This window comes from Promicromonospora sp. NPDC050249, from assembly GCF_040656015.1.
Classification (GTDB): Bacteria; Actinomycetota; Actinomycetes; order Actinomycetales; family Cellulomonadaceae; genus Promicromonospora.
On sequence record NZ_JBFAKY010000023.1, the window covers coordinates 56322 to 101553 of the forward strand.

Sequence of the window (45232 nt, forward strand, 5' to 3'; positions counted from 1 at the left end):
CGCGCGAATCGCCTGGGTGTCGATACGGCGCCCACGCCAGGACAGCAGGAGGGCGCGCTGCGCATCGGCGTCCTGCGGGCGTTTGGCGGCCAGGGTGGGACGCAGGTGGGTGAGGTAGTCGTCCAGGGCGCGGGCCAGGGGCGGGGACAGCGTCACCGTGCGCGTGTTGCCGCCCTTGCCGCGGATGCGCCAGGTGGTGCGCTCGGGCTCGCGCGCGACGTCGTCGACGTCGGTGCGGGCCAGCTCCGAGACACGCGGGCCCAGGACCAGGAGCAGCGCGACCACCAGCCGGTCACGCAGCGCGAGGTCCTGGTCGGTGCGGGCGGGAGTCTCGGCGGGGCCGGCGGTCAGCAGGCTGCGTGCCGCTCCCGCCGACAGCGCCGTGCGCGCGGTGCGCAGGGTGCCACGCACCTTGGCCGGCGGCGCGGCCCACTGCATGGGGTCGGCCTGTACCCAGCACTCCCGGGCCGCGTACGCGAAGAACCGGGTCACCGACTGCCGGAACCGGTTGACCGTGGCGGTGCTGCGCCCTGGCCCGGGTTTGCGGTCCGGGTCGGTGTAGCGCGCATCGGGCGCCGACTGGTAGCGCACCAGGACGCTGTCGACGTCGGAACCCGTGACGTCGTCCAGGATGCGGTCACGGCCCGTGAGGCGGCCGAACTCGGTGACGTCGCGCGTGTAGCTGCGCGCCGTGGCGGGTGACAGGACACCACGGATCGTCTCGACCTCGACCGCCGCGAGGTAGCGGCGGGTGGCTTCGGCGACGGTGATGCGCTCGAGGCGCGGGGGAGCGACCATGACCGCCACCCTAGGCGGGACCACTGACACTCCCGATATGCCGGAATATGCCGCTGACCTGCGGCGCGACCCGCACCTCTCGACAGGTCGCGCGGCAGGTCCCGCGGCACGGCCCGGCGGGCCCGGTCGAGCCCTGCCACGCGCCGCGTCCCATCAGCGGAGCAGCCCTCGGCATCCGGCCGACGGCGCTCGCGGCCCTGGACGAGCTCGGCGTGGGGGAGGCGCTGCGTGCGGCGCGCTGACGGTCCCGCCCTGAACCGGGCGGCTGGGATGCGGCTGCGATGTGCGCGGTCGTGATTCAATCCGCTCGTGCGCGCCATCGTCTTCGACCAGTTCCAGGGCCCCGTCGACGTCCGCGAGGTGGCCGACCCGGGCGCCCCTGACGGGGGCGTGGTCGTGCGGGTGCACGCGACCGGGCTGTGCCTGAGCGACTGGCACGCCTGGGCCGGGCACGACACCGACATCACCACGCTGCCGCACGTGCCCGGCCACGAGCTCGCCGGCACCGTCGCCGAGGTCGGCGCAGGTGTCACGAAGTGGCGGGTCGGGGACCGCGTGACCGTTCCGTTCGTCAGCGGCTGCGGCACCTGCGAGTGGTGCCGCAGCGGGCAGGCGCAGGTCTGCCCCGACCAGACCCAGCCCGGCTTCACGCACTGGGGCTCGTACGCCGAGCTGGTGATGCTGAACGCGGCCGACGCCAACCTGGTCGCCGTCCCCGACGACGTCTCGTTCGAGACCGCGGCGAGCCTCGGCTGCCGCTTCGCCACCGCCTACCGGGCGGTGGCCGGTCGTGCGCGAGTCCAGGCAGGGGAGTGGGTGGTGGTCGTGGGTGCGGGCGGTGTCGGCCTCAGCGCGATCATGATCGCCGTCGCACGGGGCGCCCGTGTCGTCGCGGTCGACCGGTCGGAAGGTGCGCTGGAGGCGGCCCGCCGCGCCGGCGCCGAACACACGGTGCTCGCGGACGGCCGCGACGTACCCGCCGTCGTGCAGCAGGTGACCGACGGCGGCGCGCACGTCGCGGTGGACGCCGTCGGGAGCGAGCAGACGTGCGCCGACGCGATCGGGAGCCTGCGCCGCCGCGGGCGCCACGTGCAGGTGGGCCTGTTCGCGCCGGTCGACGGCGGGCCGCGGGTGCCCATGGGCCGCGTGATCGGCTGGGAGCTCGACGTGCTCGGCAGCCACGGCATGGCGGCCGCCGACTATCCCGAGATGCTCGAGCTCGTGGCCTCCGGGACGCTGCGTCCGCAGGACCTGCTGGACCGGGTCATCGGCCTGGCCGAGGCGGCAGCGCTCGTACCGACCATGGACACGGCGCCGCGCGCCGGGATGGTCGTGCTCGACCCACGGCGGGCCTGACTCTCTTGGAGGCGTAGGTGGGGGCGTGGGTCAGGTCGCCCACCGCAGCACCGCGTCCAGCGGGGCGGGCACCCGGTCGAGCGGCAGCACCTGGGCCAGCCGCCGCCCGTAGCGTTCCTTGCGTCCGCCCTTGGACCCGATGAAGCGGTGCAGCTGCTGGGTCGTCGTGCGTTCCCGCTGAGCGGGCTGCCCCTGCAGCCGTTCGAAGCTGCGCAGCTCGCCCTCGTCGTCGATCAGAGCCAGGAACCCTTCGATGCCGACGGCCCGGATGAGCTCGTCCTCGAGGTCCTGGTCGCAGCGGAAGAAACCGAGGTCGGTCAGGGGAGTGGTCGCCGCGAAGGGGCGCAGACCCACCCGATCGAGCCCCTTGGCGACGAAGCGTTCCTCTGCTGCGTCGTACAGCCCGCCCAGGCGAACGCCCTGGCCGCCGAGCGCCACCAGGTGATGGCCGATGTTGGTGATGCCGCCCATCGCGAGGACCTGCACCCCGAGGTCGTCGAGGGGGAGACCCAGCCGTGCGGCCAGCATCTCCACCGCCGCGCGGTCACTGTCGCCCTCGACGAGCAGCACGGTGCTCGTGGAAGCGGCGAGGACTCCTGCGAGGTTCATGGTTCCCGGATGGTATGCCTCGTCCAGGGGGACGGGCCGCAGGATTTTCCGGCTGCTACCGTGTTGACCTTGCTTGGTAGTGGAAGACAGTTGTGTTGCGCTATACACAATGCTATAGATGTCTTGCTGGTTGGGGTTGGCGGGGAGCGGGGTGCTGTGTGAGCCGCATCCGGAGCGGACCGCTGATTCCATGAGATCGGTCGGTTGCGCGGCGTTGCTCGTGGCTGTTGCTCGTGACTTCGGTCGCTTGCTCTGAGATCGGTCAATCAACCGACCGATCTCAGAGCACGCGACCGAAGTCGCTCAGCGCACCCAGCAACGGACCGAAGTCAGGGGGATCCGTCGAGGGCGATCGTGCGCAACGGCGCCAATCACGCGCTGAGGCGTGCAGCACGTGCAGCACGTGCAGCACGACCGGCGCGGGCAGGGCAGTCGTTCCAGGCCGATTCTCCGCCGTAATGACATAATGTGCATTATCAGTTCTAGCCTGATCCAGCTGTACAGGCCGATCTACGACGCGAAGATGGCGCGCTGACGTGCCAGACTGCGGCCGTGGCTCAGCACACGTCATCGCCATACGAACCAGCATCAGCCGAACCAGCATCGGCGCCTGGTTCTCCAGCAGGATCGTCACCAGGAGCTGAGCTGCCGCCGGAGCCAGAGCCGTCGACGCTGGTCTCCTCGGCGCCACCGGTGTCACCGTCGCCGGCCTCGCCAGGACCGGCCGAGCTCGTCGAGAGCCTGACCGCCTGGGCGCGCGAGACGCCGTGGGTCGAGTGGCTCGAGCTCGCCGGCTCCCTGGGACGCGGCGCCGGAGACGAGTTCTCGGACGTCGACGCCGGCGTCGGCCTGCTGGACGGCGGCGACCTGGACGCCATCGAACGTTCGGTGACCGAGTTCGCTCCTACGGCCGCGGTGCTGCGCCAGCCGTTCGGGCCGGAGACGACACATCTGGTCTGCATCTACCAGGACGGACGGCAGCTCTCGCTCGTCGTCATGCCGTCGGCCACGCGCATCGGCCTCGCACCTGAAGCCGTCGCCCTGGTGGACAAATTGGACAGGCTGTCCACCTCGCTGGATCGGACGACATGGGACCCCGACGCTGACGGACGACGCGAATGGGCGTTCCTCGCCTGCATCGCTGCAGGTGACGCCCTCAAGCACGCCCGCAGGGGCACGTTCTGGAGAGCGCTGCGCAGCCTGACCGAGGCCCGCGACCTGTACCTCCAGCTGGTCGCCGCACAGGAACAGGTGGTCTTTCCGCAGTTCGGGGCCGTCAGCCTGGAGAACGCCGGCCGGCCGGTACCCGACGAGCTCTCCGCTACCCTCGTCGGCTCCCCCGACCAGGACGCGATCGTCGACGCCGTTCAGGTACTCGTGTCGCTCCTGGCGCCGTTCGTCGCGGAGCACGGGCTCGAGGAGCTCTGTTGCGCCCTTCGCCTGGACGTCCGCCACGAAGAACCGGACTCACCACGGTGACTGCTGAGCACGATGACTGCTGAGCACGGCGTCCCAGCCCTGGCGTCGTCGTGCGCGCACTCCCCCACATCCCGCAGGCAGAGCCACCGAGCCAGAGCTACTGGGACACGGCCCGGTCCGGGGCGATCGGCCACTCCTCGAAGGCGGTGCAGCGGCCGTCGTCGTTGAGCTCGATGATCCAGAGGTCGAGCCAGCGACCACCGGACTCGCCGTACTCGACGCTCACGCGGACGACCGCCGTCGGGCCCTCCACCGCCACGACCTCGGCGGACATGGTGAACGACTCGTCCGGACCGTCACGATGGGACTCCCAGAACTCCGCGAGCGCCGGCAGGCCGACGATGGGTGCTGCCCAGGGCGAGGTCTTGTAGGTGGCGTCGGTGGTGAAGAGGTCGGTGAGGGTGTCGGTGCCTGGTGTGCGCCAGAGGCGTTCGTAGGTGTGGATCCAGGTCTGGACGGTGGTGTGCTGGGTCATGTCTCGAGATTAGTCAGCCGGCCTGGGGTGCGGGTCGGTCGACCTGTGCGGCGAGGTCTTGTGGTGCCTGGATGCAGTAGGAGTCGGTGAGGAGCTCGGCGAGCTCGTCCCAGTCGGTGTGCTGGTCGAGGATCAGGCCGACGACGTTGGTGCCCCAGCTGGCCTTGAAGTACTGGGGGCCGAGGTGCGGGAAGGCCTCTACCTCGTCGGGTTCTGCGCGGAAGGTGATGCGGACGAGGCCGTCCTCTCCCCCGAAGACGTGGCCGATGGTGGCGTCTCGGACCTTCCAGGCGACGCCGGTCCAGGCGTCGTGCTCTGCGCACTCCGGGAGGGGTTCCAGGATGGCGGCGAGGCGCTGGACGGTGTCGGTCGGGACGGGGGCTCGTTCGCTCACGGCAGGAGTCTTGCACCAGTCACTGACACGGTCCTCAGACGAGGCCGAGCTCTCGTGCCCGCACGCCGGCCTGGAAGCGTGACTCGGCGCCGAGGGCGTCCATGAGCTCGGCCACGCGGCGTCGGTAGGTGCGTACGCCGAGGCCGAGGGTTCTGGCGGCGGCCTCGTCCTTGGCTCCCTGGCTCAGCAGGTCGAGGACCTGGGGTGCGAGGTGGCGGATCTCGGCGATCTGGGTGTCGTAGACGTCGAGGTCGGTGGCTGAGTGCCAGGCCGCGTCGAACAGGGAGGTGACCCCCTGTACTGCCTCGCGCTGGGTGATGACGCTGTAGCTGCGCCTGCCGGCGGTGAGATCGCCGGCGAGGATCACCAGGCGGCGGTCGAGGATGATCGTCTCGTTGATCTCCTGGGTGGTGACGCGGACGTGTGCGCCGTGGCGGTCGCGGTCTCGCGCGAGGCCTCGTGCGGCGACCTGGTCGAGCAGGAGTGCGGACCGGTACATCTTGCGGAGTCGGACGTCGGCCGGACGGCGCTCGCGGACCAGGTCGGTGAACTCGGCGGAGGACTGTGCGGTGGCCCAGGTGGCGAGGTCGTTGGCCGCGCAGGCGACGTCCGTCGCGGTGGTGAACAGATGTCTGGTCCGCTCGAAGAGCTCCTGCTCGCCGTGCACGATGGTGACGGCTTCCCCGGTCTGCATGGGTTCGATTCTGCCAGGGGTACTCCCCCGCGCCAGGCTCGGCAGCTTGTTGCCATCGTGGCGGGATCGAGGCCGGTCGGCGTGATGCTGGCTGCATGACGACAGACGTGAACACGACAGCAGCGAGCGCCCCGACGACCCCGGCGAACCCGGATGCTGCGGCCGCCGGCACCTGGCGGCTCGGCGATCGCACGGTCAACCGGGTAGGGCTCGGCGCGATGCGGCTGGTGGGTATGCCCTGGGACGAGGTGCCGCGTGGCCGGGACAGCTCGATAGCGGTCCTGCGCAGGGCCGTCGAGCTCGGTGTGAACCACATCGACACCGCGGCCTTCTACTTCATGCCGCTGCGTTCGGCGAACGAGCTGATCGCTACTGCCCTGCAGCCCTACGGGGAGGATCTGACGATCACCACGAAGGTCGGTCCGTCCCGGGCCCGGGACGGCGGGTTCGAGCGCATGGCGCGCCCCGAGGAACTGCGCGCCCAGGTCGAGGAGAACATCCGCCAGCTCGGCCGCGACCACCTGGACGTCGTGAACCTGCGCTGGGGTACGCGGATGGCCGGTGAGGGGCGCGAGCCGGAGTCGGTCGCGGAGCACTTCGGGGCGCTCGCGGACCTGCGCTCCGCTGGTCTGGTCCGGCACCTCGGTATCTCCAACGTGCTGCCGGAGCAGCTGACCGAGGCGATGTCCGTCGCACCGGTGGTGTGCGTGCAGAACCAGTACGGCCTGACCAGCCGGGAGGACGACGACCTGGTCACCCTGTGCGGTGAGCACGGCATAGCGTTCGTGCCGTTCTTCTCGGTCGGGGCGGCGGTGCCGGGGGCTGCGCTGAGCGGTGGTCCGGACGAGACCGGTCAGGCGCAGGTGGCGGAGGTCGCCGCCGCGCACGGTGCGACGCCGGCGCAGGTCCGCCTGGCGTGGACCCTGCACCGCGGTCCGCACGTCCTTGCGATCCCCGGTACCGGGAGCGTGGCGCACCTGGAGGAGAACGTCGCGGCGGGAGCCCTTCGGCTGACGGACGACGAGATGGCGCTGCTGGACGGCGTCGGTACGGGATCCTCGGACGTACCCGCGTCCCGGTAGCCTGACCGCCGTGAGAATCGCGGTCACCGGCTCGACCGGCGCGCTGGGAGTCAGGTCGTCGACCTCCTGGCCACCACAGGACACGGCACCGACGTCGGCCGGCACGACGGCCCAGGGAACGGCCCGCAGGAGGTCCTGGCGCTCGCCCGCCGACCCGCCACCGTCCCGGCCGCGCTGAGCCGGGCAGCGCGCGCCTCCGGCGTCGTCGTGCCGGTCCGTGCCGACTACGACGACGCCGGCTCGCTCCTGGCGGCCCTGCGCGGGGTGGACGTCCTGGTGTTCGTGTCCGGCGACGGCGAGGCCGCGCGGATGCTGGTCCAGCACGAGAACGTGGTGCGGGCCGCGAGCGCCTGCGGGGAGCGGGCGGGTCGCCCTGGTCTCCCGGGCCGACGTCGGGCGGTGCCTGGCTGCGCTCGCGCTGTTGCCGCCGAGCGGTCGGCACCATGACCTGACGGGGCCGGAGTCGTTCACGTTCGAGGGTCTCGCGGGTGTGCTCACCGGGATCGGTGGGATCCCGGTGAGCTACACCGATGTGCCGGCGCGGGTGCACGTCGAGGAGCTGGCCCGGTCCGGGGAGGACCCCTGGTGGACGTATGCGTACTCGACCATGTTCGCGTCGGTCCGTGCGGACCGCTGGGGCACGGTGTCGGGCGAGGTGCTGGGGCTCACGGGGCGGGCGCCGTCGTCCGTCGCGGAGGTCCTGGCGCGTACCGCCTGACTGCTGCTACCGGTACTGCTACCGGTACTGCGCGGCGATCGGGCAGTCCATCGGGTCGGCGTAGCCGAGCCCCACGCGGTTGAGGTAGGCGGTGATGATGCCGTAGGACTCGAACAGCCCGGTCTCGGTGTAGGGGATGTCGCGCTCGGCGCAGAATGCCTGCACGATCGGTCGGACCTGCTTGAGGTTGACGCTGGCCATCCGCGGGAAGACGTGGTGCTCGATCTGGTAGTTCAGGCCGCCCATGGCGATGTCGGTGAACCAGCCGCCGCGGATGTTGCGGGAGGTGAGCACCTGGCGGCGCAGGAAGTCGATCTTGAGGTCCTTGGGCAGCAGCGGCATGCCCTTGTGGTTCGGGGCGAAGGTCGCACCCATGTACAGGCCGAACGTCGCGAGCTGTACGGCCATGAACGCCGCGCCGAGGGCGGGGCCGAGCGTGAGGAAGACGAGGGTCGGGAACCCGATGAGCCGGACGCCGATGAGCACGCCCTCGGCGGCGCGGTGCTTGATCGCCGGTGTGGTGGCGAGGGACTGGACGGCGGTGGCGTGCAGCACCGGGCCGAACAGCATCAGCATCGGGAAGAACAGGTAGCCCTGGTGCCGGGTGACCCAGCCCATGAACCCGGTGCGGCCGACCTCTTCGCCGGGCACGAACACGAGGGCGCCGGTGGCGATGTCGCCGTCCTTGCCGATCACGTTGGGGTTGCCGTGGTGCTTGTTGTGCTTGCGGGCCCACCAGCCGTGGCTGAGGCCGACGACGAGGTTGGCGATGATCCGCGCGGCCCACTCGTTGTGCCGCCCGGAGCGGAAGATCTGCAGGTGCCCGGCGTCGTGGCCGAGGAACGCGCCCTGGGTGAACACGATGCCGAACAGGACGGCTACGGCGAGCTGCCACCACGTGTCGCCCAGCGTCAGCAGCAGCGTGAACGCGAGCGCCAGGCCAGCGGCGAGGAAGGCGGCGCGGGCTGCGTACCAGCCGACACGACGCCCCATCAGGCCGGCGGCGGTGGCGCGCTCGGCGAGATCGAAGTAGTCGTTGGTCTGCTGGTTGCGCGCGGTGCGTGCCGGGCGGGTCCGCTGGGCCGAGCGAGGCGGCGCTTCGGTCGTGGTCGTCATAGGTGTCAACCTAGGAACCGGGTTGTCGGTTGCGCGTCACCCATGGGAGCCAACCTCACCCCCTACGTGAGTAGCGGGTGGTCAGGCGAGCAGCGGGTGCTCGTCCTCGCCGACGGGGAGGGTCGCGGAGATCTCGAAGCCGCCGTCGGGGGTGGGGCGGGAGGTGACCGTGCCGCCGAGGGCGGCCGCGCGTTCGCGGATGCCCGCCAGGCCCAGCCGGGCGCCCGGGGTGGGTTCCTCGCTGCGTGCGGGGGCCGTGTTGGTGATGCGGACGCGCAGGTCGTGCCCGTCCTCGGTGACGGTGACTGCGATCGCGGAGCCGGGAGCGTGCCGCAGGGCGTTGCTGAGGGCCTCCTGGACGACGCGGAAGCCGGTGAGCCCTACGGCGTCGGGGACCACTGCTTCCGTGCCCACGTAGGTGATCTCGGCGCCCGACGCGCGGGTGGATCTGACGAGCTCTGCGATGTCGGACAGCCCGGGCATGGGCGCGGTGGGTGCGGTGTCGTGGCCGCGCAGGATGCCGAGCAGGCCGCGCATCTCGCTCAGGGCGCGCCGGGAGGAGGCGGCTATCTCCTCGAACTCCTGCTGGATGGTCTCGTCGAGGCCGGGCTGCCGGTAGCGCGCGGTCGAGGCCTGGACGGTGATGACGGACATGCTGTGCGCGACGACGTCGTGCAGCTCGCGCGCGATCCTGTTGCGTTCCTCGAGCTCGCGGCGGCGTCCCGCCTCGGCGGCGCTGAGGCGTTCGGCCTGCTCCATGCGGACGACGCTCAGGATCCACAGGCGCACGAGCACCCCGACCAGGGCGATGGCGCCGCTGAGGGAGACCAGCACCACGCCGTTGGCGCCGGCGGACGCGCTGGCGTCGCCGACGATCAGCGCGGGGGCGAGGACAGTCATCATGGCTCCCGCGAGCCAGAGGGACGCCGCCCAGTACCAGGAGTGGCGCAGGGCGAGCACGAACACCGTCAGGCAGTGCGTGAGCAGCACGGTGACCGGCCACGGCCAGGGCCACTCGGGCGCCGCGCCCGCGGTCACGATCATCAGCCCGAGCGCGGCCGGGATGGACGCGCCGAGCCCGGCCCAGGCCCAGCGCACCGCCATGATCGCGGCGGCGCAGTGCACGATGGTCAGGGCCATGGCGGCTACCGGGTGGGTCTCGTACCCGGTAGCGGTCACCGGCCAGCCGACGGCGACGAGCGCCACTGCGGCGACGGAGACCACCGTCCACATCCAGACGACCTCGCGCCGGGCGATCGAGAACGTGCTGAGGTCCAGGCGGGTCAGCGCGCGCAGCCGCCAGTAGCGCGCGCCCCGGCTGGCCGCTGCGACGGCGCTCGGTACCTGTGGACGAGCATGTGGGTGGTCCATTCTCTGCAGGTTATGCGCCCGGCGTGTGCGGCGCGTCACCCGCGAGAGGGACCCGGCGTCATACTTTCGGGTTTCCTTGTCCGGCGTCGGCTACGTTGGTCCCATGCCGCCAGCCCCCGATGTTGCCGATAGTGCGATCCGGGTGCTGATCGTCGACGACCAGTCGATGATCCGGGCCGGGTTCGCCGCCCTCCTGGACGCGCACGAAGGGATCACGGTCGTCGGTACCGCCGAGGACGGCGACGGGATCTCCGACGTCGTGCGCCGCACCCAGCCCGACGTCGTGCTGATGGACATCCGCATGCCGAAGGTGAACGGGCTGGACGCGACCCGCACCATCATGGCCATGCCCGGCACACCGCCGAAGGTGATCATGCTGACCACCTTCGACGCCGACGACTACGTGTTCTCTGCCCTGCGCGCCGGGGCGAGCGGCTTCCTGCTGAAGGACTCACCGCCCGAGGAGCTCACCCAGGCGGTCCGTGTGGTCGCCGCGGGCGAGGCGCTCCTGTCCCCGAAGATCACGCGGGCGCTCATCGCCGACTACGCGGCGCGCCCGGAGCGGCCCGCGAAGGCGGACGCCAGGCTGTCCACGCTGACCGACCGCGAGCTCGACGTCATGAAGCTGGTCGCCGCCGGCCAGTCGAACGCCGAGATCGCCACCGAGCTGTACCTGGCCGAGCAGACGGTCAAGACGCACGTCTCACGCATCCTGAACAAGCTCGAGCTGCGCGACCGGACCCAGATGGTGGTCTGCGCGTACGAGTCGGGCCTGGTGCGCGCAGCCCACTGACCTGTCGGCTACTCCCCCACGTACTGCGCCAGGTGCTCCCCGGTGAGCGTCGGCCGGCCCGCCCGCGCCTGCGCCACCAGGTCGGCCGGGGTGCCCTCGAACACGATGCGGCCGCCGTCGTGCCCGGCGCCCGGACCGAGGTCGATGATCCAGTCGGCGTGCGCCATGACCGCCTGGTGGTGCTCGATCACGATGACCGACTTGCCCGACTCGACGAGGCGGTCCAGGAGGGCGAGCAGGTTCTCGACGTCCGCCAGGTGCAGACCCGTCGTGGGCTCGTCGAGCACGTAGACGCCGCCCTCGCGGGCCATCTCGACGGCCAGCTTGAGCCGCTGCCGCTCTCCCCCGGACAGCGTCGTCAGCGGCTGGCCGATACCCAGGTAACCGAGACCGACGTCGGACAGCCGCTCCAGGATCTTGTGCGCCGCCGGGACCGGAGCGGGGCCGTCCTTGGCGAAGAACGCGGTGGCCTCGGCGACCGGCATCGCGAGCACCTCGCTGATGTCCTTGCCGTTCTCGCCGCCACCCTCACCACCGAGCGCGTAGACCAGCGCCGACGCGTCGAACCTCTTGCCGCCGCAGTCCTCGCACGTGGTGGCCACGGTGTCCATGAACCCGAGCTCGGTGTAGATCACGCCCGCGCCCTTGCAGGTGGGGCACGCACCCTCCGAGTTCGCGCTGAACAACGCGGGCTTGACGCCGTTGGCCTTGGCGAACGCCTTGCGGATCGGGTCCAGCAGTCCCGTGTACGTCGCAGGGTTGGACCGCCGCGAACCCCTGATCGCGCCCTGGTCGACCGTCACGACACCCGCGTCGGCCGGGAGCGACCCGTGGATCAGCGAGCTCTTCCCGGACCCTGCGACACCCGTCACGACGGTCAGCACCCCGAGCGGCACGTCGACGTCGACGTCGCGCAGGTTGTGCGCGCTCGCCCCGCGGATCTCCAGCTTCCCGGTGGCCGAGCGCACGGAGTCCTTCAGCCGCGAGCGGTACCCGAGGTGACGGCCGGTGAGGGTGTCGCTCCTGCGCAGCTCCTCGACCGTGCCCTCGAACTGGATCGTCCCGCCGGCGGACCCCGCGCCCGGCCCCAGGTCGACCACGTGGTCACCGATCGCGATCGCCTCCGGCTTGTGCTCGACGACGAGCACCGTGTTTCCCTTGTCCCGCAGCTCGACCAGCAGCCGGTTCATCCGCTGGATGTCGTGCGGGTGCAGCCCGATCGTCGGCTCGTCGAAGACGTAGGTGACGTCGGTCAGCGCCGAGCCGAGGTGCCGGATCAGCTTGGTGCGCTGCGCCTCACCCCCGGACAGGGTCCCCGAGGGGCGGTCGAGCGAGAGGTAGCCCAGGCCGATCTCGGCGAACTTGTCGAGCTGGAGCTGCAGACCCGTCAGGAGCGGACCGGTGGACGCTCCCTCGTCGGTGGCGGCGAGCTTGCGCACCCAGGCGGCGAGATCGCTGATCTGCATGGCGCACGCGTCGGCGATGTTGATGCCGTCGATCCTGGACGACCGTGCCGCCTCCGCCAGCCGGGTGCCCTCGCACTCGGGGCAGGTCACGAACGTCACCGCCTGCTCCACCCACGCCCGGACGTGCGGCTGCAGCGAGTCGACGTCCTTGCTCAGCACCGCCTTGCGGATCTTCGGGATCAGGCCCTCATAGGTGAGGTTGATGCCCTTGGCCTTGATCTTCGTGGGCTCCTTGTGCAAGAAGTCCGCGAGCTCCGTCTCGGTGTAGTCGCGGATCGCCTTGTCCGGGTCCACGAAGCCCGACTCGATGTACGTGGCGACCATCCAGCCGTCGGCGTTGTAGCCGGGGATCTTGATCGCACCCTCGTTCAGCGACTGCGAGTCGTCGAAGAACTTCGTCAGATCCAGGTCGGAGACCTGGCCGCGGCCCTCGCACCGCGGGCACATGCCACCGTGGTACACGGCGTTGCGCACTATCTGCTTCTCGCCCGTCGCCGACGTCATCACGCCGCTCGCCTTGCGCGCCGGCACGTTGAACGAGAACGCGATGGGCGGCCCCACCTGCGGCTGACCCAGCCGGCTGAACAGGATGCGCAGCAGGGCGTTGGTGTCCGTGACGGTGCCGAGCGTGGAGCGCGGGTTGGACCCCAGGCGCTCCTGGTCGACGACGATCGCCGTGGTCAGCCCGTCGAGCTGGTCCACCTCCGGCCGGTCCAGGGACGGCATGAACCCCTGCACGAACGCGCTGTACGTCTCGTTGATCATCCGCTGCGACTCCGCGGCGATCGTCGCGAACACCAGCGAGCTCTTGCCCGACCCGGAGACGCCCGTGAACACGGTGAGCCGCCGCTTCGGGATGTCGAGGCTGATGTCCTTGAGATTGTTCTCCCGAGCGCCCTTGACGCGGATCAGGTCATGGCTGTCGGCGGGGTGGGTGTCCATGGCAGCCACACTAGGCGGGGTGCCGCGAGCGCCGCTTCTCGATATCTGATCGGTCGTCTCCGATCGGGTCGTCCCTGATCGGTCGTTTCCCGCCCCTACAGTTGCGCTGTGAATGATGCGAGCAATGCCGCGAGCAAGGTGCCGTTCGTGCTGGTCGATGTCTTCGCGGGACGGCCGCTGGCCGGGAACCCGGTGTCCGTGGTCCCGGACGCGGACGGCCTCCCCGAGGCGACGATGCGGGCGATCGCGCGGGAGTTCAACCAGTCGGAGACGACGTTCGTGCTCGGGGCCTCGGACGGGCGGGCGGACGTCCGGTTCCGTTCGTTCACGCCGACCGGCGAAGAGGTCGGCGGGGCGGGGCACAACATAGTCGGCGCGTGGATCTGGCTCGCGGGTGCCGGCCGGTTGCCGGTCGGGCAGGAGTCGTTCGTGCAGGAGATCGGCGACGACCTGCTCCGGGTGCGGGTCACACGGGCCGGCGGAGCCGCTGGCCCTGGGCCGGCCGGCGGCGTCGAGGTCACGATGACTCAGCTGGTGCCGGTCGCGGGCGGGGTGCTTCCCGCGGGGGCACGGGGCGGGCTGGCGGGTGCGCTCGGGATCCGGGCGGCCGACCTCGCAGAGGGTTCGCCGCGGGTGATCTCGACCGGTGCCGGCCACCTGCTGACCGAGGTGCGGTCGCGGGCGGTCGTGGACCGGGTGTCCCCCGACTCCCGGCGGCTGGCCGACGCGCTGCGGGCGGTCGGCGCGGAGGGCTGCTACGTGTACACGCTCGAGACCGGCGAGCAGGAGGCCCGGGTGGCGCCGTACGCGCGGTTCTTCAACCCGATCATGGGCATCCCGGAGGACCCGGCGACCGGTACGGCTGCCGGGCCGCTGGCGGCGCGCCTGGTCGAGGAGGGCGTCCTTGCCCAGGGGGCGACCGTGGAGATCGAGCAGGGCACGGCTCTGGGTCGGCGGAGCCTGATCCGGGTACGCGCGCTGCCGGACGGCGTGGAGCTGACCGGCAGCGGCGTCGTCTCGGCCGAGGGCGTGCTGCACCTGTGGGCGGACCAGGTCTGACCCCGCCCCTCGGCCCGCTTCTCGGCCCGCTCTGACCTGCTCTGAGGGTCAGAGCTGCTTGATGCGGACCGTGTTGCCCGCCGGGTCGCGGAACGCGCAGTCCCGGAAGCCGTAGGGCTGGTCGATGGGCTCCTGCATGACCTCTGCGCCGCTGGCCGCCACCCGTTCGAAGGTGCTGTCGAGGTCGCTGGCGCCCAGGATGACGGCGGCGTAGGTGCCCTTGGCCATCATCTCGGCGACGGTGCGGCGTTCGGTGTCGGTGACGCCGGGGTCGGCGGCGGGCGGGGTCAGGACGATGGACGGGCCGGACCCGCCGCTTGGACCCACGGTGATCCACCGCATGGTGCCCTGACCGACGTCCAGGAGGACCTCGAAGCCGAGAGCGTCACGGTAGAAGGCGAGCGAGGCCTCCGGGTCGGTGTGCGGGAGGAACGTCTGGTGGATGCTGATGTCTGTGCTCATGGCAGTCACGCTATGGCCGGTCAGGGGGTGCCCGCTTCTCGATTCCTGACCGGGTTCCTTACCGGCCTGGTGACCTGCTTGGCGATGCACGCAGGGAGGCCTGCCGTGTCGATCGACTCGTCCGCGAGCAGCGGGTCGTTGCGGTAGACGCTCGGCGGAACACCTACCAGCTCGGTGAAGCGGGTGCTGAAGGTCCCCAGCGAGGAGCAGCCGACGGCGAAGCAGACCTCGGTGACGCTGAGGTCCCCGCGGCGCAGCAGCATCATGGCGCGCTCGATGCGGCGCGTCATGAGGTAGCTGTACGGGGACTCGCCGTAGGCGGCCTTGAACTGCCGCGACAGGTGTCCGGCCGACATGTGGACCCCGGCCGCGAGCGCCTCGACGTCCAGGGGCTGGGTGTACTCGCGGTCCATGCGGTCGCGCACCCGGCGCAGCAACGTGAGGTCGCGCAGGCGCTGGGTGTCGATGGCGGGGATGTCGCTGGTCACGTGTGCGATGTTGCCACGGCACGGCCGTTCGCGGTGGCGGGCGGGCTCAGTTCTCGCTGATGAAGTCGTCGGTGAGGATCAGCTCGGAGCCGTCGTGCCCGTGCACCACCAGGTGGTCGGTCTCGAACGTCACCTCGATCTCCTCGGCGGTGTGGTGCTCGAGGTCGGTGAAGGGGCTGGCGACGTAGCTGATGCGTGGGCCGAGCTCGGGGTCCTTGCGCGCGACCCACAGGACGCCGCCGGGCGACCCGTCGTCGCGCAGCTGGACGCACAGCGGCCCTGCCGCCTGGTCTGCCGCCTGGTCTGGGGCCTGCTCCGGGCCCGGGTCGCACACCTCGTGCACGAGCCGGGGCTTGAGGTGGTCGGCGACAGCCGACCAGGTACCGACGCCGACCAGGGCGATCGCCGCGCCGGACAGGACACCCAGGAGGAAGCGTTTCACGCGGCCGACCCTAGCGGGTCGGCGGGATCGCCCGGACCCGCGATATGCGCCCCCACCAGCCAGGATTGCTCGTCGGAACCGGGAACAAACGTGCCGGTTTCATCCGTTCTATTCGGTGGAATGAGCATCTGTCCGACGACCTGACTCGCTCCGGTCCGTGTGCCGGGCCCAGCACCTTCACAGGGTGTTCCCGGTGTTTCCGGATCGGCTCGCGCGATGCTGCTCACCCGGCCCCCTACGAGTGGAGGACCATGTGACGACACCCGCTGTACTGCCCCGCCTGCGCCCCGTACCCGGCCCTGGTGAGACCCCCGGCCCGCTGATGATCGTCGTGGGAGGCGTGCCAGGGGCCGGCAAGAGCACCTTGCTGGCGCGGGTCGCCGACGACGTGCCCCGCACCGTCGTGCTCGACCCCGACCGCTACCGGCGCGGGATCGCCAGGCGGCTGCCGCACTTCGTCCCGTACGTCACCTACCGGTGGGCGGTGCACACGCTGCACGCCGTCGAGACGATGGCTCGCCTGGCGCGCGGCCCGCGCTCCTCCGCTCCGCTCCTCGTGCACGACACAGCCACCCGGGCCCGGCGGCGGGAGACCCTCGGTACCCTGGCGCGGCTGCGCGGCTGGGACCCCGTGCTGGTGGCGGTGGACGTCTCCCTGGCCGAGGCGCTCGACGGCCAGCTGGATCGCGGCCGGGTGGTGCAGCCGGAGGAGTTCGTACGGCACTGGGAACGGTGGACGGCGCAGCGCTCGGCGCTCGCGGCCGCGGACGGCGGTCCACGCGGCCCGTGGTCCGGCGTGTACCTGATGGCGCGCTGCGACGCGTACCGGCGGGTTCGTGAGATGGCCAGGGCGCGCTCGCGGGTGCTGGCGGCCGCGAGGCCCGAGGCGGTGCGCGGGCAGGCCCTGGACGCGGACCGACCATGCGCGGCCTAGCAGCTCCCGACGCTCGCTAGAGCCCTGCGACGAGAGCGTCCCGGAGGGACTCGGGCAGGTCGGGTGGCATGTCCGGGTCGACGGCGAGGGCGTGCAGCGCGCGGCTGTAGTAGTTGCGCGCGGCCGCCGCGAGCACGACGTCGACGATCTGCCGGTCGGTGAGCCCGAGCTCGCGCAGTCGCAGGCTGTCTGCCTCGGTCATCGCCGACGAGTTACCGCTGAGCCGCTCGGCGACCTCCATCGCCGCCATCTCCAGCTCCGTGAGGCCGGCGGTGCGGTAGTCCCGGGCGATCCGCTCGAGCTGCGTGTCGTCGAACACGGTGCGGGACTTGCGCCCGTGCGCGAGCCGGCAGGCCCGCGACCCGATCGCGCCGGCCGCGGCGAGGGTCACCAGCTCGTACAGCCGCAGGCCCAGGCTCGGCACGAGAGCGCCCACCAGCGCCTCGAACGCGTGCTGCGCCTCGGGGTTGGTGGCCATCACGCGGGTGTGGCTCGGCACGTACCCGAGGGACTCCTGGTCGCCCGCGTACAGCTCGGCCCAAGCTCCCGTCGCCTCCGCCGGCTCGGGCGTTCTGATGATCGTCATGCTCGCAGCGTCCCACCCCCGTCGTCGGGCCGACAGGAAACCACCGGGTGACATCCCGGGGTCCGACCCGAGCCGGGTCGGACCCCGGGGCACGTCACCGCCAGCCGAGCGCCGGCGCCACGTGCTTGATGATGTTCTCGATGACGTGCGCGTTGTAGTCGACGCCGAGCTGGTTGGGCACGGTCAGCAGCAGGGTGTCCGCGGCCTGGATCGCCTCGTCCTCGCGCAGGTCCTCGATCAGCTGGTCGGGCTCGCCCGCGTAGGTCTTGCCGAAACGGGCGGGGCCCGTGTCGAGGTGGCCGACCTGGTCCTCGCTGTAGACCTCCATGCCGAAGTACTGACGGTCGCGCTGGTCGGTGATCGGGAAGATGCTGCGGCTGACGGAGACGCGCGGCTCGAAGTCGTGCCCCGCCTGCGCCCACGCGTCGCGGAACCGCTGGATCTGCTCGGCCTGCAGCCGGTGGAACGGCACGCCCGTGTCCTCGGTCAGCAGCGTGGACGACATGAGGTTCATGCCCTGGGCCGCCGTCCACTCCGCCGTGGCGCGGGAGCCGGCGCCCCACCAGATGCGCCGGCGCAGGCCCTCGGAGTGCGGTTCGACCCGCAGGAGGCCCGGCGGGTTGGGGAACATGGGGCGCGGGCTCGGCTCGGCGAACCCCTCGCCGTCGAGCACCTCCAGGAACCGGGCGGTGTGCTCGCGCGCCAGGTCGGCGGCGCCGTCGTCCTTCGGCGCGGGCTCGTAGCCGAAGTGCCGGTAGCCCTCGACGACCTGCTCGGGTGACCCGCGGCTGATGCCGAGCTGCAGCCGCCCGCCGGAGATCAGGTCCGCCGCCCCGGCGTCCTCCGCCATGTAGAGCGGGTTCTCGTACCGCATGTCGATCACGCCCGTGCCGATCTCGATGCGGCTTGTCCGCGCACCGATCGCCGCGAGCAGCGGGAACGGCGAGGCGAGCTGGCGCGCGAAGTGGTGCACGCGGAAGTAGGCGCCGTCGGCGCCCAGCTCCTCGGCGGCCACGGCGAGGTCGATCGACTGCAGCAGCGCGTCCGACGCCGAGCGTGTGCCCGACTGCGGATGCGGCGTCCAGTGACCGAAGGACAGGAACCCGATGTTCTTCACGCTGACCTCAACTCCTTACGTGGCGGTGGTCCGTCCCGTGACCGCGGGAACGTTCCCGAACCGTTATCGGCAGGCGGGCATCGTTTCGTGCGTCCCGAGCGTCTCTACCAGTGTGAGCAACAGTGTGAACAACAACTTTCAGTACCGCACCGACGACCGTCGCACCCAGCCGGACCCCGTCCGCTGGTGGATCCCCCTCGTCGCCTCCACGGGCGCCCTGCTCGTGCTCGTCCTCGGCACCGCCGCGATGGTCAGCACCGTCGTGAACTCAGCGATCAGCAACATCGGCTGACCTGCGCGCTCGCCAGACACAGATCGGCCCGGACGTCGCTGACGTCCGGGCCGATCTGTGTTCAGGCCATGGTCAGGCCTGCTTGCGCACCGCGTCCGCCACGGCCTCGGCCACCCGGTGGTCGAAGACGCCAGGGACGATGTACGCGCTGTTCAGCTCGTCCGGCCCGACGACCTCGGCGATCGCTACCGCTGAGACCCGCAGCAGCTCCGTCGTGATGTCCTTGGCGCCCGTGTCCAGCAGGCCACGGAACAGCCCGGGGAACGCGAGCACGTTGTTGATCTGGTTAGGGTAGTCGCTACGACCGGTCGCCACCACCGCCGCCGTCTGCGACGCCTCCAGCGGGTCGACCTCCGGTGTCGGGTTCGCCAGCGCGAACACCACTGCGCGCTCGGCCATCTGCGCGATGTCCGCCCCCGACAGGATCCCGGCCGCCGAGACCCCGATGAACACGTCGGCGCCCTTCAGGCCCTCCTGCAGCGTGCCGGCGAACCCGTCGACGTTCGTGTTGTCCACGATCCAGCGCCGGTGCGGGTCCTCCGTCACGACCCCCTGGTGCAGGGCACCGTCCCGCCCGAACGCCACGATGTGCCGCGCGCCCTGCGCCTTGAGCAGCCGGATGATCGCGTTGCCCGCCGCCCCGACGCCGGACACGACGATCCGCACGTCCTCGAGCTTCTTGTCGACCACCTTGAGCGCGTTGATCATCGCCGCGAGCACCACGATCGCCGTCCCGTGCTGGTCGTCGTGGAAGACGGGTATGTCCAGCTCCTCGCGCAGGCGTGCCTCGATCTCGAAGCAGCGCGGCGCAGCGATGTCCTCCAGGTTCACGCCCCCGTAGACGGGCGCTATCGCCTTGACGATCCGCACGATCTCGTCGGTGTCGGTCGTGTCCAGGCACACCGGCCACGCGTCCACCCCGCCGAACTCCTTGAACAGGGCCGCCTTGCCCTCCATGACCGGCAGCGCGGCGGCCGGGCCGATGTCGCCAAGGCCCAGCACCGCCGTGCCGTCCGTGACCACCGCGACCGTGTTGCGCTTGATCGTCAGCCGACGGGCGTCCTCGGGGTTCTCCGCGATCGCCAGGCACACCCGCGCCACACCCGGCGTGTACGCACGAGACAGGTCCCGGCGCGTCTTGAGCGGCACCTTGTTCGTGACCTCGATCTTGCCGCCCAGGTGCATCAGGAAAGTCGAGTCGCTCGACTTGAGCACCTCGGCACCCTCTATGGCGTTCACTGCCGCCACCACGCACTCGCCGTGCTCCGCGTCGATCGTGTCGCACGTGACGTCCACGACCAGCCCGTGCGACGTCGAGTGCGCGATGTCCACCCCCATCACCGCGCCCCCGGCGTCCGCTACCGCCGCTACCACCGAGCTCGTGGCACGCTGCGACGCTGCCACCTCCACGCGCAGGGTGATCGTGTAGCTCGGGCTGGGCAACGACATCGTGGTTCTCCTCGGTGATCCGGTGCTACCGGGCGCGGCACTGCGCACGAGGAGATTCCTACCGCCACAGGGTGACGTGCGCCACACGGGCCCGCCATGCGGACGATCCGGCCCGCGACCGGCGGAAGATGATGCCGTGAAGATCGCCATCGACTCCCCCGCACGCGACGACGTCCGCCGGCTCCTCGACGAGCACCTCACCGACATGTTCGCCACCTCCCCCGCCGAGAGCGTGCACGCCCTCGACCACTCCGCGCTGCTCGCCCCGACGATCACCTTCTGGACCGCGCGCGACGACGACGGCACCCTGCTCGGCTGCGGCGCCCTCAGCCGGCTCGACACCCCCGGCGTCCCGGCCCACACCGGACCTGGCCACGCGGGACCGCACGGCGAGATCAAGTCCATGCGCACCGCCGCGCACGCCAGGGGCCGCGGCGTCGCCTCAGCGCTGCTCGGCGAGGTGCTGGCCGAGGCGCGCAGGCGCGAGTACACCCGGATCAGCCTGGAGACCGGACCGCAGGACTACTTCGCCTCCGCACGCAGGCTGTACGCCCGCCACGGATTCACCGAGTGCGGCCCGTTCGGGAGCTACTCCCTCGACCCGTACAGCGTGTTCATGACTCTCGACCTGCGCGCGTCCGAGCAGCACGCGTCCCAGGCTCAGGCCACGGCTCCCCAGACCGCAGGCGGCCACGCAGGGCGGTGATCCGCCCCTCGTCCAGGCCCGCATACCGCAGGTAGGCGACCGGATCCAGCTCCGCCAGCCACCCCAGGAGCGCCCCGCGGCGCTCGCGGACGCGTACGTCGAGCTGCTGCGCCGTCCAGGTCTCCCCGGGGTGCTGGACCCAGGCGCCCTGCTCCTCGTCGTAGGTGATGCCGCCGCCGCGATGGGTGGTGCCGCGGAACGCCTGCACGTAGTCCTCGGCGATCGCCTCGTGCTCGACGCCCGTCAGGGACAGCAGCATCGCGCTGATCATCCCGGTCCGGTCGCGGCCGGCCGCGCAGTGGACCAGCGTCGGGCCCGCCGCGTCGGCGAGCGCCCGGAAGGCGCTGCCGATCAGGTGCGGGTACATCGCGATGTTGGGCGCGTAGGAGCGCGGGTGGTCGAGCCACGGCCCGCAGGTCTCCAGGAAGTGGGGGTCGCCGGGGTCCTCGGTAGGGGTGTTGCGGGTGACGAGCCCGTTGGGCCGCGCGGAGCCGGGCATGCGGTCGCGGGCCTGCTTGATCTCGGCGGGGTTGCGCAGGTCGACGACGGTCGTCAGACCCGCTTCGAGCGCCTCGGCCCAGCCCGTGGGGGTGATCGGTTCGGGTGCGCCGGAGCGCCAGACGCGCCCGGGTGCGGTGGTGCCGCCGTCGTCGAGCGGGAGGCCGCCCAGGTCGTGGAGGTTGACGGCGCCGTCCCAGGCGTTGTCCCAGGCCATGGGATTCACCGAAATGCTCATGGGCGGCATCGTGGTTCGGGTCCAGGGGCAGGTCAACGGGGAGAACTGCCCCTGGACGCCCGCACCTCACCGCCTCCGGGGCACCGGGATGCGGTCCAGGTCAGCCGCCACGGTGAGCTCGCCGTCGAACACCGTGCGCGCCTCCTTCTCGAACTCCTCCGGGTCGGTGTACCGCTGCGAGAAGTGGGTGAGCACCAGGCTGCGTACGCCGCACTGCGCGGCGACGGTCGCCGCCTGCAGGGCCGTCAGGTGCCCGTGGTCGCGCGCGAGGTCCCGGTCGCGGTCCAGGAACGTCGACTCGATGACGAGGAGGTCGACGCCGTCGGCGAGGCTCCACACCGCGTCGCACAGGCGGGTGTCCATCACGAACGCGAACGACTGCCCCGGTCGCGGGTCGCTGACGTCCTCTACCCGGACGGTCCCGTGCGGGGTGTGCAGCGCACCCTCCTGGGCCAGCCGCCCGACGGCGGGCCCGCTGATCCCTGCGGCGGCGAGCCGGTCGGGGTCCATCCGGCGGCCGTCCGGCTCGTCGAGCCGGTATCCGTAGGCCTCGAGGGAGTGGTCGAGGCGGGCCGCCCGCAGGATCGCGCGGCCGTGCACCTCGCCTGGTACGCGCGGCACGACGCCGTCGTGGGACAGGCCCTGCAGCGCGAGGCGCTCCTGGTGGTAGTACGCGGTGGAGTCGCACAGCGCCTCGATCCAGCGCCTGCCGGACGCCGGGAACGTGACGGGCACGGTGTGCGGCACGGCGTCGAGGCTGATGCGCTGCACGACGCCGGCCAGGCCGAGGCTGTGGTCGCCGTGCAGGTGGGTGATCGCTATCCGCGTCAGGGCGGTCGCGGAGATGCCGGAGTGCAGCATCTGGCGCTGGGTGCCCTCACCGGGGTCGAACAGGATCACCTCGTCGTCCCAGAACAGCGCGTAGCCGTTGTGGTTGCGGGTCCTGGTGGGCACCTGGCTCGCCGTGCCGAGGGCGACGAGCTCGCGGCTGGCGAGCCGGTGGTTGGCGGGGCGCTGGAACACGTTCGCATTGTGTCCCGAAGACACCGGAACCAGCACGAGAAAACTGCAGGACGGAGGTGTTGGCACGCATTTTCAAAAGATCACCCGCACCCGGGAAGCAGATTCACCGGGTCGCAGCCATACTTCGCCTGAGCCAGTACGAGGACGGCCCAGCCGAATCCGAGCAGCATGGCTCCGCCAACAAGGATGTTGAGGACCGGATAGTTCCCGTCCTGCAGGACGGGAGCCAGCGCCAGGGCGGCCCCCGCAAGGAGGCAACCGAGTGTCACAATGGTGATTGGGCTGGTCAGAGCGTCGGAACCGGTGGGCTGGGACCACCCGAACCGGCCCCCGAAGAGGGTGAGAGCTACGTACGGAAGAGCAAAACCGAGCGCGGCGATCGCGCGCCAGTCCATGATCGAGAGCTTCGACAACACCATGACCTCCCCTTTTGACCCGCCCCAGGCGGTGGCCAAACACCCACTACAAGTGTTAATAATCGGGGGGCGGTCCGCTATCTTTGGTAGTGATTTTCACAAAATCCGACATATTCGTACGATCTCCACTTTCAGGACTTCCGCGCTGATGGCACCCTGTGGCGCGTCGTAGCGCCACAGGCGGCACGGCTGTCGAGAAGGGACGCGCATGGCGAGGGACGAACGCGTAGGCAAGCCCGCGTACGCAGCGGTGTCCACACGGATCACCGGCATCCGGGTGGCTCGGGCGCGCTTGCGGGAGATCGCCGTCGTGCGGGTCGACGAGCGGGGCGGCGTCGTCGACGAGTGGTCGGCGGTCCTGCACCCGGACGGCGCGTGGATCGCGCTCGCCGACGTCGCCTCCACCCTGCGCGAACGTCTCTCGCAGATGGCGATCATCACCCACAACGGCCGGCTCGGTATCGAGGTGCTGCGGGCCGAGCTGTCGCACCTGGGGTGGCAGCTGCCCGCGTTCGCGCAGCTGACGACCGTCGACGCGAGCTACCACTACCTGCCGGGCCTGGTGCACCGGCGGCTGTCGGACTGCTGCACCGCCGCAGGGGTCCCGTTCGAGGGTGGCGGCGTCCCGCCGAACACGAGTCCCGTGAACGAGGCCCGTGCTACCGCGGGGCTGCTGAGCCGGTTCCTCCAGAGCGGGAACGGGACGTCCGACCTGCCGGAGCTGCTGCAGGTCACGCTGCGGGCCTGGGTGTACCCCTGGCCCGCTGGGCCCAGCCGGGCGGCCGAGCCGCCTCGCCCGTGGCCTGGCCGACGGGGTCCCGGCATCCTCACGACCCTGGGGGGACAGCCGCTGGCCGACGCGATCTCCGCCGTCGCCGACGTGCACACCCATGGTTACCTGGCGCTCGTCGCGGAGATGCTCCAGGACGGGCGCCTCACCCCGGAGACGTCAGCGGGGCTCGCCGACGCCGAACCGCTCTACCGGCTCACGCCGGAGGCCGCGGCCGACATCCGCAGGAAGTTCTTCGACGCGCTGGTGCGCCAGGCGATCGCCGCCGACCGGTACCACCTGGACGCCCGGCAGGAGCTGTGGCGGGTCGCGGACACGATCGGCTGCCCACGGGACGCTGTGATCGAGCCGATCGTCGAGGCCACCCCTGTCGAGTTCCCCAAGCTGGACGACGACTCCGGGGCCAAGAAGCCCACCGACGGCCGCAGCGTGGCGACGCCGGCCCAGATGCGGGCCTGGGCCATCGCCAACGGGTTCGACGTCGAGGGCTACATCCGGCTGCCCTGGTCCATCGTGCGGGCCTTCGAGGAGGCGCACGCGGAACCGGTCGACCGGACCCTGCGCCCGACGCCGTCGCCCGACCTCCCGGCGAACGAGTTGCCGACGAACGAGCGACCGGCCCTCGACCAGTCGGTGCTCGACCGGGTGGCACGCGAGCGGCCGATCCTGCGATCGAACCCGCATCCTGCTCCCCGGCTGGGCCGGGACCTCGACGGCGAGGTACCCCAGCTCGAGTTCGACCGGCTGGAGACCCCGCCCATCGGCAACCCGGTGGTCTGACCCGGCTGAACCCCGCTCAGGCGTCCGGGAAACCGTTCGGGTTCTTGGACTGCCAGCGCCAGGTGTCCGCGCACATGTCGTCGATCGTCCTGGTCGCGCGCCAGCCGAGCTCGGTGTTGGCGCGGGTCGGGTCGGCCCAGAACGCGGGCAGGTCACCGGCCCGGCGCGGGCCGATCTCGTAGGGCAGCTCACGGCCGACGGCCCGTTCGAACGCCTTGAGCAGCTCCAGCACCGACGTCCCCGTACCGGTGCCGAGGTTGAACGCGCGCGCCGGCTCCTTCATGTCGTCCAGGTGCTCGAGCGCCGCCACGTGCCCGGCCGCGAGGTCGGTGACGTGCAGGTAGTCGCGCTCGGCGGTGCCGTCCGCCGTCGGGTAGTCGTTCCCGAACACGGTCAGCTTGTCCCGGCGCCCTACGGCGACCTGCGCGATGAACGGCATCAGGTTGTTCGGGACGCCCTGCGGGTCCTCGCCGATGTCGCCGCTCTCGTGCGCGCCGACCGGGTTGAAGTACCGCAGCAGCGCCACCTTCCAGCCCTCGGAGATCTGCGCGATGTCCGTCAGGACCCGCTCGATCATCACCTTGGTCTGCCCGTACGGCGACGAGGAGGACAGGTGCTCGTAGTCCTCCTGGTACGGCACCGGGGCCTTCTCCCCGTACACCGTGGCCGACGACGAGAACACCAGCTTCCGCACTCCGTACTTCGTCATCGCCGTGGCCAGGGCGAACGTGGAGTCCAGGTTGTTGCGGTAGTACTCCAGCGGCTTCGTCACCGACTCCCCCACCGCCTTGTACCCGGCGAAGTGGATGACGGCGTCGATGTGCTCGTGCGCGAAGAGCGCCTCGGTCTTGTCGATGTCCGTCAGGTTGAACGCGTGGACCGGGATCGCACGGCCCGCGAGCGCCTCCAGGCGGCCCTGCACGGTGGGCTTGGAGTTGGAGAAGTCGTCGACGACCACGACGTCATGACCGGCGGCTACCAGGGCGAGGACGGTGTGCGAGCCGATGTAGCCGGCTCCACCCGAGACGAGAACGCGCATGGTCCCAAACTACCGGGTGACGGGACCTTCCCTGTCCGGGCGGGCACCGGTAGCCTCACGGCCCGTGACGGTGCTCGAGGCGATGCTCCTGTTCGCGCTGGTCGCGATCCCGCTGACGATCATGCCCGGTCTGGACAGCGCGCTCGTGCTGCGCACCGCCGTCGTGCGCGGCCGCAGGCATGCCTACGCGACGGCGCTCGGCATCAACGCGGGCGTCCTGGTCTGGGGCGTGGCCGCCGCGGTGGGTGCGACGGCGGTGCTCGCCGCCTCCGCGACCGCGTACCGCGTGCTCACCCTCGCGGGGGCTGCCTACCTGGTGTGGCTGGGCGGCCGGATGCTGTGGTCCAGCTTCCGGCCGCGCCGGTACGACGCGCTGCCCGCTGTCGCGCTGCGGCCTGCGGCGGAGTCCGGCGCAGACATCCCTGGTGACGACCAGGGCACGCCGCAGTCCGCCTGGCGCTCGTTCGCGGTGGGCGCCACGACGAACCTGCTCAATCCGAAGGTGGGCGTCTTCTACCTCGCGACCATCCCCCAGTTCCTGCCCGACGACGTGCCGCACCTGCTCATGGGCCTGCTGCTCGCGGTGGAGCACGACGTCCTCGGGTTCGTGTGGCTGGCCCTGCTGATCAATGCTGCCGCTCTGGCGAAGCGCTGGTTGTCCGGGCGTGCGATCGCGCGGGTCACCGACCGGGTGACGGGGGTGGTGCTGCTTGCGTTCGGCGGTCGGCTCGGGTGGAACGCCCTGACCGGACAGGCTCGTGTGATCTGACGGCGGCGAGCATCTCGTCCAGATCCGGCGGGATCCGTCACGGGTGCCTGGACGGTGCGCACCGTACCGTCGGGGGCGATCAGCAGCGTGGCAGCCGTGACCGCACCCGACGCCGCCACTACGCTGCCACCGTGGCCTACACCGAGCAGCGCACCGACTCCGAGGGCCGCACCGGCCACGTCGGCCGCTACCGTGTCGACGGGCGCCTGCGCAGCACCCGCCGCTTCACCGCCAAGCGCGATGCGCTCGCGGAGGCGCGGCGTCAGGAGGAGGCGGGCAAGCATGCCGAATGGGTGGACCCCGCCGCCGGCCGGGTCACCGTCGCCGAGTGGTTCGCGATCTGGCAGGAGTCCCGCGTCGACCGCGCGCCCCGGACCATCGAGGCCGAGCGTGAGCGGTTCCGGTCCCTGGTGGCGCCCGCGTTCGGTGACCGGCCGCTGCGGCAGGTCACGCACGAGGACGTCGCCCGCTGGGCCGCGACGATGACCTCCCCCACCACCGGCGAGACCGCCTCGCCGGCCAGGCGCCGGGATGCGGCCCGCCTGCTCGTGGCGCTGCTCGACGCCGCCGTGGACGCGCGGCGCCTGCGCACCAACCCGGCGCGGACGCCGTCGGGCAAGGTACCCGCCCTGCCGCGCGCGCCGAAGACCAAGCCGCACCGCTATCTCTCGCACGAGCAGCTGCGCCGCGTGGCGGACGCCACCAGGACGCCGCAGGCCCGCACCCTCGTGCTGCTGACGGCGCTGACCGGTCTGCGCTGGGGCGAGGTCAGCGCGCTCACGGTGGCCGACGTCGACCCGCTGCGCCGTCGTGTGCGCGTCAGCAAGGCGTACACCCGCCTCGACGACGGCACCCTCCTGCTCGGCGACACCAAGACCCACGCCCGGCGCGAGGTCCCGCTGCCCGCGATCCTCGTCGCCGACGTCGCGGCACAGGCAGCGGGCAGGACGCCCGACGACCTGCTGTTCACCGGGACCCGGGGCGGTCCTCTGCGCCGGGAGAGCTTCGACCGGTCGGCGTTCCGGCCCGCGGTCCTCGCGGCCGGGCGTGCGGTACGCACGCTGCGCGAGGCCCTCGGCCTGCGCCCCTCCGGCCTGTACGACGACGGTGTGGTCACCGCGGTCCGTCGGCTCCAGTCCGACGCCGGGCTCGACCCCACCGGCGTGTGCGACCCCGCGACCTGGTCCCTGGTCGCCGACGCCGACCGGACGCGCCGGGACGGGACCCGCGGCGAGAAATTGAGCCGCACCAGGCTGCTCACCGCGCTGTCGGGCACGACGGTGGGGCCGGGCGCCGAGGACTTCGACACCCTCACCCTGCACGACCTGCGCCACACCGCCGCGTCCCTCGCCATCTCGGGCGGAGCGACGGTCAAGGCGGTGCAGCGCATGCTCGGGCATGAGTCGCCGGTGCTGACCCTGTCCACCTATGCCGGCCTGTTCGAGGACGACCTCGACGCGCTGGGCGACACGATGAGCGCTGCGTTCCAGGCGACGTCGTACGAACCCTCGGGCATGCCCGGGTCCACGGCGTCGGACGCGCCCGCGAACGTCACCGTGATCGGCTCCGCGCGGGCGTGGGCGGCGGGCTGACGCGGCCCGGCAGAAATCCGCCGCCCAGGTTCTCGTGAATTTTCTCGCGAATCCGGGATCCTGATGTCGAGAACGTGCGACCGGCTCCGGCCCAGGGGCGAGGGCGCGCACCGCGCCCACGACCGACGGGCCCAGCGACGGGCCCTCGACCAGGGAGAACACCATGGCGAAGTACCTGATCCTCAAGCACTACCGGCACAACGGCCCCGCACCCGTCCCCGGGACCGAGGTCATGATGGACCAGTGGACGCCCGAGGAGATCACCGCGCACATCGACTACATGAGCCGGTTCGCCGAGAAGCTGACGGAGCGCGGTGAGTTCGTCAGCGAGGGTGCGCTCCTGCCGGAGGGCACGTTCGTGCGGTACGACGGCGAAGGCCGGCCCCCGGTGACCGACGGGCCCTTCGCGGAGACCAAGGACCTGATCGCGGGCTTCATGATCATCGACGTCGAGTCCCAGGAACGGGCCTACGAGGCCGCCGCCGAGCTCTCCGCGGCACCCGGCCAGGGCGGGCGCCCGCTCCACGAGTGGCTCGAGGTGCGGCCGTTCTTCGCCGAGCTGCAGGCGTCTGCCGAGTAGACCGGGACCAGGAGCGTGCACGAGGACCGGGCGGACGACGGCCAGGTGAACGAGCTGATGCGGACGCTGGCGCCGCAGGTCCTCGGCGTCCTCGTCCGTCGCGGAGCAGACTTCGCGACGGCCGAGGACGCCGTGCAGGAGGCCCTGATCGAGGCGGTGCGCCACTGGCCCGGCAATCTCCCCGACGAGCCGAAGGCCTGGCTCCTGCGCGTCGCCGGCCGCAAGCTGATCGACGCCCAGCGCTCCGAGGCGGCCCGACGGCGGCGGGAGGAGCGCGTGCACGACGAGCCCGCGCGCGGCCCCACCGAGCAGTCGGACGACACGCTGCTCCTGCTGAGCCGGTGCTGCCACCCGGCGCTCAGCCCGGCGTCGGCCATCGCGCTGACGCTGCGCGCCGTGGGCGGGCTCACCACCGCGCAGATCGCCCGCGCCTTCCTCGTGCCCGAGGCGACCATGGCGCAGCGCATCTCCCGGGCCAAGCGCACGATCACCGGCGAACGGTTCGACACCCCGGGTGATGTCCGGGCAGTGCTGCACGTGCTGTACCTGATGTTCAACGAGGGCTTCACGGGCGAGATCTCGCTCGCCGACGAGGCGATCCGGCTGACGCGCCAGCTCCTCGCGGCCGTCTCCCGGGACGCCGTGGACATCGCGGACCCCGAGGTCTCCGGCCTGCTCACCCTGATGCTCCTGCACCACGCCAGGCGCGCCGCCCGGTACAACGCCTCGGGCGAGCTCATCCCCCTGGACCAGCAGGACCGGTCGCTGTGGGACACGGCGATGATCACCGAGGGCGTCGCCGTCCTGCAGGGGGCCCTGGCCGGCGACCGGCTCGGGCCGTACCAGGCGCAGGCCGCGATCGCGGCACTGCACGACGACGCGCCCACCGCCGAGGAGACCGACTGGACGCAGATCCTCGAGTGGTACGACGAGCTGACCCGGCTCGCGGACAGCCCGGTCGTCGCCCTCAACCGGGCGGTCGCCGTCGGTCAGGTCGACGGCCCGCGTGCGGGACTGGCCGTCCTGGCCGACGTCGACCCGAAGCTCGCTCGCTGGGACGCGGTAGCGGCCCACCTGTACGAGCGCGCGGACGACGTCGCCCAGGCGATCCACCACTACACGATCGCCGCCGACCGGGCGACGAGCCTGTTCGAGCGGATCCACCTCATGAAGCAGGCCGCGCGGCTGCGTCTCCCCCGTCCGGGGGAAGACCCGACCTGACCACGGGGGCTGGCCCCCGGCACGCCGTGGGTGTGCACCAGTGCGGACGACGCCCCTGACCAGCCACGCTGCTCGGGTCAGGATCATCGTCCAACCTGGAAGGACCCGTCATGTCGAACGGGACGCAGTCGGTCACGGTGCGCGTGGCCCGGTGGTGCGCCACCCATCCCTGGCGCGCGATAGTCGGGTGGCTGCTCCTCGTGGTGCTCTGCCTCGGCGCGGGCACCGCCGTCGGCACCAACTCTGGCACCATCGAGGACTTCTGGGTCGGCGAGGCCGGACACGCGGAGTCGATGGCCGACGCCAGCGGGCTCACGCCAGCACCCACCGAGCAGGTACTCATCACGGCCGACGGCGGTGACCGGCTCGACGAGGCCGCCGCGACGAGCGCCGCGGACTACGTACGACGGCGCATGGCGGCCCTCCCCGCCGTCGTATCCGTGGCAGAACCCGCCTGGTCCGCCGACCGGACCGCACTGCTCGTGGACGTCACGCTCCGCGGAGACAGCGAGACAGCGGAGGACGACGTCGCAACCCTCCTCGAACAGACCGTGGCCGCCCAGGCGGCACACACCGCCGTGACCGTGGAGCAGACCGGCAGCGCCTCGATGTCGAACGAGGTCGACGAGTCGATGGGCCAGAACCTCCTGCGCACCGAGGCGATCAGCCTCCCGGTGACCTTCGTGATCCTCCTGGTCGTGTTCGGCACCGTGCTCGCCGCCGGCATCCCGATCCTCCTTGCCCTCACCGCCTTCACGGGAGCCGTCGGGCTCTACGGCCTGGCGTCCTGGGTGTTCCCCGACGCGGGCGGCGCGGCGATGAGCGTGATCTTCCTGCTGGGCATGGCCGTCGGCGTCGACTACTCGCTGTTCTACCTCAAGCGGATCCGCGAGGAGCGCACGCACGCCGACCACCTCGACCGCACGGCAGCCATCGAGGCAGCAGCGGCCACGTCCGGCCGCGCCGTCCTCGGGTCCGGTATCGCCGTCATGCTCGCACTCGGCGGGCTCTACCTCGCCGACGACGTCATCTTCTCCTCCGTCGCCACCGGAGCGATCCTGGTGACGGCGCTCGCAGTGGTCGGCTCCCTGACCGTGCTGCCCGCGCTGCTTGCCCTGCTGGGCGACCGGATCGACCGCGGGCTCCGTGGGCGGCGTCGTGCCGGCTCTGGTGCCGGCCGCGGTGAGCAGGGCCGCGCCAGGGGCGAGAACGCGGCGTGGACCGCGGTGCTTCGTCCGGTGGTGCGGCGCCCGCTCGTCACACTGCTGGTCAGCGTCGCCGTCACCGGCGCACTGGCGGCGCCCGCGCTGACCATGAGGCTGGGCACCGAGGGCGCGGAGACGTTCCCCGACACCCTGCCGTCGGTGGCTGCCTATGACCGGCTGACCGGTGCGTTCCCGTCCCAGGGGCCAGCGCACCTCGTGCTCGCCCGAGGGGAGGACCCCGCCGCCCTGCTGCAGGACCTCGCGGACCGGACTCGGGGCGACAACCTCTTCGCGCAGGACTCGACACCCGAGGTAGTGGTCGCCGCCGACGGCGGGACGGCGCTGCTGCGGCTCCCGATCCCGTTCAGCGAGAACTCCGCCGAGGCGCAGCGTTCGCTGGAACATCTGCGCGCGGAGCTGATTCCCGAGGCCGTGGGGACGGCGGCCGGCACGCAGATCGCGGTCTCGGGCGATGTCGCCCGTGGCGCGGACTACGCGGCCCACCAGGCGGAGCGGCTGCCCTGGGTCATCGGGTTCGTGTCCCTGACCACGCTCGTCATCATGTTCGTCGTGTTCCGCTCCGTGCCCCTGGCAGTGCTGGGGGTGGTGCTCAACCTCGCTGCGGTGCTCGTGTCCTGGGGTGTGCTGACCCTGGTCTTCCAGGGCACCTGGGCGGAGGGCCTGCTCGGGTTCGACTCGGTGGGCTTTGTCGGTTCGCGCACACCGCTGATGGTCGTTGCGATCCTGGTGGGGCTCTCCACGGACTACCAGATCTTCGTCGTGAGCCGGATCCGGGAGGCCGCGCGTCGCGGGGTGCCCACCCAGCAGGCGGTGGTGGAGGGCATCGCCGGGTCCGCGAGCGTGGTCACGAGCGCCGCCGTGATCATGGTGTCGATCTTCGGCAGCTTCCTGTTCTTCGACCGGATCGAGATGAAGCAGATGGCCGTCGGGCTCACCGTCGCGGTGCTCTTCGACGCGATAGTGCTGCGCGCCCTCATCCTGCCGTCCGTGATCACGCTGCTCGGCGAGCGCACCTGGTGGCCGGCCAGGACACGGCCGAACACTGCTCTGGTTCGGCGTTGACGACCCGCCCGGGTCTCAACAGCTGCTCAGCTGCGCTGGAGGTACGCCTCCAGCGCAGCGGCGCCGGTCAGCATCGCCCGGCCACGCGCGGTCAGCCGGTCGTTCCAACCGTGCAGCGTGGCTTCGAGGGGCTCGAGGCCGCCGGCCGACCGCACCTGGGCGATCAGCGGAGCGATCTGCTCCAGGAGGTAGCCGCCGCGCCGGAGCTGGTGGGTCAGCCTGGCGTCTCGCACCGCTGCCTCGTCGTAGACGCGGTAACCGGTCTGCGGGTCGCGGCGCGGGCGCACCAGGCCGACGCGCTCCCAGGTCCGCAGCGTCGCGGGCCGGATCCGGAGCTGTGCGGCGAGCGGGCCGACGAACGTCTCGCGCGGTCCGGTGCGGGGTGCTGACATGACGCCGGACTCTGTGCCGGAATCTGTGCCGGTTGCTGTAGCGGTTGCTGTGCCACCAGGATCCAGGTCACGCAGGGCGCTCTCTACTGCCTGGAGCGTCCGGCGATCGTCCAGGAGCTGGACGTGACTCTCGTCGACGAGGCGTAGCGCTGTGGCGGTGTCGCCGTCGTTCACCGCTCGCATGATCGCCGTCGCCGTCTGGTGGCCGTGACCCGGAACGAGGGCGAGGAACGCGCGCAGCGCACGCGCGTGCAGCGGGGTGTAGGTGCGGTATCCGGTCGGCGTGCGGACGGCGGCCGGGAGGATCCCCGCGTCCTCGTAGTTCCTGATCGCCTGGGTGGACAGGCCGTGCTCACGTGCCAGGTCGATGGGCCTGAGGCGAACGTCGTTTTGAGGGTTCGAGCCCATCTTCACTCCCATCTCAGGCAGAAGTTTCAATCGAGGCTTCAACGATACCCTTGAGGGAATGACGACAGACCTCAAGGAGACCATCCGTCCCGTCGACCCTGCAGCCGTCATGGGGCTGCTCCCGGCCAGCCCGCGCATCCTCGCGCTGGGCGAGCCCACCCACGGCGAGGGCACCCTGCATGCCGTGCGCAACGAGCTCTTCCGACAGCTCGTCGAGCAGGAGGGCTACCGGACGATCGCCCTGGAGAGCGACTGCCTGATGGGCCTGCTCGTGGACGACTACATCACCGGTCTCGACGGCACCGCCGGCGAGGACGCCGCTGGTGCCTCTGCCGAGGACGAGCTCGACGACGTGATGGCACGCGGCTTCAGCCACGAGTGGGGTGCGTTCCCCGGCAACCGCGAGCTGGTGCGCTGGATGCGGTCGTTCAACGCGGGCCGGCCGGCGTCCGACCGGCTCCGGTTCGCCGGTGTCGACGGCCCGCTGGAGATCACGGCCGCCGCGAGCCCTCGGCAGGCCCTGACCGCCCTGCACGGATTCCTGGCGGAGCGGCTGGGCACCGGTCTGCTCCCCTGCTCCGGCGATGCCCTCGACAGCCTGATCGATCCCGACGACCGATGGACCGAACCCGCCGCCATGATGGATTCCTCCCGTTCCGTGGGGCAGTCGGCGGAAGCGCGGGAGCTGCGGCTCATCGCGGACGACCTCGTGGCGCTGCTCGGCGCGCACGCGCCCGGGCTGATCGCCGCGTCCACCCCGGCCGAGTGGGAGCGGGCCCGCCTGTACGGGCGTACCGCGACGGGCCTCCTGCGCTATCACTTCTGGATGGCGGACACCTCTCCTGCTCGCATGACCTGGCTGCTCGGTGTGCGGGACACGATGATCGCCGCCAACCTGCTCGCTCTGGCCGAGCGGGGCCCGGTGCTGGTGAGCGCCCACAACAGCCACCTGCAACGGAACTCGAGCACCATGCGCATGTGGGACCACCCGATGCTGGAGTGGTGGGGCGCCGGGGCGCTGGTCGACGCCGAGCTGGGCGCGGAGTACGCCTTCCTGGCCACGGCCGTCGGCACCATCCGGCATCGGGGCGTGGACGCTCCGCCGTCGGACAGCGTGGAGGGCCTGCTGTACGCGCTGCCCGGGGACCACCACCTGGTCGACGCAGGCCGACTCGCCGCCTCGCTCGGCGAGCACCTGCCGGACGCCCGCGTGTCCCCCTGGTTCGGGTACGCCCCGCTGGACCCGGCGCATCTTGCTTCCGCTGACGGGATCGTGTTCGTCAGGGACGCGGAGGAGCACTGAGCGCCGGCTGCGCGCCAGGCGGCTCGGCAGTCTCCGACGGACGCGAGCGGCGACGGAGCGTTCGTCCTGGAGCGCGGAGCCGGCGTCATCGATGCTCACTATATGCTCACGAGGGCGGTTCTGGAGCGCTCAAAAGCGCCTCCAACCGTTGATATCTAGCCACTTGTCGATCTAGTACGCACCCGCTTCAGGAAAGCGGGTGCGTACTTTGTGGGATCAGAAGTAGTAGTAGTATTGCCGTACTACGCGTACTACTACGGACGTGAAACTGTGCGCGAAACTGTGGGCCGGAATGACTGATGAATCGGGGAACGACGTGCGCGACAAGGAACGGGTCTTCCAGGCGGCCGAGGCGCTGACGGCGGAGGGCGCTGCGGTCACGGTGACGAACGTGCGCGAGCGCGCAGGCTGCTCCAACGCGGCAGCGACGAAGTATCTGCGGGAGTGGCGGGACAGCAGAGCCGCGGAGAACGAAGCGCGGCAGGCCCTCCCCGAGCTGCCGGCGGCGGTTACCGCGCTGGTGGAGCGTGGCGTCGACGCGCTGTGGGGCGCCGCCGTCGAGGTGGCGCGGTCGGAGCACGAGGCCACGGCCGCCGCACAGGACGAGGCGCTGACCGCCGTCGTCGGCGAGGCGGACGCCCTGGCCGCCCGCGTGGACGAGGCGGACGCGGAGCTCGCGCAGTTCCGCGCTGTTCTGGAGTCGGCGCGCGAGCAGGCACGGTCCGCCGAGGAGGATCGTGCCTCGGTGGAGAAGGAGCGGGCGGACGCCGTGGCGACGTCCGCTCGTCTGGAGGGCGACCTGGCCGCCGTGCGACAGGCGCTCGACGCCGCGCGCGACGAGCTCGCCCAGGAGCGTGCCGCAACGGCTGCGGCCGAACGCGCACGTTCCGACGCGGAGGCGGCGCGGGCGCAGGCGGAGGGTGCCGCCGTCGGCCTGCGGGAGTCGCCGGCCGACGTGCGCGGGGCCCTCGAGGCCGCGCGGACCGACGCCGCTCAGGCGCACCGGGACCAGGCAGCGGCCGAGACGGCCCGTGCCGTCGCCGAGGCGTCGGTCGCCCGGCTGGAGGGCGAGCTGTCCGCGTCGCGTGACGCCCTGGCGTCGGCGCGGGAACAGGCGGCACAGGCGGAGCAGGCCCGCGTGGCAGCGATCGCGGCGACAGCCCAGGCAGAGGGCACGGCAGCCGGGCTGCGGGAGGCGCTGGAGGCTGCGACGGCGCCGACTGTTTCCGCCGAGTAATCGGGCTGGAGGGTCGCGTCAGATCACCCCCTCCGGGTGGCGAGACCTGCGCGGCGGCAGGCCCGAGTGTCAGTGGCTGGTGCTGTGATGGCCTGATGAACCTTCGCGGATTTGCCACCATCAACTACTGGGCCGACGACGTCACCGCAGCAGCGGCCTGGTACACCGAGCTGCTCGGGGTGGAGCCGTACTTCCAGCGCCCCGGACCGGACGGGGCCCTCGCTTACGCCGAGTTCCGGATCGGCGACAACGAGGCGGAGCTCGGCCTCGTCAGTCGGGCCTTCGCGCCGCCCGGCCTGCCCTCCGCACCGGGCGGCGCACTGATGTACTGGCATGTCGACGACCTGGAGGGCATGGTGGCGCGCCTGCTGGAGCTGGGTGCCACCGAGTTCCAGCCGATCACCCCGCGTGGCGACATCGGCTTCGTCACCGCATCCGTGGTGGACCCGTTCGGGAACATCCTCGGGGTCATGTACAACCCGCACTACGTGGAGCAGCACCCGCTCACCAGCTGACCGTCATCGGCGGCCCGTCAGCCGGGCATGGCTGCGAGGCGCGCGAACCCCTCGCGGCCGTGCCCTGCGTCGATCGCCCGCTGCACCTCGGCTCGCGCCGAGCTGAGTACGCCGTTGTCCAGATCGTTCGCGCGGACCACTTCCAGGACATGATCCATGACCGTTGCCGAGGCAGTGATCGATCCGAGGTCGCCCGGATACCGGCCGGCGGAGAGCTGCTCGGCGAGCAGGTCGATCATGGCGGGGAAGAACCCGAGCATCGCCTTGACGTGCGGCGCGACGTCGTGCGGCGCGATGCCCTCCGCGCGGGCAAGGGCGAACATGTGCACCGCACCGCTCATCGAGGTCCAGAGCAGGTCCTGGAGGGACGCGTCCAGCGAAGCGGCGCGGCCGGGGTCATCACCAAGGTAGTAGGCGTTCTCGCCGAAGGCGGCCAGAGTGGGCCGGTATCGCTCGTACACGTCCTGGGGGCCGCTGTAGTAGAGCGCTGCCTCGGGGGTGCCGATGGTCTCCGGCATCGACACGATCACGCCGTCGAGGTAGTCGACGGCGTGATCGTGCGCCCAGTCGGCCAGCTCGCGAGCCTGGCGGGGCGTGCCGCCGCTGAGGTTGACCAGGGTGCGGCCCTTGAGCGCGTCGGCGTCGAGCACCTCCCGGACGACCGCATAGTTCCGCAGGCATACGACAACGAGGGGGCTGGCCGCGATCGCCTCCGCCGCGGTGCCTGCAATGGTGGCGGCCAGGTCGTCCCCCTTCCCCGGGGTCCGGTTCCAGACGGTCGTGGAGTGGCGGGCGGCGGTCAGCGCGGCGGTCAGGGCATGCCCCATCGGGCCGAGCCCGAGGACTGTCAGGGTGGTCATGCTGGTTAGGCTAGACATTGACGTCAGCGTCAAGGTCAAGGGCCGTCGAGCTGGGGAGCGGGAATGCGGATCGGACAGCTGGCGCGGCGGACCGGCACCAGCCAACGGGCACTGCGCTACTACGAGGCACAGGGTCTGCTCGCCCCGACGCGGCAGGCGAGCGGCTACCGCGTGTACGGCGACGACGACGTCGCACTGGTACACCGGATCCGGACGCTGCTCGCGGCGGGGCTGACCACCGCCCAGATCCGGGACGTGCTGCCGTGCCTCGTCGACGTGGAGGGTCTCCTGACACCCGACTGCCCGGAGCTCGTCGACGGGTTGGTGCAGGAGCGCAACGAGATCGACCGGGCCATCGCACAGCTCAGGGCGACGCGCTCGAACCTCGACAGGATCATCGGCGGCGAACGGCGAGCAGGCTGACCTTCAGCAGCGGGCGTGCTCTCCCGCTAGGTTGCCCGGGTGACTTCCGCACCCTCGACCTCCGTGCCAGAGATCATCAACTCCCTGCTCGACCTGACCGCCTGGGCAGTGTTCGACGTCGACGCCTTCCCGGCGGCCATCGAGTTCCTCGTCGAGATCCTCGGACGCTGACCTTCGGGGGCTGACGACGGTCCTGCGGACCGGCACACCGCTCGTGCTCGGCGCCGAGCCGTCGCAGGTCCGTCCCGGCCGTCCCGGACGCCCTAGGCTTGCTGCGTGACCAGCGAGGAGCGCCGTCTGCGGCTGTCGATCGACGACCAGATCGAGAACCGGTACCTCGAGGTGCCGTTCGAGATCCCGGCGGGCCGCACCGGGAACGCACTGGAGGTCACCCTCGCGTACGACCGGGACGCCGCGGTGATCGACCTGGGCTGCCGCGACCCGGAACGCTGGCGCGGGTGGTCGGGCGGCGCCCGGTCCCGCTTCGTGATCAGGCCGACCGCCGCGACTCCCGGGTACGAGCCCGGCGAGCTGGTTCCCGGCCGGTGGGCGGTGGTCCTCGGCCTGCACGGGCTGCCGGCCGAGCCCGTCGACGTCACCGTCACGATCGCCACGGGGGTCGACGCCGGTGTGGTCGAGGACGAGCCGCCCGCCCCGCCTCCGCCGTCGGGCAGCGGTGCGGCGTCCAGAGCAGGGACCAGCCGCACCCGCCTCGGGCGGGACCTGCCGGCGCCGGACGGCCTGACCTGGTTCGCGGGCGACCTGCACGCGCACACCACGCACTCGGACGGGACGCTGAGCATCGCCCAGCTCACGGCGGCCGCAGCGGGCCGAGGCCTGGACTTCCTCGCCGTGACCGACCACAACACCGTCTCCCACCACGCGCACCTGCCGGGAGTGGGCGCCGCGTACGACGTATGCCTCCTGCCGGGGCAGGAGGTCACGACGCACGCGGGTCACGCGAACGCGTTCGGCGACATCGGCTGGGTGGACTTCCGGCGTCCGGCGACGCGGTGGCTGTCCGACGTCGAGGAGCGCGGCGGCCTGCTGTCCGTGAACCATCCCGTACAGGACGACTGCGGGTGGCTCCAACCCGTGCGGACCGGATTCCTCGAGCTGTGGCACATCTCGTGGTTCCTCGACCTGACGGCGACGGGTCCATGGGCCTACCTGCGGGCGGCGGCCGGGGCGCCCGGCAGCGCAGGGCAGCCGGTCCTGCTGGGCGGCAGCGACTTCCACACACCCGACCAGGGTTTTCCGCCCGGCACACCCACCACATGGGTCGCCGCCGAGGACCGCACGCCGGAGGCGATCCTGGATGCCGTCCGGCACGGGCGGACCGCCATCAGCCGCTTCCCCGGGCCGGGCGAGCCCGTACTGGTGCGGGTGGGCGGCGATCTGGTGGCCGTCGACGCGGACGGCACGGTGCTGGTGGACGTGACGGGTCGACGTCGTCGGGTGCGCGGCGACCGGGTGGTCCTCCCTGCGCCGTCCGAGCCCGGCCCCTACCGGCTGGAGGCCCCCGACCGCACGCTCCTGGCGATCAGCGCGTGACCGGCTCCGGCCCGTACGGAGAACCCGTCTCCTCCGGCCCCGCCTCCGGCGAGCCGGTCTCCTGCGGAGCGGCCGGCAGCCTGATGAACCGCGACACCGTCGTACCGATCACGAGCAGCGCGAACGGGTAGAGGGACAGGTAGACGCGGAACGCCTGCCCCGGGTCGGGCCCGGGGTCGGTGCCGGAGCGATAGCCGAACCACAGCGCCAGCGATGCCAGCGCCCCGGCCGTCACCAGGCCGTTGAGCCGGCCCAGCACCCCGAACGACGCCAGGAAGAGGCCGCTGCGGTGCGTGCCGTGGCGGGCGGCGTCCGCGTCGAGCACCCGGGCGATCACCAGGTCGTTGGTCGCGAGCACCCCCGAGTAGCCGACGGCGACCGTCAGCCCGGCCAGGATCCCCGTGAGCAGGTCGTTCGCGAAGTACATGGGCACGAACCCGACGGCCGCCACCGGCAGCGCGAGCCGCCACGTCCACGCGGCACCCTTGCGCCGCACGACGGCGGCCCACACGCTCAGCATCCCGATCGCCACGACGATCACGACCAGCTGCAGGATGCTCGCGTCCAGGGCCGAACCCTGCAGCGTGTGGTGCACGTACAGCTGCAGGCCGCCGAGGACCAGTGCCATCGCGGAGCCGTAGCAGGCGTTCACGATCCCGACCGTCCAGAAGTGCGACGTCGACAGGATCTGCCGGACGGACCGGAAGAACAGCGGCTTCGGCTCCGCGTCGAGGGCGGGGTCCTCCCGCACACCGAACGCCGTCCACAGGATCACGGCCGCCGCCACCACCGCGAAGATCACCGCGAGGCGCCCGTAGCCGACCGTCGAGCCCTCGGTGCCCAGCACGTTGCGCGCCAGGACGGGCGTCAGCGCCAGCGCGATCACCAGGGCGATGAGCTGAGCGCCCTGCCGCACCGCGTTCGCCGTCGCCCGCCGCCGCTCGTGCGTGAACAGCTCGGGCAGCAGCGCGCCATAGCTCGCGTTGATCAGGGAGTCGGCCATCTCGGTGGTGATCGCGAACACCGCGAACCACACGGCGAGCCCCACCGCGGAGTCGGCCACCGGCCCCGGGACGGAGAACAGCGCGACGGTCGTGACCGCCAGCACCAGCGCGCCGGTCACCAGGTACGGCCGGCGCCGCCCCCACCGCGACCGCGTCCGGTCCGACAGGTGCCCGAACAGCGGGTTGTCCAGGGCGTCGAGCACCCCGTAGACGGCGTACACGGCCGCGTAGACGACGGCGTCCAGGCCGAGCAGCTCCACGTACACGTAGAGCATCGAGCCCTTGACGAGGTTGATCGGCAGCGAGGTGCCGAACATGCCGATGCCGTAGCGCATCGGCGACGTCCCCGCAGGCTCGGCGTCCACGTCGGCGAGCCTACTCACCACCGCGCGACCAGGTCGATGCCCTGCCGCTCGATCTCCCGGATGAAAACCGGATCGCCCAGCAGCCGCAGCTCCCACGTCCGCTTGCGCCACCACCCCGCCGACAGCTCCCGCAGACGTGGCGTGTCCGGAGCGGGATGCAGGAAGATCTCGCTGGTCCCCTCCGGCAGCCGCTCCAGCAGGCGCAGATAGTGGTCGCGCAGCGTCGCGTAGTCGCGGGCCTCCGCGTCGCCACCGCGGTGCGTGGCGATGGCCCGCGGCAGGCGCACCCCCGCGGCGTCGGCCGCCACCACGGCGCTCGCATGCCGCTTCCGCACGGCGGCCGTGGCCAGCAGGGGGTCGTCGTCCCCGTACAGCTCCAGACCGCGGGGCAGGCGGAAGGCCAGGCTGCGCCGCGCGCACACCTCGATCGCCTCGGCGAGGTAGGAGCGGCCCAGCAGCCCGTAGAGCGTCCCTTGGTGGGAGTCGAGGCGGTCGGGCGGGGGCGAGCCGACGGCGGACGTGGCCCGGACCAGGGCGTCGATCTGGTCGGTGACCCGGTGGGCGACGTCGTCGAAGCCGCCCTCTGGCGCGGGCGTCGGAAGCACGACGTGCACACCGGGTGCGACGTCGGGGGCCGCACGGGCGAAGGCGTCCACGGCACGTGCCGCGCCCGGGTTCTCGCGGTCCTCGGGCGGATCCGCCTCGGCGTGCGCGGTGATCACGCCGACCGCCGTCAGGGGCGAGGCGGCCAGCAGGGCGGCGATCTCGCGGTCGGCGTCGGGGTCGGTGCCTGCGTCGTCCGCGGTGAGCACGAGGCTGCGCGTCATGCGTCCAGTCTGGCCCAGCCGGGTCAGTAGCTGCCGATCACGCTCGTGCCGAGAGACTCTCCGGCCTCACCGAGCTCCACCTCGAGGGCCCACGGTGTGGTCACGTGCGGGATGGCCGCGGGGACGCAGGGCAGCATCGCCGTGTGCAGGGTCAGGCTCGTACCCAGCGTGTCGGCGCGCCAGACGCCGGGACCGACGATCTCGAACTCCCCCGCCCCGGTGCGGTGCAGCACGACCACGTACTCGTGGCCGTCCCGCAGGACGGCGGCCATCCCGGCTCCGGGCGGTGCCTCCGTCGACCCGACCTGGGTGACGGCGAGGTGGGCATTCTTCGAGACCACGCCCAGCAGCACCTTGCGCAGCTTCAGCTCGGTGCGGGTGTAGGGCACCCTGTCGACGACGTCGACCGCCGAGTCGCCTGCCTGCACGACGGCCACGACGTCGGCGTCCGAGACGAGCTGCTCGATCGTCTCGTAGTCCTCGGGTGCGGTGAAGCTCGCGGCTGCCTGGTCGCTCACGCAGCCGCCGAGAAGCCCGATCACGCTGGTCACGCTGATCACGCCGAGGGTCGCCATCGTCTGCCGTCGCATCGCTGGTGCTGCCCTCCCTCGTCCTGTGGCGGTCAGGTGCCTCGTTCGGCGCCTCTCGTTGGAGAGAGGGACGGGACGCGGCGCCTGGTGCACTCGGTTCACGAGCCCGTGCCGCGCGCTCGTTCGTGCAACGAATAGTGCTCCGCCGTACGAACACAGAACAAGGGCCTATGGGGGCGAACAACGACTATGGAGCCAGGGAGATTGCCGCGATGCGAAAACCCGGCGGGCATGCCGAGGACCAGCCCGATCCGGTGGGCGGAGCCCGGTCAGGCGGCGTGCGCCCTGCCGATCGCGCGGACGAGGCCCGACGTCGAGATCGAGCCCTTGCGGTAGCGCTCCACCGCGGCGACGAGCGCCTCGCTGACGTCGCGCGGCACGTGCGACGACCGGGTGACGGGGTACCAAATCTCGCGTTCGAAGACGGCGGTGCGCCGTGCGGGCCCGCGGAACAGGCGCCCGGCGAGCGCTGGGGGCGCAGGGACCGGACCTGCGGCCGGAAGTGCCGGAGGTCCGGGCGGGGCGGGGACGGGAGCCGGTGGGCCAGGTACCGGTGCCGGGGGTGCCGGCACCTGCGCGACCTGCGGCGCATCCGCTACGGGGTGGTCCGCGAGGCGCGACGCACGGTAGCGGGCGCCCGGGTTCCAGCGGAGCGTGGGTACTGCCGGCTTGGTGGGCTTCACACCGCTGGTCTCCCGGCGGGGTGCGGAAGCGTCGGCCGGCTCGGCGGTGTCCGTAGCCGTGTCGGTGGTGGAGCCGGCAGCCGCCTGCTCCGCGTGGGCCTTGCGCAGCGCCGCCACTATCCGGGCGACGCGTCCGGTGTCGGCCTCCAGGTAGGGGGCGTGCGGTCCCTGAGGGCTGTCGGCGCTCGAACCGTCCGAGACCTGATTCTCCGTACCGTCCGCCATGACAGCTCCCTCACCCATCGTCCCGGCCACGACCAGCGGCGACCGCTGTCCCATATGTTCCCCGCCCGGCCCGGGGCATGCAAGCCCCGGGCGTGACTCTCCGACCAGGGCTTCTACCGGGTCGCTTCCTAGTTGCTGCCTCGTTCGCCGCCCAGCATGTCCAGGAAGCTCGGGGTGCTCGCGAACGGGTCGGCGGGCTTGGCGTGCTCGCCGCGGGAGAACACGAGGGTCGCGAGGGATCGACCGGCCCGCTCGATGCGCTGCGGCAGGGAGCTGCCCCCGTCGTCGTGCCCGGTGCCCGCGGCCTGCGCCCAGTCGTCGGTGGCCGCGAAGACCGACGTCGTGACGACGTCGGCCCGCAGGTAGGTGAACAGGGGCCGCAGCGAGTACTCGAGCGCGAGCGAGTGGCGTGGTGTGCCGCCCGTCGCGCCGAGCAGCACGGGCATGCCCGTCAGGGCTTCCTTGTCGAGGATGTCGACGAACGACTTGAACAGCCCCGAGTAGGTGGTGGTGAACAGCGGGGTGACGGCGATGACGGCGTCGGCCTGCGTGATCGTCTCGATGGCGCGGGCGAGGTCGCCCGTGGGGAAGCCGGTGAGCATCGCGTCGACGATCGCGTGGCCGTGGTCGCGCAGCTCGACGACCTCGACGCTCACGTCCTGGCCGAGGGCCTCGAGCTCGTGCACCGTGGCGTCGGCGAGGCGGTCCGCCAGCAGGCGCGTGGACGAGGGCTGTCCGAGCCCGGCGTGCACGACGGCGACGGTGCGGTGGTCCCGGTCCTTGGCCCCTACGGTCTCGAAGTCGGTCATGACAGCGCCTCCTCGGCCAGCTTGCCGGTGTACTCGTCCCCGCCGTCACCGACGTGGGTGGCGCCCGCCGCGTTCTTCGCGCGCGCCGCGGCGACCCGCTCGGCGTGCGTGGGCGGGTTCGCCGGCACGTCGGCCGGGCGCTTGGCGTCGGCGATCTTGCGCAGCTCCGGCACGACGTCGGAGGCCAGCAGGTCGATCTGCTCCAGGACCGTCTTGAGCGGCAGGCCCGCGTGGTCGACGAGGAACAGCTGGCGCTGGTAGTAGCCGACGTCGTCGATGAAGGAGCCGTACCGGTCGATGACCTGCTGCGGCGACCCGACGGTCAGCGGGGTGTCCCGCGTGAAGTCCTCCATGGACGGGCCGTGGCCGTAGACGGGCGCGTTGTCGAAGTAGGGCCGGAACTCGTCCCAGGCCGCCTGGCTGTTCTTGCGCAGGAAGGCCTGCCCGCCGAGGCCCACGATCGCCTGGTCGGCGCGGCCGTGGCCGTAGTGCTCGAACCGCTGGCGGTAGAACTGGACCATCTGCTTGGTGTGGCTCATGGGCCAGAAGATGTTGTTGTGCAGGAAACCGTCGCCGTAGTAGGCGGCCTGCTCGGCGATCTCGGGGCTGCGGATCGAGCCGTGCCACACGAAGGGCGGCACGCCGTCCAGCGGCCGCGGCGTGGCGGTGAAGCCCTGCAGCGGGGTGCGGAACTTGCCCTCCCAGTCCACGACGTCCTCGGTCCACAGACGCCGCACGAGCGCGTAGTTCTCGATGGCGAGCGGGATGCCCTGGCGGATGTCCTGCCCGAACCACGGGTACACGGGGCCGGTGTTGCCGCGGCCCATCATGAGGTCCATGCGGCCGTCCGAGATGACCTGGAGCATCGCGTACTCCTCGGCGATGCGCACCGGGTCGTTGGTCGTGATGAGGGTCGTCGCGGTGGACAGGGTGATGTTCTTGGTGACGCCGGCCAGGTAGCCGAGCATCGTCGTCGGGCTGGAGGCCACGAACGGCGGGTTGTGGTGCTCACCCGTGGCGAAGACGTCCAGGCCCGCCTCGTCGGCGTGCTTGGCGATGGTGAGCATCGCCCGGACACGCTCGGTGTCGTCCGGGGTGTGCCCCGTGGTCGGGTCCGTCGTCACGTCGCTGACACTGAAGATCCCGAACTGCATGATGCCGCGCTCCCAAGGTCGTGTGCTGCTGGTCATGTGCTGCTGAGCTGCTGCTCTTCCAGATGTCCATGCAGATGCATGCACGTCGGCCTCAACCGGCTGCTAGGGTCGATTGTTCCCACGGAGCCTGCTCCCACCGGCCGGGGCGCACGTGAGATCGGGCACATCAGCGCCCAGTTTGCCCGGAGTGCGCTTGCGTGCGCACATCCGACGCGTAGCCTGATCAGACGGCTGGAAAATAGACGGCCGAAGAACTTGAGCAATCACGGCCGGAACATCACAGAGGGTCCCCGCGTTGGCACTACGGACCTTTTTCCGCCACCAATCCCGACAACCCTCTGGAGGACATCGTGCCCGACCGGTCCCTGCGCGGTATGAGCATCGGTAGTAAGAGCATGGAGTCCGACGAGGGCGTGGACTTCGCCCCTCGGTTCCAGGCCTACTACGACTGCCCCAATGGCCACACCATCATCCTGCCCTTCGCCACTGACGCGGACGTACCCCCGATCTGGGAGTGCCGCTGCGGCGAGGAAGCCCTCCTGCGCGACGCCGAGAAGCCGGAGCCCAAGGCGACGAAGCCCCAGCGCACCCACTGGGACATGCTCCTGGAGCGCCGCACGGTGAAGGAGCTCGAAGACCTGCTCGACGAGCGCCTCGAGCTGCTGCGCGCCGGCAAGCTCCGCCGCTCCGCCTGAGAGCAGCCTTTGAGAGCAGTACCTGAAAGCAGCTGAACGACCGTCGGGGGGGGGGCGCCGCGGAGCGCGACGCGCGGCCGGGGTCGGCCCAACAACACGCAAACCCCACGAACACGCACCCCACAC

General features: G+C 71.5%; 50 protein-coding genes (1 of these 50 running past the window's edge). 24 read left to right on the top strand and 26 right to left on the bottom strand.

Going from position 1 to position 45232, the window contains the following annotated elements; all coding sequences use genetic code 11:
• Window positions 1-798, bottom strand: the 5' portion of a protein-coding gene (locus AB0I32_RS18750; RefSeq protein WP_357452829.1) for a tyrosine-type recombinase/integrase. 234 nt of this gene lie to the left of the window's left edge; the window shows 798 of its 1032 coding nt (coding positions 1-798); the start codon lies at window positions 796-798; its stop codon lies beyond the left edge, outside the window.
• A gap of 47 nt (window positions 799-845) precedes the next feature.
• On the opposite strand from AB0I32_RS18750, the gene AB0I32_RS18755 reads away from it, so the two are divergent.
• Entirely contained in the window at window positions 846-1040 is a 195-nt protein-coding gene (locus AB0I32_RS18755) for a hypothetical protein (protein WP_357508671.1), read from the top strand.
• 67 nt (window positions 1041-1107) lie between these two features.
• Window positions 1108-2154, top strand: a complete 1047-nt coding sequence (locus AB0I32_RS18760; RefSeq protein ID WP_357508673.1) for an alcohol dehydrogenase catalytic domain-containing protein — start codon at window positions 1108-1110, stop codon at window positions 2152-2154.
• 30 nt (window positions 2155-2184) lie between these two features.
• On the opposite strand, the gene AB0I32_RS18765 is transcribed toward AB0I32_RS18760, so the two are convergent.
• Complete coding sequence (locus AB0I32_RS18765) at window positions 2185-2763, bottom strand: TOPRIM nucleotidyl transferase/hydrolase domain-containing protein (RefSeq protein WP_357508675.1); 579 nt, start codon at window positions 2761-2763, stop codon at window positions 2185-2187.
• Window positions 2764-3456: 693 nt separating this feature from the next.
• On the opposite strand from AB0I32_RS18765, the gene AB0I32_RS18770 reads away from it, so the two are divergent.
• Entirely contained in the window at window positions 3457-4242 is a 786-nt protein-coding gene (locus AB0I32_RS18770) for a hypothetical protein (RefSeq protein ID WP_357508677.1), read from the top strand.
• Window positions 4243-4339: 97 nt separating this feature from the next.
• Here AB0I32_RS18770 and AB0I32_RS18775 read toward each other — a convergent pair whose 3' ends face one another.
• From AB0I32_RS18775 to AB0I32_RS18785, 3 genes are read right to left on the bottom strand one after another with little or no spacing between them, the layout of a single operon-like run.
• Window positions 4340-4717 carry a nuclear transport factor 2 family protein gene (locus AB0I32_RS18775; protein ID WP_357508679.1) on the bottom strand — a complete coding sequence of 126 codons (378 nt, stop codon included), beginning with the start codon at window positions 4715-4717 and terminating at the stop codon, window positions 4340-4342.
• 13 nt (window positions 4718-4730) lie between these two features.
• Window positions 4731-5111 (bottom strand): MmcQ/YjbR family DNA-binding protein, encoded by a 381-nt coding sequence (locus tag AB0I32_RS18780; protein WP_357508681.1) that lies wholly within the window; start codon window positions 5109-5111, stop codon window positions 4731-4733.
• 34 nt (window positions 5112-5145) lie between these two features.
• Complete coding sequence (locus AB0I32_RS18785) at window positions 5146-5805, bottom strand: DNA-binding response regulator (RefSeq protein ID WP_357508683.1); 660 nt, start codon at window positions 5803-5805, stop codon at window positions 5146-5148.
• A 95-nt stretch (window positions 5806-5900) separates the two neighbouring features.
• On the opposite strand from AB0I32_RS18785, the gene AB0I32_RS18790 reads away from it, so the two are divergent.
• From AB0I32_RS18790 to AB0I32_RS18800, 3 genes are all read left to right on the top strand, one after another.
• Window positions 5901-6887 carry an oxidoreductase gene (locus AB0I32_RS18790; RefSeq protein ID WP_357508685.1) on the top strand — a complete coding sequence of 329 codons (987 nt, stop codon included), beginning with the start codon at window positions 5901-5903 and terminating at the stop codon, window positions 6885-6887.
• 207 nt (window positions 6888-7094) lie between these two features.
• The gene (locus AB0I32_RS18795) at window positions 7095-7334 is read left to right on the top strand and encodes a hypothetical protein (RefSeq protein ID WP_357508687.1); all 240 of its coding nucleotides are present in this window, start codon (window positions 7095-7097) and stop codon (window positions 7332-7334) included.
• Entirely contained in the window at window positions 7309-7605 is a 297-nt protein-coding gene (locus AB0I32_RS18800) for a hypothetical protein (protein ID WP_357508689.1), read from the top strand. Before AB0I32_RS18795 ends, AB0I32_RS18800 begins: the two co-directional genes overlap by 26 nt.
• An 18-nt stretch (window positions 7606-7623) precedes the next feature.
• Here the strand turns inward: AB0I32_RS18800 and AB0I32_RS18805 are convergent, their stop codons facing one another.
• Together AB0I32_RS18805 and AB0I32_RS18810 are read right to left on the bottom strand one after the other, a co-directional pair.
• Complete coding sequence (locus AB0I32_RS18805; protein ID WP_357508691.1) at window positions 7624-8721, bottom strand: acyl-CoA desaturase; 1098 nt, start codon at window positions 8719-8721, stop codon at window positions 7624-7626.
• Window positions 8722-8802: 81 nt separating this feature from the next.
• The gene (locus AB0I32_RS18810; RefSeq protein WP_357508693.1) at window positions 8803-10092 is read right to left on the bottom strand and encodes a histidine kinase; all 1290 of its coding nucleotides are present in this window, start codon (window positions 10090-10092) and stop codon (window positions 8803-8805) included.
• A 103-nt stretch (window positions 10093-10195) separates the two neighbouring features.
• Between AB0I32_RS18810 and AB0I32_RS18815 the strand changes: the two genes are divergently transcribed.
• Entirely contained in the window at window positions 10196-10885 is a 690-nt protein-coding gene (locus AB0I32_RS18815; protein WP_357508695.1) for a response regulator transcription factor, read from the top strand.
• 8 nt (window positions 10886-10893) lie between these two features.
• On the opposite strand, the gene AB0I32_RS18820 is transcribed toward AB0I32_RS18815, so the two are convergent.
• A complete protein-coding gene (locus AB0I32_RS18820; RefSeq protein WP_357508697.1) occupies window positions 10894-13293 on the bottom strand; it encodes an excinuclease ABC subunit UvrA in 2400 nt (799 codons plus the stop codon).
• A 108-nt stretch (window positions 13294-13401) separates the two neighbouring features.
• Between AB0I32_RS18820 and AB0I32_RS18825 the strand changes: the two genes are divergently transcribed.
• Window positions 13402-14352 (top strand): PhzF family phenazine biosynthesis protein, encoded by a 951-nt coding sequence (locus AB0I32_RS18825; RefSeq protein WP_357508699.1) that lies wholly within the window; start codon window positions 13402-13404, stop codon window positions 14350-14352.
• 48 nt (window positions 14353-14400) lie between these two features.
• On the opposite strand, the gene AB0I32_RS18830 is transcribed toward AB0I32_RS18825, so the two are convergent.
• The 3 genes from AB0I32_RS18830 to AB0I32_RS18840 are packed head-to-tail and all read right to left on the bottom strand — an operon-like array spanning window position 14401 to window position 15744.
• Complete coding sequence (locus AB0I32_RS18830) at window positions 14401-14814, bottom strand: VOC family protein (protein ID WP_357508701.1); 414 nt, start codon at window positions 14812-14814, stop codon at window positions 14401-14403.
• 20 nt (window positions 14815-14834) lie between these two features.
• Complete coding sequence (locus AB0I32_RS18835) at window positions 14835-15302, bottom strand: helix-turn-helix transcriptional regulator (RefSeq protein ID WP_357508703.1); 468 nt, start codon at window positions 15300-15302, stop codon at window positions 14835-14837.
• A 46-nt stretch (window positions 15303-15348) separates the two neighbouring features.
• Window positions 15349-15744, bottom strand: coding sequence for a hypothetical protein (locus AB0I32_RS18840; RefSeq protein WP_357508705.1), 396 nt, complete (start codon window positions 15742-15744; stop codon window positions 15349-15351).
• Window positions 15745-15997: 253 nt separating this feature from the next.
• Here AB0I32_RS18840 and AB0I32_RS18845 point away from each other — a divergent pair, with 253 nt between their 5' ends.
• Window positions 15998-16678 carry an AAA family ATPase gene (locus AB0I32_RS18845; RefSeq protein WP_357508707.1) on the top strand — a complete coding sequence of 227 codons (681 nt, stop codon included), beginning with the start codon at window positions 15998-16000 and terminating at the stop codon, window positions 16676-16678.
• 16 nt (window positions 16679-16694) lie between these two features.
• Here the strand turns inward: AB0I32_RS18845 and AB0I32_RS18850 are convergent, their stop codons facing one another.
• Together AB0I32_RS18850 and AB0I32_RS18855 are read right to left on the bottom strand one after the other, a co-directional pair.
• Window positions 16695-17264 (bottom strand): carboxymuconolactone decarboxylase family protein, encoded by a 570-nt coding sequence (locus AB0I32_RS18850; RefSeq protein ID WP_357508709.1) that lies wholly within the window; start codon window positions 17262-17264, stop codon window positions 16695-16697.
• 94 nt (window positions 17265-17358) lie between these two features.
• Window positions 17359-18381, bottom strand: a complete 1023-nt coding sequence (locus tag AB0I32_RS18855) for an LLM class flavin-dependent oxidoreductase (RefSeq protein WP_357508712.1) — start codon at window positions 18379-18381, stop codon at window positions 17359-17361.
• Window positions 18382-18505: 124 nt separating this feature from the next.
• Between AB0I32_RS18855 and AB0I32_RS18860 the strand changes: the two genes are divergently transcribed.
• Entirely contained in the window at window positions 18506-18673 is a 168-nt protein-coding gene (locus AB0I32_RS18860) for a hypothetical protein (protein ID WP_357508714.1), read from the top strand.
• Between the two features lie 72 nt (window positions 18674-18745).
• On the opposite strand, the gene AB0I32_RS18865 is transcribed toward AB0I32_RS18860, so the two are convergent.
• Window positions 18746-20122, bottom strand: coding sequence for an NAD-dependent malic enzyme (locus AB0I32_RS18865; protein ID WP_357508716.1), 1377 nt, complete (start codon window positions 20120-20122; stop codon window positions 18746-18748).
• 136 nt (window positions 20123-20258) lie between these two features.
• On the opposite strand from AB0I32_RS18865, the gene AB0I32_RS18870 reads away from it, so the two are divergent.
• Window positions 20259-20828, top strand: coding sequence for a GNAT family N-acetyltransferase (locus AB0I32_RS18870; RefSeq protein WP_357508718.1), 570 nt, complete (start codon window positions 20259-20261; stop codon window positions 20826-20828).
• Here AB0I32_RS18870 and AB0I32_RS18875 read toward each other — a convergent pair.
• From AB0I32_RS18875 to AB0I32_RS18885, 3 genes are all read right to left on the bottom strand, one after another.
• Window positions 20737-21564, bottom strand: coding sequence for a tyrosine-protein phosphatase (locus AB0I32_RS18875; RefSeq protein WP_357508720.1), 828 nt, complete (start codon window positions 21562-21564; stop codon window positions 20737-20739). The two genes, AB0I32_RS18870 and AB0I32_RS18875, sit on opposite strands and share 92 nt — an antisense overlap.
• Before the next feature lie 66 nt (window positions 21565-21630).
• Window positions 21631-22587, bottom strand: a complete 957-nt coding sequence (locus AB0I32_RS18880) for a ribonuclease Z (RefSeq protein WP_357508722.1) — start codon at window positions 22585-22587, stop codon at window positions 21631-21633.
• A gap of 80 nt (window positions 22588-22667) precedes the next feature.
• Window positions 22668-23006 carry a hypothetical protein gene (locus AB0I32_RS18885; protein ID WP_357508724.1) on the bottom strand — a complete coding sequence of 113 codons (339 nt, stop codon included), beginning with the start codon at window positions 23004-23006 and terminating at the stop codon, window positions 22668-22670.
• A 205-nt stretch (window positions 23007-23211) separates the two neighbouring features.
• On the opposite strand from AB0I32_RS18885, the gene AB0I32_RS18890 reads away from it, so the two are divergent.
• Window positions 23212-24573 carry a hypothetical protein gene (locus tag AB0I32_RS18890; protein WP_357508726.1) on the top strand — a complete coding sequence of 454 codons (1362 nt, stop codon included), beginning with the start codon at window positions 23212-23214 and terminating at the stop codon, window positions 24571-24573.
• 16 nt (window positions 24574-24589) lie between these two features.
• On the opposite strand, the gene galE is transcribed toward AB0I32_RS18890, so the two are convergent.
• Window positions 24590-25612 carry a UDP-glucose 4-epimerase GalE gene (gene galE, locus AB0I32_RS18895; RefSeq protein WP_357508728.1) on the bottom strand — a complete coding sequence of 341 codons (1023 nt, stop codon included), beginning with the start codon at window positions 25610-25612 and terminating at the stop codon, window positions 24590-24592.
• A 64-nt stretch (window positions 25613-25676) separates the two neighbouring features.
• Here galE and AB0I32_RS18900 point away from each other — a divergent pair, with 64 nt between their 5' ends.
• From AB0I32_RS18900 to AB0I32_RS18920, 5 genes are all read left to right on the top strand, one after another.
• Window positions 25677-26381, top strand: a complete 705-nt coding sequence (locus AB0I32_RS18900) for a LysE family translocator (protein WP_357508730.1) — start codon at window positions 25677-25679, stop codon at window positions 26379-26381.
• A gap of 131 nt (window positions 26382-26512) precedes the next feature.
• The gene (locus AB0I32_RS18905) at window positions 26513-27973 is read left to right on the top strand and encodes a site-specific integrase (protein WP_357508732.1); all 1461 of its coding nucleotides are present in this window, start codon (window positions 26513-26515) and stop codon (window positions 27971-27973) included.
• A 163-nt stretch (window positions 27974-28136) separates the two neighbouring features.
• A complete protein-coding gene (locus AB0I32_RS18910; protein ID WP_357508734.1) occupies window positions 28137-28553 on the top strand; it encodes a YciI family protein in 417 nt (138 codons plus the stop codon).
• A gap of 57 nt (window positions 28554-28610) precedes the next feature.
• A complete protein-coding gene (locus tag AB0I32_RS18915; RefSeq protein WP_357508776.1) occupies window positions 28611-29774 on the top strand; it encodes a DUF6596 domain-containing protein in 1164 nt (387 codons plus the stop codon).
• A 110-nt stretch (window positions 29775-29884) separates the two neighbouring features.
• A complete protein-coding gene (locus tag AB0I32_RS18920) occupies window positions 29885-32062 on the top strand; it encodes an MMPL family transporter (RefSeq protein ID WP_357508736.1) in 2178 nt (725 codons plus the stop codon).
• Between the two features lie 26 nt (window positions 32063-32088).
• Here AB0I32_RS18920 and AB0I32_RS18925 read toward each other — a convergent pair whose 3' ends face one another.
• Window positions 32089-32862, bottom strand: coding sequence for a TioE family transcriptional regulator (locus AB0I32_RS18925; RefSeq protein ID WP_357508738.1), 774 nt, complete (start codon window positions 32860-32862; stop codon window positions 32089-32091).
• A 58-nt stretch (window positions 32863-32920) separates the two neighbouring features.
• Here AB0I32_RS18925 and AB0I32_RS18930 point away from each other — a divergent pair, with 58 nt between their 5' ends.
• The 3 genes from AB0I32_RS18930 to AB0I32_RS18940 all read left to right on the top strand — a co-directional run bounded on the left by AB0I32_RS18930 (window position 32921) and on the right by AB0I32_RS18940 (window position 35917).
• On the top strand, window positions 32921-34165 hold the full coding sequence (locus AB0I32_RS18930; RefSeq protein ID WP_357508740.1) for an erythromycin esterase family protein: 1245 nt from the start codon (window positions 32921-32923) through the stop codon (window positions 34163-34165).
• A 292-nt stretch (window positions 34166-34457) separates the two neighbouring features.
• On the top strand, window positions 34458-35402 hold the full coding sequence (locus tag AB0I32_RS18935) for a DNA-binding protein (protein ID WP_357508742.1): 945 nt from the start codon (window positions 34458-34460) through the stop codon (window positions 35400-35402).
• Window positions 35403-35497: 95 nt separating this feature from the next.
• Window positions 35498-35917: a VOC family protein gene (locus AB0I32_RS18940; RefSeq protein WP_357508744.1), complete on the top strand. Its 420-nt coding sequence runs from the start codon at window positions 35498-35500 to the stop codon at window positions 35915-35917.
• 17 nt (window positions 35918-35934) lie between these two features.
• On the opposite strand, the gene AB0I32_RS18945 is transcribed toward AB0I32_RS18940, so the two are convergent.
• Window positions 35935-36777, bottom strand: a complete 843-nt coding sequence (locus AB0I32_RS18945) for an NAD(P)-binding domain-containing protein (RefSeq protein WP_357508746.1) — start codon at window positions 36775-36777, stop codon at window positions 35935-35937.
• Between the two features lie 63 nt (window positions 36778-36840).
• On the opposite strand from AB0I32_RS18945, the gene AB0I32_RS18950 reads away from it, so the two are divergent.
• The 3 genes from AB0I32_RS18950 (at window position 36841) to AB0I32_RS18960 (ending at window position 38754) form a co-directional block, all read left to right on the top strand.
• Window positions 36841-37200, top strand: coding sequence for a MerR family transcriptional regulator (locus tag AB0I32_RS18950; protein ID WP_357508748.1), 360 nt, complete (start codon window positions 36841-36843; stop codon window positions 37198-37200).
• 39 nt (window positions 37201-37239) lie between these two features.
• The gene (locus AB0I32_RS18955) at window positions 37240-37371 is read left to right on the top strand and encodes a hypothetical protein (RefSeq protein WP_357508750.1); all 132 of its coding nucleotides are present in this window, start codon (window positions 37240-37242) and stop codon (window positions 37369-37371) included.
• A 105-nt stretch (window positions 37372-37476) separates the two neighbouring features.
• Complete coding sequence (locus AB0I32_RS18960) at window positions 37477-38754, top strand: CehA/McbA family metallohydrolase (RefSeq protein ID WP_357508752.1); 1278 nt, start codon at window positions 37477-37479, stop codon at window positions 38752-38754.
• Here AB0I32_RS18960 and AB0I32_RS18965 read toward each other — a convergent pair.
• The 6 genes from AB0I32_RS18965 to AB0I32_RS18990 all read right to left on the bottom strand — a co-directional run bounded on the left by AB0I32_RS18965 (window position 38744) and on the right by AB0I32_RS18990 (window position 44411).
• Window positions 38744-40123, bottom strand: a complete 1380-nt coding sequence (locus AB0I32_RS18965) for an MFS transporter (protein WP_357508754.1) — start codon at window positions 40121-40123, stop codon at window positions 38744-38746. The two genes, AB0I32_RS18960 and AB0I32_RS18965, sit on opposite strands and share 11 nt — an antisense overlap.
• A 14-nt stretch (window positions 40124-40137) precedes the next feature.
• Complete coding sequence (locus AB0I32_RS18970) at window positions 40138-40950, bottom strand: ChbG/HpnK family deacetylase (protein WP_357508756.1); 813 nt, start codon at window positions 40948-40950, stop codon at window positions 40138-40140.
• Between the two features lie 23 nt (window positions 40951-40973).
• Window positions 40974-41540 carry a hypothetical protein gene (locus AB0I32_RS18975; protein WP_357508758.1) on the bottom strand — a complete coding sequence of 189 codons (567 nt, stop codon included), beginning with the start codon at window positions 41538-41540 and terminating at the stop codon, window positions 40974-40976.
• A gap of 269 nt (window positions 41541-41809) precedes the next feature.
• Window positions 41810-42448, bottom strand: a complete 639-nt coding sequence (locus AB0I32_RS18980; protein WP_357508760.1) for a hypothetical protein — start codon at window positions 42446-42448, stop codon at window positions 41810-41812.
• Window positions 42449-42576: 128 nt separating this feature from the next.
• The gene (locus AB0I32_RS18985) at window positions 42577-43257 is read right to left on the bottom strand and encodes an FMN reductase (RefSeq protein ID WP_357508762.1); all 681 of its coding nucleotides are present in this window, start codon (window positions 43255-43257) and stop codon (window positions 42577-42579) included.
• The gene (locus AB0I32_RS18990; RefSeq protein ID WP_357508778.1) at window positions 43254-44411 is read right to left on the bottom strand and encodes an LLM class flavin-dependent oxidoreductase; all 1158 of its coding nucleotides are present in this window, start codon (window positions 44409-44411) and stop codon (window positions 43254-43256) included. The genes AB0I32_RS18985 and AB0I32_RS18990 overlap by 4 nt, the downstream gene beginning before the upstream one ends.
• Before the next feature lie 350 nt (window positions 44412-44761).
• Between AB0I32_RS18990 and AB0I32_RS18995 the strand changes: the two genes are divergently transcribed.
• Window positions 44762-45106 (top strand): RNA polymerase-binding protein RbpA, encoded by a 345-nt coding sequence (locus tag AB0I32_RS18995; protein WP_026365682.1) that lies wholly within the window; start codon window positions 44762-44764, stop codon window positions 45104-45106.
• The last annotated feature ends 126 nt before the right edge of the window (window positions 45107-45232 follow it).

Coding starts and splice junctions, on each gene's coding strand:
- AB0I32_RS18875 (WP_357508720.1), bottom strand. CDS start 21,564: ATGAGCATTTCGGTGAATCCCATGGCCTGGGACAACGCCTGGGACGGC.
- AB0I32_RS18970 (WP_357508756.1), bottom strand. CDS start 40,950: ATGACGCGCAGCCTCGTGCTCACCGCGGACGACGCAGGCACCGACCCC.
- AB0I32_RS18805 (WP_357508691.1), bottom strand. CDS start 8,721: ATGACGACCACGACCGAAGCGCCGCCTCGCTCGGCCCAGCGGACCCGC.
- AB0I32_RS18950 (WP_357508748.1), top strand. CDS start 36,841: ATGCGGATCGGACAGCTGGCGCGGCGGACCGGCACCAGCCAACGGGCA.
- AB0I32_RS18915 (WP_357508776.1), top strand. CDS start 28,611: ATGCGGACGCTGGCGCCGCAGGTCCTCGGCGTCCTCGTCCGTCGCGGA.
- AB0I32_RS18940 (WP_357508744.1), top strand. CDS start 35,498: ATGAACCTTCGCGGATTTGCCACCATCAACTACTGGGCCGACGACGTC.
- AB0I32_RS18785 (WP_357508683.1), bottom strand. CDS start 5,805: ATGCAGACCGGGGAAGCCGTCACCATCGTGCACGGCGAGCAGGAGCTC.
- AB0I32_RS18920 (WP_357508736.1), top strand. CDS start 29,885: ATGTCGAACGGGACGCAGTCGGTCACGGTGCGCGTGGCCCGGTGGTGC.
- AB0I32_RS18850 (WP_357508709.1), bottom strand. CDS start 17,264: ATGACGATCATCAGAACGCCCGAGCCGGCGGAGGCGACGGGAGCTTGG.
- AB0I32_RS18930 (WP_357508740.1), top strand. CDS start 32,921: ATGACGACAGACCTCAAGGAGACCATCCGTCCCGTCGACCCTGCAGCC.
- AB0I32_RS18755 (WP_357508671.1), top strand. CDS start 846: ATGCCGCTGACCTGCGGCGCGACCCGCACCTCTCGACAGGTCGCGCGG.
- AB0I32_RS18815 (WP_357508695.1), top strand. CDS start 10,196: ATGCCGCCAGCCCCCGATGTTGCCGATAGTGCGATCCGGGTGCTGATC.
- AB0I32_RS18885 (WP_357508724.1), bottom strand. CDS start 23,006: ATGGTGTTGTCGAAGCTCTCGATCATGGACTGGCGCGCGATCGCCGCG.
- AB0I32_RS18810 (WP_357508693.1), bottom strand. CDS start 10,092: ATGGACCACCCACATGCTCGTCCACAGGTACCGAGCGCCGTCGCAGCG.
- AB0I32_RS18935 (WP_357508742.1), top strand. CDS start 34,458: ATGACTGATGAATCGGGGAACGACGTGCGCGACAAGGAACGGGTCTTC.
- AB0I32_RS18890 (WP_357508726.1), top strand. CDS start 23,212: ATGGCGAGGGACGAACGCGTAGGCAAGCCCGCGTACGCAGCGGTGTCC.
- AB0I32_RS18980 (WP_357508760.1), bottom strand. CDS start 42,448: ATGGCGGACGGTACGGAGAATCAGGTCTCGGACGGTTCGAGCGCCGAC.
- AB0I32_RS18945 (WP_357508746.1), bottom strand. CDS start 36,777: ATGACCACCCTGACAGTCCTCGGGCTCGGCCCGATGGGGCATGCCCTG.
- AB0I32_RS18990 (WP_357508778.1), bottom strand. CDS start 44,411: ATGCAGTTCGGGATCTTCAGTGTCAGCGACGTGACGACGGACCCGACC.
- AB0I32_RS18865 (WP_357508716.1), bottom strand. CDS start 20,122: ATGTCGTTGCCCAGCCCGAGCTACACGATCACCCTGCGCGTGGAGGTG.
- AB0I32_RS18775 (WP_357508679.1), bottom strand. CDS start 4,717: ATGACCCAGCACACCACCGTCCAGACCTGGATCCACACCTACGAACGC.
- AB0I32_RS18985 (WP_357508762.1), bottom strand. CDS start 43,257: ATGACCGACTTCGAGACCGTAGGGGCCAAGGACCGGGACCACCGCACC.
- AB0I32_RS18975 (WP_357508758.1), bottom strand. CDS start 41,540: ATGCGACGGCAGACGATGGCGACCCTCGGCGTGATCAGCGTGACCAGC.
- AB0I32_RS18910 (WP_357508734.1), top strand. CDS start 28,137: ATGGCGAAGTACCTGATCCTCAAGCACTACCGGCACAACGGCCCCGCA.
- AB0I32_RS18765 (WP_357508675.1), bottom strand. CDS start 2,763: ATGAACCTCGCAGGAGTCCTCGCCGCTTCCACGAGCACCGTGCTGCTC.
- AB0I32_RS18790 (WP_357508685.1), top strand. CDS start 5,901: ATGACGACAGACGTGAACACGACAGCAGCGAGCGCCCCGACGACCCCG.
- AB0I32_RS18830 (WP_357508701.1), bottom strand. CDS start 14,814: ATGAGCACAGACATCAGCATCCACCAGACGTTCCTCCCGCACACCGAC.
- AB0I32_RS18820 (WP_357508697.1), bottom strand. CDS start 13,293: ATGGACACCCACCCCGCCGACAGCCATGACCTGATCCGCGTCAAGGGC.
- AB0I32_RS18925 (WP_357508738.1), bottom strand. CDS start 32,862: ATGGGCTCGAACCCTCAAAACGACGTTCGCCTCAGGCCCATCGACCTG.
- galE (WP_357508728.1), bottom strand. CDS start 25,612: ATGCGCGTTCTCGTCTCGGGTGGAGCCGGCTACATCGGCTCGCACACC.